The 57,671-nt window shown below is 66.3% G+C and carries 55 protein-coding genes (2 of these 55 running past the window's edge); 45 read left to right on the top strand and 10 right to left on the bottom strand.

Translation table 11 applies throughout. The annotated features are described in order from the left end of the window. The 21 genes from R4P95_RS07435 to R4P95_RS07535 all read left to right on the top strand — a co-directional run. Positions 1-384 carry the 3' portion of an OsmC family protein gene (locus R4P95_RS07435; RefSeq protein ID WP_109330977.1) on the top strand. It extends 57 nt beyond the left edge of the window, so 384 of the gene's 441 nt are visible here — the last part of the coding sequence; its start codon lies beyond the left edge, outside the window; its stop codon occupies positions 382-384. Continuing rightward, a complete protein-coding gene (locus R4P95_RS07440) occupies positions 384-1,313 on the top strand; it encodes a hypothetical protein (RefSeq protein ID WP_317746619.1) in 930 nt (309 codons plus the stop codon). Before R4P95_RS07435 ends, R4P95_RS07440 begins: the two co-directional genes overlap by 1 nt. A gap of 1 nt (position 1,314) precedes the next feature. Continuing rightward, on the top strand, positions 1,315-1,590 hold the full coding sequence (locus R4P95_RS07445) for an acylphosphatase (RefSeq protein ID WP_109330975.1): 276 nt from the start codon (positions 1,315-1,317) through the stop codon (positions 1,588-1,590). A gap of 22 nt (positions 1,591-1,612) precedes the next feature. Continuing rightward, the gene (smc, locus tag R4P95_RS07450) at positions 1,613-5,218 is read left to right on the top strand and encodes a chromosome segregation protein SMC (protein ID WP_317746507.1); all 3,606 of its coding nucleotides are present in this window, start codon (positions 1,613-1,615) and stop codon (positions 5,216-5,218) included. 67 nt (positions 5,219-5,285) lie between these two features. Further along, positions 5,286-6,701, top strand: coding sequence for a signal recognition particle-docking protein FtsY (gene ftsY / locus R4P95_RS07455; RefSeq protein ID WP_213571653.1), 1,416 nt, complete (start codon positions 5,286-5,288; stop codon positions 6,699-6,701). Between the two features lie 224 nt (positions 6,702-6,925). Further along, complete coding sequence (locus R4P95_RS07460; protein ID WP_284707283.1) at positions 6,926-8,245, top strand: ammonium transporter; 1,320 nt, start codon at positions 6,926-6,928, stop codon at positions 8,243-8,245. Positions 8,246-8,249: 4 nt separating this feature from the next. Further along, on the top strand, positions 8,250-8,588 hold the full coding sequence (locus R4P95_RS07465; RefSeq protein ID WP_005240467.1) for a P-II family nitrogen regulator: 339 nt from the start codon (positions 8,250-8,252) through the stop codon (positions 8,586-8,588). Further along, on the top strand, positions 8,578-11,121 hold the full coding sequence (locus R4P95_RS07470) for a [protein-PII] uridylyltransferase (protein WP_213571654.1): 2,544 nt from the start codon (positions 8,578-8,580) through the stop codon (positions 11,119-11,121). Before R4P95_RS07465 ends, R4P95_RS07470 begins: the two co-directional genes overlap by 11 nt. Before the next feature lie 76 nt (positions 11,122-11,197). Continuing rightward, positions 11,198-12,781, top strand: coding sequence for a signal recognition particle protein (ffh, locus tag R4P95_RS07475; RefSeq protein WP_159926136.1), 1,584 nt, complete (start codon positions 11,198-11,200; stop codon positions 12,779-12,781). Positions 12,782-12,785: 4 nt separating this feature from the next. Beyond that, positions 12,786-13,871 carry an amidohydrolase family protein gene (locus R4P95_RS07480; protein WP_213571655.1) on the top strand — a complete coding sequence of 362 codons (1,086 nt, stop codon included), beginning with the start codon at positions 12,786-12,788 and terminating at the stop codon, positions 13,869-13,871. 179 nt (positions 13,872-14,050) lie between these two features. Further along, on the top strand, positions 14,051-14,512 hold the full coding sequence (gene rpsP / locus R4P95_RS07485; RefSeq protein ID WP_159926140.1) for a 30S ribosomal protein S16: 462 nt from the start codon (positions 14,051-14,053) through the stop codon (positions 14,510-14,512). Continuing rightward, positions 14,509-14,751, top strand: coding sequence for an RNA-binding protein (locus tag R4P95_RS07490; protein ID WP_005240479.1), 243 nt, complete (start codon positions 14,509-14,511; stop codon positions 14,749-14,751). The genes rpsP and R4P95_RS07490 overlap by 4 nt, the downstream gene beginning before the upstream one ends. 13 nt (positions 14,752-14,764) lie before the next feature. Then, on the top strand, positions 14,765-15,310 hold the full coding sequence (gene rimM, locus R4P95_RS07495) for a ribosome maturation factor RimM (RefSeq protein ID WP_208963556.1): 546 nt from the start codon (positions 14,765-14,767) through the stop codon (positions 15,308-15,310). 10 nt (positions 15,311-15,320) lie between these two features. Next, complete coding sequence (gene trmD / locus R4P95_RS07500; protein WP_213577897.1) at positions 15,321-16,013, top strand: tRNA (guanosine(37)-N1)-methyltransferase TrmD; 693 nt, start codon at positions 15,321-15,323, stop codon at positions 16,011-16,013. Between the two features lie 148 nt (positions 16,014-16,161). After that, a complete protein-coding gene (locus R4P95_RS07505; protein WP_317746508.1) occupies positions 16,162-18,477 on the top strand; it encodes a Tex family protein in 2,316 nt (771 codons plus the stop codon). 121 nt (positions 18,478-18,598) lie between these two features. Beyond that, positions 18,599-19,504 (top strand): hypothetical protein, encoded by a 906-nt coding sequence (locus R4P95_RS07510; RefSeq protein ID WP_159927606.1) that lies wholly within the window; start codon positions 18,599-18,601, stop codon positions 19,502-19,504. Between the two features lie 94 nt (positions 19,505-19,598). After that, a complete protein-coding gene (gene rplS / locus R4P95_RS07515; RefSeq protein ID WP_072687550.1) occupies positions 19,599-19,940 on the top strand; it encodes a 50S ribosomal protein L19 in 342 nt (113 codons plus the stop codon). 81 nt (positions 19,941-20,021) lie between these two features. Continuing rightward, a complete protein-coding gene (lepB, locus tag R4P95_RS07520) occupies positions 20,022-20,801 on the top strand; it encodes a signal peptidase I (protein ID WP_109330959.1) in 780 nt (259 codons plus the stop codon). Next, positions 20,798-21,478, top strand: a complete 681-nt coding sequence (locus R4P95_RS07525) for a ribonuclease HII (protein ID WP_317746509.1) — start codon at positions 20,798-20,800, stop codon at positions 21,476-21,478. Before lepB ends, R4P95_RS07525 begins: the two co-directional genes overlap by 4 nt. Before the next feature lie 59 nt (positions 21,479-21,537). Beyond that, complete coding sequence (locus tag R4P95_RS07530) at positions 21,538-21,855, top strand: DUF2469 domain-containing protein (RefSeq protein ID WP_005240496.1); 318 nt, start codon at positions 21,538-21,540, stop codon at positions 21,853-21,855. A 25-nt stretch (positions 21,856-21,880) separates the two neighbouring features. Continuing rightward, entirely contained in the window at positions 21,881-22,930 is a 1,050-nt protein-coding gene (locus R4P95_RS07535) for a patatin-like phospholipase family protein (RefSeq protein ID WP_317746511.1), read from the top strand. Here the strand turns inward: R4P95_RS07535 and R4P95_RS07540 are convergent. Further along, positions 22,927-23,301 (bottom strand): hypothetical protein, encoded by a 375-nt coding sequence (locus R4P95_RS07540; protein WP_213571658.1) that lies wholly within the window; start codon positions 23,299-23,301, stop codon positions 22,927-22,929. The two genes, R4P95_RS07535 and R4P95_RS07540, sit on opposite strands and share 4 nt — an antisense overlap. A 298-nt stretch (positions 23,302-23,599) precedes the next feature. Here R4P95_RS07540 and R4P95_RS07545 point away from each other — a divergent pair, with 298 nt between their 5' ends. The 4 genes from R4P95_RS07545 to R4P95_RS07560 all read left to right on the top strand — a co-directional run bounded on the left by R4P95_RS07545 (position 23,600) and on the right by R4P95_RS07560 (position 27,764). After that, on the top strand, positions 23,600-23,956 hold the full coding sequence (locus tag R4P95_RS07545) for a YraN family protein (protein ID WP_213571659.1): 357 nt from the start codon (positions 23,600-23,602) through the stop codon (positions 23,954-23,956). Next, positions 23,956-25,464 (top strand): YifB family Mg chelatase-like AAA ATPase, encoded by a 1,509-nt coding sequence (locus R4P95_RS07550; protein WP_317746512.1) that lies wholly within the window; start codon positions 23,956-23,958, stop codon positions 25,462-25,464. The genes R4P95_RS07545 and R4P95_RS07550 overlap by 1 nt, the downstream gene beginning before the upstream one ends. Continuing rightward, a complete protein-coding gene (dprA, locus tag R4P95_RS07555; protein ID WP_317746513.1) occupies positions 25,461-26,636 on the top strand; it encodes a DNA-processing protein DprA in 1,176 nt (391 codons plus the stop codon). Before R4P95_RS07550 ends, dprA begins: the two co-directional genes overlap by 4 nt. 348 nt (positions 26,637-26,984) lie before the next feature. Then, entirely contained in the window at positions 26,985-27,764 is a 780-nt protein-coding gene (locus R4P95_RS07560; protein WP_213571662.1) for a siderophore-interacting protein, read from the top strand. Positions 27,765-27,779: 15 nt separating this feature from the next. Here R4P95_RS07560 and R4P95_RS07565 read toward each other — a convergent pair whose 3' ends face one another. Continuing rightward, positions 27,780-28,949, bottom strand: coding sequence for a multidrug effflux MFS transporter (locus R4P95_RS07565; protein WP_317746621.1), 1,170 nt, complete (start codon positions 28,947-28,949; stop codon positions 27,780-27,782). A gap of 85 nt (positions 28,950-29,034) precedes the next feature. Between R4P95_RS07565 and R4P95_RS07570 the strand changes: the two genes are divergently transcribed. After that, positions 29,035-29,961, top strand: coding sequence for a tyrosine recombinase XerC (locus tag R4P95_RS07570; protein WP_213571663.1), 927 nt, complete (start codon positions 29,035-29,037; stop codon positions 29,959-29,961). 75 nt (positions 29,962-30,036) lie between these two features. Continuing rightward, on the top strand, positions 30,037-31,110 hold the full coding sequence (locus R4P95_RS07575) for a MinD/ParA family protein (protein WP_317746514.1): 1,074 nt from the start codon (positions 30,037-30,039) through the stop codon (positions 31,108-31,110). A 9-nt stretch (positions 31,111-31,119) separates the two neighbouring features. Here the strand turns inward: R4P95_RS07575 and R4P95_RS07580 are convergent, their stop codons facing one another. Continuing rightward, on the bottom strand, positions 31,120-31,644 hold the full coding sequence (locus tag R4P95_RS07580; RefSeq protein WP_317746623.1) for a M23 family metallopeptidase: 525 nt from the start codon (positions 31,642-31,644) through the stop codon (positions 31,120-31,122). A gap of 332 nt (positions 31,645-31,976) precedes the next feature. Here R4P95_RS07580 and rpsB point away from each other — a divergent pair, with 332 nt between their 5' ends. The 6 genes from rpsB to R4P95_RS07610 all read left to right on the top strand — a co-directional run bounded on the left by rpsB (position 31,977) and on the right by R4P95_RS07610 (position 36,968). Next, complete coding sequence (gene rpsB, locus R4P95_RS07585; RefSeq protein WP_208961341.1) at positions 31,977-32,855, top strand: 30S ribosomal protein S2; 879 nt, start codon at positions 31,977-31,979, stop codon at positions 32,853-32,855. A gap of 113 nt (positions 32,856-32,968) precedes the next feature. Continuing rightward, the gene (tsf, locus tag R4P95_RS07590; RefSeq protein ID WP_109330921.1) at positions 32,969-33,796 is read left to right on the top strand and encodes a translation elongation factor Ts; all 828 of its coding nucleotides are present in this window, start codon (positions 32,969-32,971) and stop codon (positions 33,794-33,796) included. A gap of 173 nt (positions 33,797-33,969) precedes the next feature. Then, a complete protein-coding gene (gene pyrH / locus R4P95_RS07595; protein WP_109330919.1) occupies positions 33,970-34,698 on the top strand; it encodes a UMP kinase in 729 nt (242 codons plus the stop codon). Positions 34,699-34,731: 33 nt separating this feature from the next. Further along, positions 34,732-35,289 (top strand): ribosome recycling factor, encoded by a 558-nt coding sequence (gene frr / locus R4P95_RS07600; protein ID WP_317746515.1) that lies wholly within the window; start codon positions 34,732-34,734, stop codon positions 35,287-35,289. Between the two features lie 28 nt (positions 35,290-35,317). Next, positions 35,318-36,247, top strand: coding sequence for a phosphatidate cytidylyltransferase (locus tag R4P95_RS07605; protein ID WP_397517645.1), 930 nt, complete (start codon positions 35,318-35,320; stop codon positions 36,245-36,247). Positions 36,248-36,257: 10 nt separating this feature from the next. Continuing rightward, positions 36,258-36,968 (top strand): class I SAM-dependent methyltransferase, encoded by a 711-nt coding sequence (locus R4P95_RS07610; RefSeq protein ID WP_213571666.1) that lies wholly within the window; start codon positions 36,258-36,260, stop codon positions 36,966-36,968. Here the strand turns inward: R4P95_RS07610 and R4P95_RS07615 are convergent, their stop codons facing one another. Together R4P95_RS07615 and R4P95_RS07620 are read right to left on the bottom strand one after the other, a co-directional pair. Beyond that, positions 36,969-37,823: an HpcH/HpaI aldolase/citrate lyase family protein gene (locus R4P95_RS07615; protein WP_317746516.1), complete on the bottom strand. Its 855-nt coding sequence runs from the start codon at positions 37,821-37,823 to the stop codon at positions 36,969-36,971. It lies immediately after the preceding gene. Between the two features lie 83 nt (positions 37,824-37,906). After that, positions 37,907-38,320 (bottom strand): lipopolysaccharide assembly LapA domain-containing protein, encoded by a 414-nt coding sequence (locus R4P95_RS07620; RefSeq protein WP_317746517.1) that lies wholly within the window; start codon positions 38,318-38,320, stop codon positions 37,907-37,909. A gap of 114 nt (positions 38,321-38,434) precedes the next feature. Between R4P95_RS07620 and rlmN the strand changes: the two genes are divergently transcribed. Beyond that, the gene (gene rlmN / locus R4P95_RS07625) at positions 38,435-39,544 is read left to right on the top strand and encodes a 23S rRNA (adenine(2503)-C(2))-methyltransferase RlmN (protein ID WP_109330913.1); all 1,110 of its coding nucleotides are present in this window, start codon (positions 38,435-38,437) and stop codon (positions 39,542-39,544) included. An 85-nt stretch (positions 39,545-39,629) separates the two neighbouring features. On the opposite strand, the gene R4P95_RS07630 is transcribed toward rlmN, so the two are convergent. Then, the gene (locus tag R4P95_RS07630) at positions 39,630-39,899 is read right to left on the bottom strand and encodes a DUF2631 domain-containing protein (protein WP_213571669.1); all 270 of its coding nucleotides are present in this window, start codon (positions 39,897-39,899) and stop codon (positions 39,630-39,632) included. 120 nt (positions 39,900-40,019) lie between these two features. Here R4P95_RS07630 and dxr point away from each other — a divergent pair, with 120 nt between their 5' ends. The 6 genes from dxr to R4P95_RS07660 all read left to right on the top strand — a co-directional run bounded on the left by dxr (position 40,020) and on the right by R4P95_RS07660 (position 46,877). Next, positions 40,020-41,177: a 1-deoxy-D-xylulose-5-phosphate reductoisomerase gene (gene dxr, locus R4P95_RS07635; RefSeq protein WP_213571670.1), complete on the top strand. Its 1,158-nt coding sequence runs from the start codon at positions 40,020-40,022 to the stop codon at positions 41,175-41,177. 6 nt (positions 41,178-41,183) lie between these two features. Beyond that, positions 41,184-42,404, top strand: a complete 1,221-nt coding sequence (locus R4P95_RS07640; RefSeq protein ID WP_317746518.1) for a site-2 protease family protein — start codon at positions 41,184-41,186, stop codon at positions 42,402-42,404. 41 nt (positions 42,405-42,445) lie between these two features. Beyond that, complete coding sequence (gene ispG / locus R4P95_RS07645) at positions 42,446-43,603, top strand: flavodoxin-dependent (E)-4-hydroxy-3-methylbut-2-enyl-diphosphate synthase (protein ID WP_213571672.1); 1,158 nt, start codon at positions 42,446-42,448, stop codon at positions 43,601-43,603. A 92-nt stretch (positions 43,604-43,695) separates the two neighbouring features. Beyond that, positions 43,696-44,532 (top strand): GNAT family N-acetyltransferase, encoded by an 837-nt coding sequence (locus tag R4P95_RS07650; RefSeq protein ID WP_109330903.1) that lies wholly within the window; start codon positions 43,696-43,698, stop codon positions 44,530-44,532. 53 nt (positions 44,533-44,585) lie between these two features. Continuing rightward, on the top strand, positions 44,586-46,400 hold the full coding sequence (locus R4P95_RS07655; RefSeq protein WP_213571673.1) for a penicillin-binding transpeptidase domain-containing protein: 1,815 nt from the start codon (positions 44,586-44,588) through the stop codon (positions 46,398-46,400). 171 nt (positions 46,401-46,571) lie between these two features. Further along, the gene (locus tag R4P95_RS07660) at positions 46,572-46,877 is read left to right on the top strand and encodes a hypothetical protein (protein ID WP_213571674.1); all 306 of its coding nucleotides are present in this window, start codon (positions 46,572-46,574) and stop codon (positions 46,875-46,877) included. A 4-nt stretch (positions 46,878-46,881) separates the two neighbouring features. Here the strand turns inward: R4P95_RS07660 and R4P95_RS07665 are convergent, their stop codons facing one another. Together R4P95_RS07665 and R4P95_RS07670 are read right to left on the bottom strand one after the other, a co-directional pair. Beyond that, positions 46,882-48,309 carry an APC family permease gene (locus R4P95_RS07665; protein ID WP_317746519.1) on the bottom strand — a complete coding sequence of 476 codons (1,428 nt, stop codon included), beginning with the start codon at positions 48,307-48,309 and terminating at the stop codon, positions 46,882-46,884. A 51-nt stretch (positions 48,310-48,360) separates the two neighbouring features. Then, positions 48,361-49,239 carry a LuxR C-terminal-related transcriptional regulator gene (locus tag R4P95_RS07670; RefSeq protein ID WP_317746520.1) on the bottom strand — a complete coding sequence of 293 codons (879 nt, stop codon included), beginning with the start codon at positions 49,237-49,239 and terminating at the stop codon, positions 48,361-48,363. Between the two features lie 139 nt (positions 49,240-49,378). On the opposite strand from R4P95_RS07670, the gene R4P95_RS07675 reads away from it, so the two are divergent. From R4P95_RS07675 to R4P95_RS07690, 4 genes are all read left to right on the top strand, one after another. Continuing rightward, positions 49,379-51,001 (top strand): AMP-binding protein, encoded by a 1,623-nt coding sequence (locus R4P95_RS07675; RefSeq protein ID WP_213571677.1) that lies wholly within the window; start codon positions 49,379-49,381, stop codon positions 50,999-51,001. An 80-nt stretch (positions 51,002-51,081) separates the two neighbouring features. Further along, positions 51,082-51,939, top strand: coding sequence for a type I methionyl aminopeptidase (map, locus tag R4P95_RS07680; protein WP_213571678.1), 858 nt, complete (start codon positions 51,082-51,084; stop codon positions 51,937-51,939). Between the two features lie 11 nt (positions 51,940-51,950). After that, the gene (locus R4P95_RS07685; protein ID WP_397517653.1) at positions 51,951-53,474 is read left to right on the top strand and encodes a cobyric acid synthase; all 1,524 of its coding nucleotides are present in this window, start codon (positions 51,951-51,953) and stop codon (positions 53,472-53,474) included. A gap of 111 nt (positions 53,475-53,585) precedes the next feature. Continuing rightward, on the top strand, positions 53,586-54,152 hold the full coding sequence (locus R4P95_RS07690; protein WP_317746522.1) for an alpha/beta hydrolase: 567 nt from the start codon (positions 53,586-53,588) through the stop codon (positions 54,150-54,152). 16 nt (positions 54,153-54,168) lie between these two features. Here the strand turns inward: R4P95_RS07690 and mtr are convergent, their stop codons facing one another. Further along, positions 54,169-55,557: a mycothione reductase gene (mtr, locus tag R4P95_RS07695; protein ID WP_213571681.1), complete on the bottom strand. Its 1,389-nt coding sequence runs from the start codon at positions 55,555-55,557 to the stop codon at positions 54,169-54,171. Next, a complete protein-coding gene (locus R4P95_RS07700) occupies positions 55,554-56,564 on the bottom strand; it encodes an alpha/beta hydrolase (RefSeq protein ID WP_213571682.1) in 1,011 nt (336 codons plus the stop codon). The genes mtr and R4P95_RS07700 overlap by 4 nt, the downstream gene beginning before the upstream one ends. Before the next feature lie 122 nt (positions 56,565-56,686). Here R4P95_RS07700 and mqo point away from each other — a divergent pair, with 122 nt between their 5' ends. Next, positions 56,687-57,671, top strand: partial view of a malate dehydrogenase (quinone) gene (mqo, locus tag R4P95_RS07705; RefSeq protein ID WP_213577905.1) — the 5' portion only. It continues 563 nt past the right edge of the window; only the first 985 of its 1,548 coding nucleotides appear in the window; its start codon is at positions 56,687-56,689; its stop codon lies beyond the right edge, outside the window.

Consider the following 57,671-nt stretch of genomic DNA (forward strand, 5'->3'; position numbering starts at 1 on the left):
GGCACCCGCCGCTACACGGGACGCAGCTCACGCGGCGCCGAGGTCCTGATCGGCTCGGAGGGCGTCGAAGGTGTATTCACTCCGGGTGAATTGCTGAAGATCGCGCTCGCGGCGTGCAGCGGGATGAGTTCTGATTTCCCTCTCTCTCGACGGCTGGGTGACAACTACGACGCCACGATCCGGGTGTCGGGTGCGGCCGACCGGGAGAACGAGGTGTACCCGCAGTTGGACGAGGTCCTCGAACTGGACCTGAGCGAGCTCGACGCTGCCGCGCAGGAGCGTCTCGTCGCGCTGGTGGAGCGCTCGATCGACAAGGTATGCACCGTGGGCCGGACTCTGAAGACGGGAACGAAAGTCACACTGACCATCGAAAGCGACGCATGATGCGGCGTGAGCTGACCGCCCTCGCCGGAGGGCTGGTATTGAGCGCCGGCCTTCTCGTGGCCGCGCCCGCTGCTGCCGGACCGGCGTTCACGCCGCCGGTCGGAGTGTGCACGCCCTGGTCGGTGTCCGAAGTGGTCTCCGGCGCGGGCATCCTCGAGAACCTCGCATTCGACGGGGCGGGAACGATGCTGGTGTCCCGGACCGGTCTCGTCGGCGGCGGCGCCCTGGACGGTGTGGAGCCGGACGGAACGGTCCGCTCGATCGTGCCCGATGTCGACGCGCCGGGCGGAATCGCGATGCATGGCTCCGACGCCTACTTCGCCACCGGAAATTCGTTCTCCGCAGGAGTTGCCGGGACGGAAAGTGGAACGATAGACGTCGTGAATCTCGACACCGGGGATACGCACACGGTGGCCAAGGGACTCGTCATGCCGAACGGGCTGGTGCGGCTCGGGAACGGCGACCTCCTCACCGCGCGGAATCTGGGGTCGGGCGCAGGAGTGACCCGTGTTCCGGCCGCGGATCCACACACACCCGAAGTGGTGCGTACCGACCTGGGAACCGTCGACGGCCTCGCTGCCCACGACGGGAACATCTACACGGTGACGACGTTCGATACGGCCACCACGTTGCGCATTCTGCGAGAGGACGACCTGACCGGCCCGGTGGTGTCGATACCGTTGCCAGGGGCCGGTCCGCTCAATGCCGCTGACGATCTCACCGTAGGACCGGACGGCATCGTGTACGTCGCGTACAACGGCGGCGGCAAGGTGGTGCGCGTCGATCCGGCGACCGGGGAGAGTTGCGCACTCGCGTCCGGGCTCCCGCTGGTGTCGTCGGTGCGGTTCGGCGCCGGGCCGGGCTGGAACGCGGACGCGCTGTACGTGACGAGTTTCACCGGAACCATTTACCGACTGGAACGGCCGTGACATGACGACGGAACGACTGACAGCGTGGGTTCACGGGTACGTGCAGGGCGTGGGCTTCCGGTGGTGGACGCGCGCGCGGGCGCTGGAACTCGGTCTCGTCGGTTATGCGGCGAACCAGGCGGACGGCCGGGTGCTGGTGATAGCCGAGGGCCCGCGCGACAAGCTGGACGCGCTGCTCGCACTCCTGCGTTCGGGCAACACACCGGGCACCGTGGACCTGGTGGTCGAGCAATGGGATTCCGCTCGCGGAGACGTCACCGGGTTCGTCGAACGGTGAACCGAAGGTAAAGTCGTCCGTCATGCATCTGAAGAGTCTGACGCTGAAGGGATTCAAATCCTTTGCGTCCGCAACGACTCTGCGATTCGAACCCGGTATCACGTGCGTCGTGGGACCCAATGGATCGGGTAAGTCCAACGTGGTCGATGCCCTCACCTGGGTGATGGGGGAGCAGGGCGCGAAGGCCCTGCGCGGCGGCAAGATGGAGGACGTCATCTTCGCGGGCACGGCGGGCAGGGCGCCGCTGGGCCGCGCCGAGGTCACGCTGACCATCGACAACTCGGACGGCGCACTCCCCATCGACTACTCCGAGGTCTCGATCACCCGTCGAATGTTCCGCGACGGTGCAGGCGAATACGAGATCAACGGCAGTTCCTGCCGGCTGATGGATGTGCAGGAATTGCTCAGCGACTCCGGCATCGGACGGGAAATGCACGTCATCGTCGGGCAGGGGCGTCTGGCGTCCATCCTCGAGTCGCGGCCCGAGGACCGGCGTGCGTTCATCGAAGAAGCAGCGGGAGTGCTCAAGCACCGCAAACGTAAAGAGAAGGCCGTCCGCAAGCTCGACTCCATGCAGGCCAACCTCGCCCGGCTCAACGATCTGACGGCCGAGTTGCGTCGACAGCTCAAGCCACTGGGGCGGCAGGCGGAGGTGGCTCGGCGCGCGCAGACCGTGCAAGCCGACCTTCGCGATGCCAAGCTGCGGCTCGCTGCCGATGACCTGGTGACCCGCCGGGCGGAGCTGGCGAATCAGGCGCAGGACGAGAAGAGAGCCCGTGAGCAGCACGATGCCGTCACCGAGGCACTCGACGAGGCCACTCTCGAGCTCGGCCGTCACGAGCAGGAGCTGTCGCGGCTGACGCCGGGCGCCGAGGCGGCAGCCCAGACGTGGTTTCGGTTGTCCGCCCTCGCTGAGCGCGTCAATGCCACCATTCGGATCGCGCGCGAACGGGCACGGCATCTCGATTCGGAGCCTTCGGCACATCGCGGTCAGGATCCCGACGAGATGGAGGCGCGTGCCGATCGGCTCGCCGCGGAGGAACAAGAACTGGCCGAGGCCGTCGAGATGGCGCGCGCGGCACTCGACGCGGCCAAGGAGCAGCTCGCCGCGGGGGAGGAGGCTGCCGCCGAAGCGGAACGCGCGCACATGGCCGCCGTCCGTGCCATCGCCGATCGCCGGGAGGGGCTTGCCCGGCTGTCGGGCCAGGTCGACACCCTGCGGACTCGCGCCGACTCGGTGGACGCCGAGGTGTCGCGGTTGACGATGGCGATCGAGGAAGCCAGGGCGCGCGGCGACGCCGCGCAAGCCGAGTTCGAAGTGGTCCAGGACGAGATCGGTGACCTCGACGCGGGGGAGGTCGGACTCGACTCCCACCACGAGCGAGCGGTCGAAGCGCTGCGCCTGGTCACCGAGCGTGTCACCGAACTGCAGAGCGCCGAACGCGCGGCAGGTCAGGAAGTGGCATCGCTTCGCGCCCGGATCGACGCCCTGTCGATGGGACTCGAACGCAAAGACGGGGCAGGCTGGCTCGTCGAGAATCGCCGCGATGACGGCATTGCGGGACCGCTCGGCGGCCTCATCACCGTAGAGAAGGGGTACGAAGGCGCGGTCGCAGCGGCGTTGGGTCCGGCAGCCGATGCCGTCGTCGCCGACTCACTCGATGCGGCCCGCGCAGCGGTCGGCGCGCTGAAAGATACCGACAGCGGACGGGCCGCTCTGGTGGTCGGAAGTGACCGGATTCCCTCGTCCGGTGCCTCGCTCGCCCTCGGCGCTCGTTGGGCGGCCGACGTCATCGAGTGCCCTGCCGAGCTCCGAACAGGCCTGTTCGCGCTCCTCGCCGGTGTAGTTGTGGTCGACTCGATCGACGACGCCGTCGAGATCGTCGACTCGGCACCGGAACTGCGCGCCGTCACCCGGGACGGAGACCTGCTCGGTGCCGGGTGGATCAGTGGCGGTTCGGACAGGCAGCCCAGCACTCTCGAGGTTCAGGCCGCGATCGACAACTCGGTGAGCGATCTGGCTCATGCCGAACGGCGTGCCGAGGAATTGTCCGCGGCGTTGTCGGGAGCGCTTGCCGAACAGGTCGCCCGACAGGAGAACGCCGAGCAGACCCTCGCCGCCCTCAACGAGTCCGACGCCGCGATGTCCGCCATCTACGAGCGGCTCGGCCGCCTCGGGCAGGCGGCTCGTGCGGCACATGCCGAATCCGATCGCCTCACCCGGCAGCGGGAGAAGGCGGAAAGCGGGCGCGAGGAGACCCTGGCGGCTCTCGCCGAACTCGAAGAGCGGCTGCGCCTGGCTGAGCACGACGCCACGCCCGGCGGCGCCGAATCGGGTGGGTCCGACTCCACGAGCTACGAGCGCGAGATGGCGGCCGCGGCGCTCGCCGAAGTGCGCGCCGTCGAGGTGGAGGCCCGGCTCGCGGTTCGCACGGCCGAGGAGCGGGCGGAGTCGGTGCGAGGAAAGGCGGATTCGCTGCGCCGGGCAGCGCAGGTGGAACGCGACGCCCGGGCGCGTGCGGAACGTGCGATGAAGGCGCGGCAGAACGCTGCCGCTGTCGCGGCTGCGGTGGCCGAATCGGGACAGCGGGTGGCCGACCATCTCGGCGAGGTGGTCGCAGCGGCGATGGCGCACCGCGACGAACTCGCCCGGTCGCGCACCGAGCGGACCGAGCAGCTCGAGCAGGTCAAGGAGAAGGTGCGTCAGTTGACGGCACAGCTCGCTTCACTGACCGACGCCGTCCACCGCGACGAGGTGGCCCGTGCCCAGGCCGCGACGCGCATCGAGCAGCTCGAGGAATCGATCCTCGAACAGCACGGCATCGGGTTGGACGACCTGATCGCCGAATACGGGCCGGATGTGCCGTTGCCGCCCTCGCCGCTGGAGGTGGAGGAGTACGAGCAGGCGAAGGAGCGGGGGGAGCAGGTCACGATGCCTGCGCCAATTCCCTACGACCGGGCTGCGCAGGAGCGTCGCGCGAAGCGTGCGGAGAAAGATCTGGCGACACTCGGCAAAGTCAACCCGCTGGCCCTCGAGGAGTTCGCGGCACTCGAGGAGCGGTACAACTTCCTGTCGACTCAGCTCGAAGACGTCAAGACAGCCCGCAAGGACCTGCTCGGTGTCGTCGCCGATGTGGACGCCCGGATCCTGCAGGTGTTCACCGAGGCGTACGCCGACGTCGAACGGGAGTTCGTGCAGGTGTTCGCGAAATTGTTCCCCGGTGGTGAAGGTCGGTTGGTGCTCACCGACCCGTCCGACATGCTGACGACCGGCATCGAGGTCGAGGCCCGTCCGCCCGGAAAGAAGGTCAAACGACTGTCGTTGCTGTCGGGTGGGGAGAAGTCACTGACCGCGGTCGCCATGTTGGTCGCGATCTTCCGGGCCCGGCCGTCACCCTTCTATGTGATGGACGAGGTCGAGGCCGCGCTGGACGACACCAACCTGCGTCGTCTCATCGGCTTGTTCGAGCAGCTGCGGGAGAAGTCGCAGCTGATCGTCATCACCCACCAGAAGCCGACGATGGAAGTTGCGGACGCTCTCTACGGTGTGAGCATGCGCGGTGACGGCATCACCACCGTCATCTCCCAGCGTCTGCGGGGTCAGGACATGGCAGCCGCCGGGACCTGATCTGGGGTTCGGTGGGAGCCCTCGCACGTGGGAAGGCACTGCGCGGGCGAAACCGGAGCCTGAAACAATGGGCGACGTGACTACCGGAGCCTGGATTGCCATCGCGGCCGCATTGGCCGTTCTTCTCGTCGTTCTCGTTGTCGGATCAGTGCTGTACCGGCGACGCCGGATCTCCCTGAAGGCGCCCGACACGCCACAGATCGCCGCGGAGAAGGACCGGTCGGGCGGCTATCGGGCAGGCACCGGTTTCAGTTTCAGTGAAGGGTCGACGGCGACTGCTCCGCCGCGTGAACCCGCGCCGGCGCCACGACCCCCGGCCCCGACACCGGCGCCCACTCCCGAGGTGGTCCCGCCCGCGAAGCCGACGACGACGCCGGACGAGGTGATTCCGGCTCCCGAAAAGCCCGCGGACACGGATTCCGTGATCACACCCGAGCCCGTGGTCGCGCCGGAACCCGTGGTCGCATACGAGCCGGTGGTCGCACCCGAACCCGTGGTCGCACCTGAGCCGGTGGTCACGCCGGAACCGGCAGCGCCGCCCGTGCCCGCGCTCGACGAGATCGCCCCGACCGAGGGCCGACTCGACCGCCTGCGCGGTCGGCTGTCCCGCTCTCAGTCCGCTGTCGGGAAGAGTCTGCTGGGCCTGCTCGGTGGCGGCGACCTCGACGAGGATTCGTGGGAAGAGGTCGAGGACACTCTTCTGATCGCGGACCTCGGCTCGGCGACCACCACGAAGGTGGTCACCGCGCTGCGTGAGCAGATGGCGGCGCGGAGCGTCCGTACCGAGGCAGACGCGCGGGCACTGCTGCGCGAAGTGTTGATCGCTGAGCTACGGCCCGAGCTCGATCGATCGATTCGTGCGCTGCCGCACGATGACCACCCTGCGGTCCTCTTGGTCGTCGGAGTCAACGGCACCGGCAAGACGACCACCACCGGCAAGCTCGCGCGTGTTCTCGTTGCCGACGGCAGACGCGTCCTGCTGGGGGCAGCGGACACGTTCCGCGCCGCGGCTGCGGACCAGCTCCAGACGTGGGCGGAACGCGTGGGCGCCGAGGTGGTTCGGGGCAAGGAAGCAGCGGATCCGGCTGCCGTCGCATTCGATGCCGTGTCGAGGGGCATCGAGAACGGCGTGGACGCCGTGCTGATCGACACCGCGGGCCGCCTCCACACCAAGACAGGATTGATGGACGAGCTCGGCAAGGTGAAGCGGGTGATTGAGAAGAAGGCGTCGGTGGACGACGTGCTTCTGGTACTCGATGCGACGATCGGCCAGAACGGTCTGGCGCAGGCACGCGTGTTCGCCGAGGTCGTCGACATCACCGGAGTGGTGCTCACGAAGCTCGACGGCACGGCCAAGGGTGGCATCGTCTTTCAGGTGCAGCACGAACTCGGTGTTCCGGTGAAGCTCGTCGGACTCGGCGAAGGCGCCGACGATCTCGCCCCGTTCGAGCCGGGTGCATTCGTCGACGCCCTGCTGGGCTGAGCGGAACGACCTCACAAAACCTGGAATTGCCGCGACGAAACCTGTACGCAACACAAATGGGTGATGCGTTCACCTGCGCGAAACAGTGCAGTGGCACGGCTGAAACACCGCATGAGCACCCTTCTTCTCAGGTCGTCAGCCAGCAACGGGCTGGGCTGAGAAGGAGGAGGCTCAAGGTGGATTTCCCCACTATCGGTGCACCGGACACCGGGGACACAGCGTGGATGCTGACCAGCGCCGCGCTCGTGTTGCTCATGACTCCGGGTCTTGCGTTCTTCTACGGCGGCATGGTTCGTGCCAAGAGCGTGCTGAACATGGTCATGATGAGCGTCAGCGCCATGGGCGTCGTCGGCATCCTCTGGGTGCTCTACGGCTATTCCATCGCGTTCGGTGAAGACCAGTCGAACCTCTTCGGTGACCCGTTCCAGTACTTCGGCTTGAAGGGACTGATCGGCGGCTCGTACCTCGCGGAAACCGATGACGCCGGTTCGGTCATCGCCGATTCGGCGATCCCCCTCGTCGGAACGATTCCCGCGACGGTCTTCGTGGCCTTCCAGGCCATGTTCGCCATCATCACCGTTGCACTGATCTCGGGTGCCGTCGCAGATCGCCTGCGCTTCGGTCCCTGGCTGCTGTTCGCCGGCCTCTGGGCGACGGTCGTGTACTTCCCGGTGGCGCACTGGGTCTTCGCCTTCGACGGCGTCACCGCCGAGACCGGTGGCTGGATCGCCAACAAACTCGCCGCCATCGACTTCGCCGGTGGTACGGCCGTGCACATCAACGCCGGCGCCGCCGGACTCGTCCTCTGCATCATCCTCGGGAAGCGCCGCGGCTGGCCGGGCACGCCCTTCCGCCCGCACAACCTGACCTTCGTGATGCTCGGCGCAGGCCTGCTGTGGTTCGGCTGGTTCGGCTTCAACGCAGGTTCTGCCGTCGGCGCCAACGGAATTGCCGGAGCGACCTTCATCACGACCGTCGTCGGAACGTGTGCAGCGATGCTCGCGTGGCTTCTCGTCGAACGCATCCGCGACGGGCATGCGACCACCCTCGGTGCCGCGTCCGGAATCGTGGCCGGTCTGGTTGCCATCACCCCCTCCTGCTCGTCCGTGAACGTCCTCGGCGCGTTGGCGATCGGTGTTGTCGCCGGTGCCCTCTGCGCACTCGCCGTCGGGCTCAAGTACCGCTTCGGCTTCGACGATTCACTCGACGTGGTGGGAGTGCACCTCGTCGGCGGCATCGTCGGAACTCTGATGGTCGGACTCGTCGCAACCACAGAGGCACCCGCGGGCGTCGACGGACTGTTCTATGGTGGAGGTTTCGATCAACTTTGGCGTCAGGCAGTGGGCGCCGGAGCAGTACTGCTTTACTCGCTCGTCGGTACGGCCATCGTTGCGTTGATCGTGAAGTTCACCATCGGTCTGCGGGTCAGCGACGAGGGTGAATCACTGGGAGTGGATGAGTCGGAACACGCAGAAACGGCTTACGATTTCGCTGCACTCGGCGGAAATTCGTCAACCGCTCGCGTGTCCGGCAAGGAGGGATGAGGAAATGAAGCTGATCACCGCAATTGTCAAGCCGTTCACTCTCGAGGACGTCAAGACGGGACTCGAGCAGGCGGGCGTCCTCGGAATGACCGTCAGCGAGGTCCAGGGTTACGGCCGCCAGAAAGGTCACACCGAGGTCTACCGCGGGGCCGAGTACTCGGTCGATTTCGTACCGAAGGTTCGAGTCGAGGTCGTCGTGGACGATGCGGCAGTGGACAAGGTCGTCGAGGTGATCGTCGAAGCAGCCCGCACCGGAAAGATCGGTGACGGCAAGGTGTGGGTGTCACCCGTCGAGTCGGTCATCCGGGTACGCACCGGGGAACGCGGCGCGGATGCGCTCTGACCCCAACGGGTCCGGTAAGACCGGCCCTGGTCCCGTCGCGAAGGCGACGGAACCAGGGCCGGTTGCGTCAGGCGGATCGAACGAAGCTGCGGACCTGGCCCGCGCACGCCGACAGCTCCTCAGCGGCGGTTCGGAGAGCACCCCGGGGGCGAGGGGAGGACACGGCCGAAGGCTCGACGCGCCTGCGCTCCGGCACGCCCTCGTCGACCTCCACGAATTCTGGCTGACGACGAAAGGCGCCGAACTCGGTATCAAGCCCGACTGCGGGTTCGCGCTCGTCGCGGTCGGCGGGCTCGGCCGCCGCGAGCTGCTGCCTTACTCGGACCTCGATCTCGTGCTCCTCCACGACGACATGGATCCCGCCGTGGTGTCGCGGGTTGCGGACCAGCTCTGGTATCCGCTGTGGGACGCGCACATCAAACTCGACCACAGTGTCCGCACCATCCCGCAGGCGTTGCAGGTCGCATCCACGGATATCACTGCCGCACTGGGGATGCTCGAGGCGCGGCACATCGTCGGCGACGTCGAATTGAGCAACCTGCTCATCAGCGGCGTCCGGCGCCAATGGCGCACCGACATCCGCAACCGCTTCGACGAGCTGATCGCCCAGACCAGGTCGCGGTGGGAACGTAGCGGCGAAATCGCCCATCGCGCCGAACCGGACCTCAAGAGCGGTCGCGGTGGACTGCGGGACGTACAGCTGCTCAACGCGCTGTCCATTGCGCAGCTCACCGACGGCATGCCCGGACTCGGACCCGAATCGCCCGGTGGGGGACTCGCATTGGCGCATCGTCGTCTCCTCGACGTGCGTACCGAGCTGCACCGGGTCGCGGGACGCCCCCGTGACCAGCTGCGGGCCCAGGACGCCGACGAGATCGGCGCGGCGCTGCGGATCGGGGATCGTTTCGATCTGGCCCGCATGCTCAGCGACGCCGCCCGCACCATCAGCTACTCGGTGGATGTCGGGGTGCGGACGGCGGGAAATGCCCTGCCCCGCCGTGGTCTCGCGCGACTGCGGAGGCCGCCTGTGCGGCGACCTCTCGACGAGGGTGTGGTCGAGCATGCCGGCGAAGTGGTTCTGGCGCGCGATGCCCGGCCCGGCAAGGACCCCGGTCTCGTCATGCGGGTGGCGGCAGCGTCGGCCACCACAGGCATGCCGATGTCCGCTTCGACGCTGAACCGCCTGGCCGACCACGCGCCGGAACTGCGGGAACCATGGCCCAAGGAGGCGGTCAACGACCTTCTGGTCCTCCTCGGCTCGGGAAGCAGGGCCGTCGCCGCGATCGAAGCGCTCGACCGTACGGGACTGTGGGGGCGGCTTCTGCCGGAGTGGGGAGCCGTCCGCGACCTACCGCCGAGGGACGCCGTGCACACGTGGACGGTGGATCGTCATCTCGTCGAAACCGCGGCGTACGCGAGCGGTTTCACCACGCGCGTCGCCCGGCCCGACCTGCTGATGCTCGGCGCTTTGCTCCACGACATCGGGAAGGGGCGGGGAGGTGACCACAGCGTCGTGGGAGCCGAACTGGCGATCCAGATCGGTAAGCGGCTCGGGCTGTGGCCGTCGGACATCGCGACGTTGACGGCGATGGTGCGCCATCACCTGCTGTTGCCGCAGACCGCGACCCGACGCGACCTCGACGATCCGGAAACGGTGGAACGGGTCGTGGAGGCGCTCGGCGGGGACGGGGTACTCCTGGAGCTGCTGCACGCGTTGGCCGAGGCCGATTCGCTCGCGACGGGTCCCGGCGTGTGGGGCGACTGGAAGTCGTCGCTCATCGGGGAGCTGGTCCGCAGGTGCCGCATGGTCATGGCGGGTGAGGATCTTCCCGCGCCGGATCCGCTCGATCCGGAACATGTCGCGCTGGCGGCGGGCGGTGGGGTCCATGTCGCGCTGAACCCGGCCGACAGTCCCCACACCTACGTGGTCACCGTGATCGCCCCCGACGAGCGCGGACTGTTGTCGAAAGCCGCCGGAGTGCTTGCGCTGCATTCCCTTCGGGTCTATTCGGCCTCGTTGGGCAGCTCCGGCGATTCAGCCGTCAATTCCTTCGTCGTGTCCCCGCGCTTCGGAGCACCGCCGCAGGCAGGGCTGCTCCGGCAGGAGTTGATCCGAGCGCTGGCCGGCGAACTGGACCTGCTGGAGATGCTCACGGCCAAGGAGGACGAGGCCCGCGAGAGCCAGCGCGTCGCGGCGGAGGAAGAGCGGGGAGACGCCGTTCCCGTGTTGTATGCGCAGGCCCCGCCGCGGGTCCTCTGGTTCGACACCGCGGTCCCCGGCGAGGTGATTCTCGAACTGCGTGCGGAAGACAGGCTGGGTCTCCTGTGCCGGCTGGCCGCCGCGTTCGACACCTGCGGCGCGGACGTCCGGTGGGCGAAGGTGACGACGCTGGGATCATCGGTCGTCGACTCGTTCTGCCTCGATGTCGGTGATCACGACACGCGGGCGAGCAGGGAAGAGGTCGAGCGCGCCATCCTCGGCGTCGTTCCGCTGCCGAAGCCGAAGAAGCAGGAGGGCAGCGGGCGGGAGTGATCGGCCGGACCGGAGCGGTTACGCTGGTGCCCGAGAATATCCACCGCATACTCGCACGACTTCAGGAGCGCACTCGGTGTTCGAATCCCTTTCCGACAGGTTGACCGGAGCCCTCAAGGATCTGCGTGGCAAGGGTCGCCTTTCCGGGGCCGACATCGACGCCACGTGTCGTGAGATCCGGTTGGCTCTGCTCGAGGCGGACGTCGCGCTGCCCGTGGTGCGCGCGTTCATCGCGAGGATCAAGGAGCGGGCCAAGGGCGTCGAGGTGTCCGCGGCGCTCAATCCGGCGCAGCAGGTCGTCAAGATCGTCAACGAGGAACTCGTCGGGATCCTCGGCGGTGAGACCCGTCGACTTGCGTTCGCCAAGACACCGCCGACCGTGATCATGCTCGCCGGTCTGCAGGGTTCGGGTAAGACCACTCTCGCCGGCAAGCTCGCCAAGTGGCTGCGCGATCAGGGGCACACCCCACTGTTGGTGGCGTGCGACCTGCAGCGTCCGGGTGCTGTCACCCAGCTGCAGATCGTCGGTGAACGCGCAGGCGCCGCCGTGTTCGCGCCCCACCCGGGCACGTCGATCGGCGGCGGTGACAACCCGCTCGGGATCACCGCGGCAGACCCGGTCGAAGTCGCGCGGTCCGGTATCGACGAGGCCCGCAACAAGCAGTACGACGTCGTCATCGTCGACACCGCGGGGCGCCTGGGTATCGATGCAGATCTGATGGCGCAGGCCGCGGGCATCCGCGATGCTGTCGATCCGGACGAAACTCTCTTCGTTCTCGACGCGATGATCGGCCAGGATGCGGTCAGTACCGCCGAAGCCTTCCGTGAAGGCGTCGGATTCACGGGTGTCGTGCTCACCAAGCTCGACGGTGACGCCCGCGGCGGCGCGGCTCTGAGCGTCCGTGAGGTCACCGGACAGCCCATCCTCTTCGCCTCCACGGGTGAGAAGCTCGAGGACTTCGACGTCTTCCACCCCGACCGGATGGCCAGCCGCATCCTCGGCATGGGTGACGTCCTCAGCCTCATCGAGGCGGCCGAGCAGCACTTCGATGCCGAGCAGGCCGAGGCCACCGCGCAGAAGATCGGCTCGGGGCAGCTGACCCTCGAGGACTTCCTCGAACAGATGATGGCCGTCCGCAAGATGGGGCCCATCGGCAACCTCCTCGGGATGCTTCCCGGCGCCGGTCAGATGAAGGACGCCCTCGCCAACGTCGACGAGAAGCAACTCGACCGGGTGCAGGCCATCATCCGGGGCATGACACCGGCGGAGCGCGAAGACCCCAAGATCATCAACGCTTCGCGCAGGCTGCGGATCGCCAATGGCTCGGGCGTCAAGGTGTCCGACGTCAATCAGCTCGTCGACCGCTTCTTCGAAGCCCGCAAGATGATGGCGGCGATGGCCGGTCGGATGGGCATGCCCGGATCCCGCAAGCCGCAGCGCAGCAAGAAGGGCAAGAAGGGCAAGAAGGGCGGGAAGGGTCCGACGCCGCCGAAGGTGCGCGGAGGATTCCCCGGGGGCATGCCGGGTGGTTTCCCCGGAATGCCCGGTGGCCTTCCGGCAGGCATGCCGGATTTGTCGAGCATGCCGAAGGGGCTGGACGAGCTACCGCCCGGTCTCGAAGGCATCGACCTGTCGCAGTTGAAGCTGCCGAAGAAGTAGAGCGATGAGCGCACTGCACTTGCGGGGTATCGGCCTGCCCGGCGAACAGCCCGTCGAATACTGGGTGGATCAAGGGGTCGTTTCCACCGAGCCGATCGCCGGTGCCGAGACCATCTGTGATTCGGGGTGGATCGTTCCCGGACTGGTCGATGCGCACTGCCATGTCGGCATCAAGTTCGGCGGCGGCGGTGGTGAGAGCATCGAGGGGCTGATCGCGCAGGCGGAGACCGAGCGCGATGCCGGTGTCCTCCTGATCCGCGACGCCGGGTCTCCCGTGGACACCCGATTCCTCGACGAGCGGGTCGACCTGCCGCGAATCGTCAGGGCAGGTCAGCACATTGCCGCGCCCAAGCGATACATTCCGGGGCTGCCGGTAGACCTCGAGGACGAGGAGCAGTTGCCGGCCGAGGTTGCGCGGCAGGCGCGCGCCGGTGACGGCTGGGTCAAGCTGGTCGGTGACTGGATCGACAGGTCGATCGGTGACCTCGCACCCTTGTGGAGCGACGACATTCTGGTGGAAGCCATCGCCGCCGCCCACCGGGAAGGCGCACGTGTCACGGCCCACGTCTTCGCCGAGGACGCGCTTCCCGGTCTGATCAACGCCGGTATCGACTGCATCGAGCACGGTACGGGGCTCACCGACGAGACGATCGAGCTGATGGTGGGGCACGGCACTGCCCTCGTCCCGACGCTCATCAACATCGCTACCTTCCCCGAGATCGCCGACTCTGCGACGCGGTACCCGGTGTACGCGGCTCATATGCGGGACCTGCACTCGCGGGTGAAAGACACCATCGGCGCGGCCCACGAGGCCGGGATTCCGATTTACGCGGGCACCGATGCCGGCGGATCCATCGTGCACGGCCGGATCGCCGACGAGGTCGAGGAGCTCAAAGCCGTCGGGCTGTCGCCGACCGACGCGCTCGGCGCTGCGTGCTGGAACGCCCGGACCTGGCTGCGGCATCCCGGGCTGGAACCGGGCGCACCCGCGGATCTGCTCGTCTACCGGGACGACCCACGTACCGGAAGCGACGCCCTCGCCGCACCCGACATCGTGGTGCTGCGCGGAAATGTCGTCAAGACGCGATGACCTGGTTTTACCCTGACGGTGCTCGTCTGGCAGAATGATCCGCTGTTCGTCGCATCCGGTTCCGTACCGCGCGGCGGTCACAGGTGAGAGGCAAAACCGGACGCACTATTCCTGTGCGTCGCTGAATTGCACGTGACAATGTGTGCACTTGGTGTGCGCACCGAAGGAGAAGTACAGCAGTGGCTGTCAAGATCAAGCTCACCCGGCTCGGCAAGATCCGGAACCCGCAGTACCGCATCGTCGTTGCCGACGCCCGCACCCGTCGCAACGGCCGCGCGATCGAGACCATCGGCAAGTACCACCCCAAGGAAGAGCCCTCGCTGATCGACATCGATTCCGAGCGGGCGCAGTACTGGCTGGGCGTGGGCGCGCAGCCCACCGAGCCCGTCGAGGCACTCCTGAAGATCACCGGCGACTGGCAGAAGTTCAAGGGCCTGCCGGGTACCGAGGGCACTCTCCGTGTCAAGGAAGCCAAGCCGTCCAAGCTGGAGCTGTTCCAGGCTGCGCTGGCGCAGGCCGAGAACGAGCCGGTGTCCGAGGCCATCACCCCGAAGAAGAAGAAGGCCAAGGCCGATGACGCCGAGGCTGCTGCCGACGCGTCGGGTGCAGAGGCCGAGAACTCCGAGGCTGCTGACAAGTGAGTGCCGTCGTCGCCGATGCCGTGGAGCACCTCGTTCGTGGCATCGTCGCCAATCCCGACGACGTTCGTGTCGAGCTGATCACCGGGCGTCGGGGGCGCACTGTCGAGGTTCACGTCAATCCTGACGACCTCGGCAAGGTCATCGGACGTGGCGGTCGCACAGCGACAGCGCTGCGCACGTTGGTCTCCGGTATCGGTGGCCGCGGGATCCGTGTCGACGTCGTCGACACCGATCAGTAGCGGCCGCACAGCTGTGGAGCTCGTCGTCGGCCGTGTCGCCAAGTCACACGGCATCAAAGGGGAAGTCGTCGTCGAGGTTCGCACCGACGAACCCGAACAGCGTTTCGCTCTCGGTGCCGTGCTGCGGGGACGGAAGCCGCGCGAGCAGAAGCTCACCACGTACACGGTAGAAGCCGCCCGGGAGCATTCCGGGCGGCTTCTGCTGCGCCTCGAGGGTGTAGCGGATCGTGCTGCCGCCGATGCGTTGCGCGGCACGCTCTTCGTCATCGACAGTGCGGAACTCGAACCGTCCGAGGACCCGGACGAGTTCTACGATCACGAACTCGAGGGCCTTGCCGTTCGGCTGGCGGACGGCACTCCGGTGGGTACCGTCGTCGAGGTACTGCATTCGGCGGCAGGCGAACTCCTGTCCGTCCGTCGTGAGGGGGCGCCGGAATTACTCGTTCCGTTCGTCGCCGCGATCGTGACCTCGGTGTCCGTTGCGGACGGTGTCGTCGAGATCGACCCACCGGAAGGGTTGCTCGACCCCGACTTCGGTGAATCTCCTGTCGGCGAATGAGCCGGTAACCATGCGTCTCGACGTGGTTACCATCTTCCCGGAGTACCTCGAGCCCCTTCGCGCTGCCCTGCTCGGCAAGGCGATCGACAAGGGACTCCTCTCGGTAGACGTGCACGATCTGAGGAACTGGACGCACGACGTCCACAAAGCTGTCGACGACTCGCCCTATGGCGGCGGCCCCGGAATGGTCATGAAACCCAGTGTGTGGGGACCGGCCCTGGATGACGTCCTCGCCCGGGGCGGGGACGACGCCGACACACTTCTGGTGGTCCCCACACCGGCGGGCGTCCCCTTCACCCAGGCGACGGCGGAACGCTGGGCAGGGGAGCGCCACATCGTTTTCGCCTGTGGGCGATACGAAGGCATCGACCAACGAGTCATCGACGACGCTGCCCGGCGCGTGCGGGTCGAAGAAGTCAGCATCGGCGACTACGTCCTCATCGGGGGTGAGGCGGCAGTACTCGTCATGGTCGAGGCCTTCGTCCGGCTGGTCCCCGGTGTCCTGGGCAATCAGCAGTCACACCAGGAAGATTCGTTCAGCGACGGGCTCCTCGAAGGGCCGAGCTACACCCGGCCTGCCACGTGGCGCGGACTCGACGTCCCACCGGTGCTCTTGTCGGGTGACCACGCCAAGATCGCGCAGTGGCGCCACGAGCAATCGTTGCAGCGCACCGCGGAGCGCCGGCCGGACCTGTTGCCCTGAGTCAGCCCAGCGGCTGTCCCCGGTCGTCGATGCCCCGCGCACCGGATCTGTCCCCGGAGGCGACGGCCGGCATGAAACGCCGCTTTCGCACTCCCGACCGCCTCACCGCCGACGAGGGTGTCCCCCGGTAGCGGTAGGGTCCATTTTTGTGACTCTGAAGACCGTGAACCAACGCATTGCCGAGGAGCTCGACGTCCGGGAGGGACAGGTCGCGGCCGCCGTGGACCTCCTCGACGGCGGGGCCACCGTTCCCTTCATTGCCCGTTACCGCAAGGAAGTCACCGGAACCCTCGACGACGCTCAGCTTCGCCAGCTCGAAGAACGGCTCCGCTACCTGCGTGAGCTCGACGAACGGCGTGTCGCGGTACTCGAGTCGATCGACTCGCAAGGCAAGCTCGACGACCAGTTGCGCGGACAGATCATGACGGCCGAGACCAAGGCTCGGCTCGAAGACATCTATCTGCCCTTCAAGCCGAAGCGGCGCACCAAGGCGCAGATCGCCCGCGAGGCGGGTCACGAGCCTGTCGCCGATGCGCTGATCACAGATCCCGCTACCGACCCCGCGTCCTACACGGCCGAGCAACTCGAGGGTGCGCGAGCGATTCTCGTCGAGCGTTTCGCCGAGGACGCCGATCTGGTGGGTGATCTGCGCGAGCTGATGTGGACGCGCGGCAAGCTGGTTTCCGTCGTCCGCAAGGGCAAAGAGACAGAAGGCGCGAAGTTCGCCGACTACTTCGAGTTCTCCGAGCCGTTCACCACCCTCCCCTCGCACCGAATCCTTGCCGTGCTGCGTGGTGAGAAAGAAGAGGTACTGACGCTCGCGCTGGCTCCGGACAGGGATGAGCCGGTTCCCGGTGAACCGACCGTCTACGAGGGCCGAATCGCGAGCCGGTTCGGGATCGCCGACCGTGGCCGGCCGGCCGACAAGTGGTTGCTCGACACGGTGCGGTGGGCGTGGAAGACGAAGCTGCTCGTCACGCTGGGCATCGACGTCCGGATGAGGTTGCGTCAGTCGGCAGAGAAGGACGCTGTCGACGTCTTCGCCAACAATCTCCGCGACCTGTTGCTCGCGGCGCCGGCAGGCACCCGCGCCACGATGGGTCTCGACCCGGGTTTCCGTACCGGAACGAAGGTGGCCGTCGTCGACGCGACCGGCAAGGTAGTTGCGCACGACACCATCTACCCGCACCAGCCCCACAACAAGTGGGACGCCGCGCTCGCCACCCTTGCCGACCTGGTGGCTCGCCACGGCGTGGAGTTGATCGCTATCGGAAACGGCACCGCATCGCGTGAGACCGACGCGCTCGCCACCGAACTGATCGCGAAGTCCGGTGCCACCAACCTCACCAAGATCGTGGTGTCCGAGGCCGGCGCGTCGGTGTACTCGGCATCCGCGTACGCGTCGCAGGAACTGCCTGACCTCGACGTCTCCATCCGCGGCGCCGTGTCGATCGCCCGTCGACTGCAGGACCCCCTCGCGGAGTTGGTGAAGATCGACCCCAAGTCGATCGGTGTGGGGCAGTACCAGCACGACATTTCGGAGACGCTGCTCGCCCGGTCCCTCGGCGCTGTGGTCGAGGACGCGGTGAACGCGGTCGGTGTCGATGTGAACACGGCGTCCGTGCCGTTGTTGTCCCGCGTGTCCGGTATCGCAGGCTCCCTGGCCGAGAGCATCGTCGCGCACCGGGACCAGAATGGCCCGTTCCGGAGCCGCAAGGGACTCAAGGATGTCGCTCGACTCGGGCCCAAGGCGTTCGAACAGTGCGCCGGCTTCCTCCGTATTCCCAACGGCGACGATCCGCTCGATGCGTCCAGCGTGCACCCGGAGGCGTACCCGGTGGTGCGCAAGATCGTCGGCGCCAGCGGCAGCGGTGTGCGCGACGTCATCGGCAACACGGCGGTTCTCCGCAGCCTCAATCCCGCAGACTTCGTCGACGACCGCTTCGGACTGCCCACGGTCACCGACATCATCAGTGAGCTGGAGAAGCCCGGGCGCGACCCGAGGCCGGAGTTCAAGACGGCGACGTTCGCCGCGGGCATCGAAAAAGTGGCGCACCTGAAGCCCGGGATGACACTCGAAGGAGTGGTCACCAACGTGGCAGCGTTCGGCGCCTTCGTCGACATCGGCGTGCACCAGGACGGTCTCGTCCATGTCTCCGCCATGTCTCACAACTTCGTGAAGGACCCGCGCGACGTCGTGAAGTCGGGCGATGTGGTGAAGGTGAAGGTGCTCGAGGTGGACGAGGCGCGGCAGCGCATCGGGCTGACATTGCGGCTCGATGACGAGGTGGGCGCGGCGGCGCGCAAGAGCGAGGGCCAGCGCGGCGGGGGACAACGGCAGGATCGCCGCGGGGGCGGTAAGCCCCAGCAAGGTGGCCGCGAACGCGGCGGCCGGGATGCGCGCCCGGCCCCCGCCGGTGGCTCGATGGCGGATGCTTTGCGGAAGGCAGGCTTCGGCAAGTAATCAGCACCGTGTCTGATCAGCACCGTGTCTGATCAGCACCGTGTCTGATCAGCACCGTGTCGGGCACGAGCATTCGCTTTTCGATGGAGTGACCAGTTCTTTGCTGGGATAGTGGATGTCCATGTACGAATGGCTGGATCGGGAGATCGTCGGGCACGGGCGCCTGCCCCTGCTCTTCTTCCTGCTGGGGTTTCTCGGGGCCTTCCTCTTCATTCGACTGAGCGTCCGGATGATCCGCGCGGAGGTGTCGTGGTGGCCGGGGAATGTCAAGCCCGGCGGGCACCATGTGCACCACGTTGTCTTCGGTGTAGTCACCATGCTGATCTCGGGTGTCGCGCTCGTCGCCGTCTACGTGGACGGGACACAGACCACCGGCGCGGTGCTCGCCACCTTCTTCGGAATCGGCGCCGCACTGGTGCTCGACGAGTTCGCACTGATCTTCTATCTGCAGGACGTGTACTGGGCCGACGAGGGGAGGGCGTCGGTGGACGCCGTCTTCGTGGCGATCGCCGTCACAGGCCTGCTGCTGCTCGGACTCCGACCGCTCGAGTTGATGGACGTCACCAGCTTCCGCGACTCACCCGACCCGTGGGTCCGGGTGGCGATCGGCGTGCTCTCCGTGGTCAATCTGCTCATCGCCGGCGTGGTGCTGCTCAAAGGGAAAATTTGGACCGGGCTGCTGGGTCTGTTCATTTTTCCGATCCTCTTGGTCGGCGCCATCCGGTTGAGCAGGCCGAGCGCGCCGTGGGCCCGCTGGCGATACACCAGCAAGCCCAAGCGGATGCTTCGCGCGCTCGAGCGCGAACGGAAATTGCGCCGACCGGTGATCCGGGCCAAGATCTTCGTGCAGGACTTCATCGCGGGGACCCCGAGCGCCGAGCACGTGAAGGAAGCTGCCGAGCACGCCAAGGTGGCCGCGGAGGCGGAACTCGACGAGGTGGTGCATCCGGCGCCCCCGCCGATTTCGTCACGCGCGGTCGCGTCTGGCACAATGGACGGGTTGCCTGGACCAGGCAGCATTACGTGAACTGGGCACGAACCAGACGAGCAACGGCGTTCCTCGAACGTTCGGGTGCCGCTCGGTTCCTCTGCTCCTGCGAATACGCAAGGATGGAACACCGATGAACACGCTCGATTTCCTGGACAAGAAGTCCCTCCGCGACGACATCCCCGACTTCCGTCCCGGTGACACCCTGAACGTGCACGTCAAGGTCATCGAAGGCTCCAAGGAGCGTGTGCAGGTCTTCAAGGGTGTCGTCATTCGCCGCCAGGGCGGCGGCGTCCGCGAGACCTTCACCGTCCGCAAGGTGTCCTTCGGCGTCGGCGTCGAGCGCACCTTCCCCGTGCACAGCCCCAACCTGGCCCAGATCGAGGTCGTCACCCGCGGTGACGTTCGTCGCGCCAAGCTGTACTACCTCCGCGATCTCCGTGGCAAGGCTGCCAAGATCAAGGAAAAGCGCTGAGCTTTCCCAGAAGCCCGGCACTGCGTTCGCGCAGTGCCGGGCTAATCTGATTTCGTGACAGATTCTTCGAAGGAGCGGGCATTGTCGTCGGAATCCGATACCACCGGCGATCCCGCGGTCGCATCCGCCCCTGCGGGTGCGACAAAGCCGGAGAAGAAGCCCCGCTCTTTCCTGCGCGAGTTGCCGATCCTCATTCTGGTCGCGCTCGTGCTGAGTTTTCTTCTCCAGACCTTCATCGCCCGCGTCTATCTCATCCCGTCGGAGTCGATGGAACCCACCCTTCACGGATGTGCCGGGTGCACCGGCGACCGCATCGTCGTCGAAAAGGTCGGTTACCACTTCGGTGAACCTCAGCCGGGTGACGTCATCGTCTTTCGTGGTCCCGACTCCTGGTCGCAGGATTTCGTCTCCATTCGTTCCTCGAATGTGGTGGTTCGCGGCGCACAAGAACTCGGTTCATTGGTCGGCCTCGTGCCGCCGGACGAGAACGACCTGGTCAAGCGAGTGATTGCCACCGGCGGCCAAACCGTCGAATGCTGCGACGAACAGGGACGCATCCTCGTCGACGGCAAACCCCTCGACGAGCCGTACGTCGTGACGGACTTCCCGTTCGTGCCCGGTTCGCAGGCCTGCGACACCGCGCTGAAGTCGGCGCGCTGCTTCGGTCCGGTTACCGTCCCGGAGGGGCACGTGTGGGTGATGGGTGACAACCGCAGCAATTCGGCGGACTCGCGATATCACGTCGGCGACGACATGCAGGGCACCATTCCGCTCGACAATGTCATCGGCAAGGCGGTCGTTATCGCATTGCCACCGTCGCGGATGGGCACCATCAGCTCCCCCGATATTCAGGGCAAGTGACTTCCTGGCCGCCACGTATCGTCATCCGCAGGTCGGCTGGTCTGCGGACGATGGAATCGGCCCTCATTCGTAGCGGGCTGGGGCCGGTGGCGGGCGTGGACGAGGCGGGCCGGGGAGCATGTGCGGGTCCACTCGTCGTAGCGGCCTGCGTCCTGGCCCCCAAGCCCTATCCCGCCCTGGCTCGGCTCGACGATTCCAAGAAGCTCACCGAACGGACGCGTGAGGAGCTCTACCCGGCTATCACCCGGCTTGCCCTGGCATGGAGTGTCGTGTCCATTTCGGCCGAGGAGGTCGACCGCATCGGAGTACACGTTGCCAACATCGAGGGCATGCGTCGGGCGGTTGCCGGGTTGTCCACCACGCCGGGTTACGTCCTCACCGACGGTTTCCGCGTGCCGGGTATCCCCGCTCCCTCCTTGCCGGTCATCGGCGGTGACGGCGCGGCGGCATGCATCGCGGCCGCGAGCATCCTGGCGAAGGTCACCCGCGACCGCGTCATGGTGGAGATGGACGACGAGTATCCGGGTTACGGGTTCGCGATCCACAAAGGCTATTGCACATCCGCACACACGAGCGCGCTCGAGGCGTTGGGCCCCTGTCGCCAGCACCGCCGGTCGTGGGCGAACGTCGCCGCGGTACGGAACCGAGTGCAGGGCACCGCGGCACCGAGTGGATAACCGTTCGGAAAGTGCGAGATGATGACTATTCACACCAGAGCAGGAGGACTCCGAGACCGATGAGTGCCGAGGATCTCGAGAAGTACGAAACCGAGATGGAGCTGTCGCTCTACCGCGAGTACCGGGACATCGTCGGTCAGTTTTCTTATGTCGTGGAGACCGAGCGCCGGTTCTATCTGGCCAACTCGGTGGAGTTGCTGCCGCACAACGCGGATGGTGAAATCTACTTCGAGCTGCGCATGTCCGACGCGTGGGTCTGGGACATGTATCGGCCCGCGCGGTTCGTGAAGTATGTCCGGGTCATCACCTTCAAGGATGTGAACATCGAGGAACTGGACAAACCTGACCTACGGCTGCCCGACAACGGGTTGTCCTGAGGTTTCGTCCACGTACGATCAGCCGATGGCCGAACAGAGGCGCGTTGCGCTCGCTCTGGGCAGCGGGGGAGCGCGCGGTTATGCGCACATCGGAGCGATTCAGGTGCTCGAGGAGCACGGTTTCGAGATCGTCGGGATTGCGGGGTCGTCCATGGGCGCTCTTGTCGGGGGTGTGTACGCGGCCGGAAAGCTCGACGACTTCACGCGCTGGGCGTTGAGCCTGACTCAGCTCGATGTGATGCGCCTGCTGGATCTGTCGGTCTCGGCTCCCGGTGCCATTCACGCGGAGAGAATTCTCCAGAGAGTTCGTGAGGTACTGGGCGAGGTCCGGATCGAGGACCTTCCTATTCCGTATACCGCGGTCGCGACCGATCTGGCAGCGGGACGATCGGTGTGGTTTCAGCGGGGGCCTGTCGACGCCGCGATCCGAGCATCGATCGCCATCCCCGGAGTTATCACGCCCTCCGTGCTCAATGGTCGCGTACTTGCCGACGGCGGGGTGCTCGATCCGTTGCCCTTGGCCCCCCTCGTGGCTGCGGGGCCGGCGCTCAGAATCGCGGTCAGCCTGGGTGCCGACGACAGGGAAAACCGGTCTCAGGCTCCCGAGAACGCGAGCGCGGACTCGCGACCTGTCGACGAGTGGCTCGCGAGGTTCCGCCGCAGTACTGCCCAGCTCCGTGAACTGGATATCGTGCGATCGGTCGTCGGCCGATTCGGTACTGCCCATGCGGAGCTCGATTCGCTGGACGACACGGTCGAGGTGCCGGGCGGGGACAGCGTGAATGCGGGCGGGGCGATGGCTGTTCCCAAGTTCAGCCGATTCGCAGTGATGAACCGCTCGCTGGACATGATGCAGGCAACACTGGCTCGATACCAGCTCGCTGCGTACCCACCGGACGTCCTCGTCCGCATTCCGCGCACCGCATGTCGCAGTCTCGACTTCCATCGCGCGGCGGAGATGATCGAACTGGGTCGCGCCCGCACCGAAAGTGCTCTTGCTGACGCCGGACTGACTGCCACGGTCGAGGACTCTGCCGGCTTCACCGGATCGGACACCGGCATGTCGGGGACCTAGCCCCGCTCCGAACCGAGGTCGTACGTCGAGCCGTCCCGGCGAGTCACGCGCAGAGCGAGGATGCCGTGGGCGTTCATCATCCGGCACACGTCGTCGCGATCGTCGTAGAAGACGCTCACCCGTAGCTCCCGGCACTTGTCGAGTTTCAATTCAGGCGCTTGGCGCGGATGGTCGAACCTGACCTCGTACACCGGTATGGCGGTACTGAATCCCAGTGTTCGAACGTCACGTTCGACGGTGCCTGCGGTGCGATCCCCGACGGCGGAAATGATGACCACGTCGTGGCCGGCCGACCGATGCATGTCGGCGAGCTCGCGAAAATACTCGGGATAGTGGCTGATGACCTGCCAATAGTCGAATCCGACCACCATGGCGCCGACTCTCCTTCTCGTTCTCCGGTGCACGTTCTTTCGTCCAGCATTCCGCCCGGTGCGGTCGGCCGCCAGTGAAGTTCGAATCGTGAGCGTGTTTTCCGAGCTTGACACGATTGACCAGCGGTTCGAGTGCTGATCCGAGGCGTAGATCGCCTAGTTGTCCACAACCTGTGGTTGCTCCACAGGTCAATCTTTTCGACCAGTTCGTAGGGTCCCGCACGATTCGCCCGGCGGCACAGTGATGGAGGGGCGCGGTCCGCATCGGTGGACCGCCGGGGAGTCGACGGAGGCTGCGATGGCGCACAATCTTGCGCTCGGCGCACATGGGGAGGATCTGGCGGCCCGGTATCTCACCGATGCGGGTATGGAGATCGTCGACCGCAACTGGCGGTCGCGGTACGGGGAGGTCGATCTCGTTGCAGCAGAGGGTGACTGGCTCGTATTCGTCGAGGTGAAGACACGCCGCGGTCTCGGTTTCGGTAGCCCGGCCGAGGCGGTGACGTTTTCCAAGCAGCGAAGGATCCGATTGCTGGCGGTGGAATGGCTGCGCGACTCGGGCCGGCATTGGTCCCGGGTGCGGTTCGATGTCGTTGCGATCATGGTGAACCGTGCCGGGGAACCACAGATCGAGCATGTCCGGGACGCGTTTTGATGGCGCTGGGGCGCGCGCATTCGGTAGCGGTGACGGGGGTGGACGGTCAATTGGTGGAAATCGAGGCGGACATCGGACGCGGTCTTCCGGCCGTGCACCTCGTGGGACTCCCGGACACGGCGCTACAGGAGGCGCGCGACCGAATTCGCGCCGCCGTGACGAATTCGGGCGAACAGTGGCCGGATTCGAAGGTCATCCTGGCCTTGTCGCCGGCGACCTTGCCGAAAGTCGGGTCCGTATACGACCTCGCACTGGTGGCGGCGGTGCTCGATGCGGCCAAGCAGGTCAAGCGTGATCGGCTCCGTGAGACGGTACTGCTCGGCGAACTCGCGCTCGACGGCCGGCTCCGTGCGGTGCGCGGTGTGCTCCCAGCGGTGCTCGCGGCCAAGAACGCGGGATGGTCGACGGTCGTGGTACCCGTACAGACCTTGCCCGAGGCCGGGCTCGTCAGCGGGATCGAGGTCCTGGGCGCGCGTGATCTGCGGTCCGCTGTCGCATGGATGCGCGGCGAGTACGAACTCGAGTATCCCGAACCGACGGAGCGTCTGATTCAGCCTGTGCGCGGCGACCTCAGCGAGGTGGTCGGTCAAGCGGAGGCGCGCTGGGCCATCGAAGTCGCCGCGGCCGGTGCGCACCACCTCATGCTCACCGGCCCACCCGGAGTCGGCAAAACGATGCTCGCACAGCGGCTTCCGGGCATACTGCCACCGCTGACCGAAGACGAATCGCTCGAGGTGACCGCGATTCACTCGGTGGCGGGCCTGCTGCCACCGGATAGGCCACTGATCGACGCCCCACCCTTCATCGCGCCACACCACACGGCTACGGTCAGCGCCCTCGTCGGCGGGGGCAGTGGCGTCGCGAGGCCGGGCGCCGTGAGTCGTGCACACCGGGGCGTGCTGTTTCTCGACGAATTCGCCGAAATCGGCACCAAGGTACTCGAGGCCCTTCGTACGCCCCTGGAGGACGGCGAGGTGCGGATCGCCCGCCGGGACGGTGTGGCGCGCTACCCCGCTCGTTTCCAGTTGATCCTCGCCGCGAACCCGTGTCCGTGTGCCCCGGCCCGTGAGGCCGACTGCATCTGCGCTCCGACGGCGAGGCGGCGGTATCTGGGGAAATTGTCGGGGCCGCTCCTCGATCGTGTGGACCTGCGTGTGCGGATGCAGGCGGTGGCGACCGGCGCGTTCATCGACGAGATCGGTGAGAGCACCGAAAACGTCCGCCGGCGGGTGGCCGATGCCCGCGCCGCGGCCGGGGAGCGCTGGTACGACCACGGTTGGCGTACCAACGCGGAGGTGCCGGGGCCGGCTCTGCGCCAGAAGTTCCGCTTGTCCCGGCCCGCACTCGCACCGGTGGAGCGTGCGCTGCAGAAGGGAATGATCACCGCGCGTGGCGCCGATCGGGCACTGCGGGTGGCATGGACGGTAGGCGATCTGGCCGGTCTCGCGATGCCCGGACCGGAGCAAGTGGTGACCGCCTTGGGATTTCGTGATCGGAGTTTTCAATGACTGTGGAGATTCGCGGCGGTACCGACAATCGGCCGGGTGCGCACGATCCGCGTCGGTTGGCCTGGGCCTATCTGTCGAAGGTGGTGCAAGGTCCGTGCCCGGCGCTGTCGCGACTCGTCGACGAGGTGGGACCGGAGGAGGCTGCGCGCGCGGTACGTGAACGGGATCTGTCGGAGTTGCTGGGGGAGAAGACTGTTGCGCGGGCGCACGTAGATACTGCTGCCCACGACCTCGAACTGGTGACCGGGATGGGTGGTCGGCTCATCACTCCCGACGACGACGAGTGGCCACAGTGGCGGCTACTCGGGTTCGACACTCTGTCGGCGTCGCGGGAGGACGGCGCGCCGTTTGCGCTGTGGGTGCTGGGTTCACGTTCGCTGACCGAGCTGACTGAACGCGCGATCTCTGTTGTGGGCACCCGCGCGGCGAGTGGCTACGGCGAACACGTCACTGCAGAGCTGGCGGGTGACCTCGCCGTCGACGGCTGGACCATTGTGTCGGGGGCGGCGTTCGGGATCGATGGCGCCGCGCATCGGGCGGCGTTGGGTGTCGGTGGTCTGACCGTGGCAGTGCTGGCATGCGGAGTGGACCGGGCGTATCCGGCCGGTCATGCCCGCTTGTTGCGCCAGATCGCGCAGAACGGCGCGGTGATCAGTGAGTATCCGCCGGGGACGACACCGGCGAAGTACCGATTCCTTGCCAGGAACCGGCTTGTGGCGAGTTTGTCCGACGGTGTCGTCGTGGTGGAGGCAGGGTGGCGCAGTGGTGCCCGGAACACGGCGAGTTGGGCGCGCAAGCTCGGGCGCCCGGTGATGGCGGTGCCGGGGCCGGTGACGTCGGTGTCCTCGACAGGGTGCAATCGCATGATCCGGGAGGGGGAGGCTCGTCTGGTGGCGAATGCGGTCGACGTGGTCGACGAGGCGGGTCCGATCGGGTTGCGTGCGGGAGTTGATGGTGATGTCGAACGCGATCTCGATGCCGTGCGTGCTCTCGACGGACTGTCGGGGGATGCATTGGTGGTGTATGAGGCGTTGCCGGCGCTCGGTGCCAGCGGAGTGCGAGAGCTGTCGGAGGCCTCCGGTATCGCGGTCGAGAAGGTGCGGGCGGTGCTGCCGATGCTCGAAATGGAAGGTTTCGTGGACTCCGGCGACACGGGGTGGTCGCGGCAGTGATGAAGATGGTCGGCGCTTCGTTCGGTGACGGGAAGCGCGAGTCGAAGCACCCGATCGGCTACGAGCTGAGGTACAACCTTCGTAGTGCTACCTCCCAATCGCAGACGAACCGGGCAAGGTTCGGGATCACGTAAGGAGTGAGACATGGGATCAGCGGGTGATCTGTGGCGGAACTTCGTCGCACACGTGTTGAGCTTGTTGATTGCGTCCGGCTCGTAGAGCCGAAAGCGGTGGGTCCGATCCTCTTCGGAACGGGTCGGAGTCCCGCTGTGCGAGGACGTTGGTTACCCCTCCTGTACCGTAGTTAGGTAAGACTAACCAACTTGATGTGTAGTGGAGAGGTGACGCATGGCCAAGCCGAGTGCCACATTGACCGTTCGCCGGACCGAGTGGCTGACCCCCCACATGGTTCGCGTTTTCCTGGGTGACCCAGGATTCGACAGCTTTGTGCCCAACGCGTTCACCGACGCCTACGCGAAGCTCGAGTTCGGCCCCAGCGAACAGCCCACGCTCCGCACGTACACGATCCGCTCGGTGAACTCTGTCGAGCGCGAGATCGCCATCGACTTCGTGGTCCACGGCGATGCCGGCGTCGCAGGGCCGTGGGCGGCAGCCGCCACGGCGGGTGACACTGTGCGGCTTCGGGGTCCCGGCGGCGCCTTCGCTCCGGACACCGCGGCCGACTGGTACTTGTTCGCCGGCGACGAGACCGCGATCCCCGCCATCTCGGCGTCGGTCGAGAAGCTCGACGCGGCAGCGAAGGGTTACGTCTTCCTCGAGGTGGCAGGACCGGAAGACGAGGTCGGCTTCGACGCACCGGCAGGGGTCGACATAGCGTGGATACACCGTGGTGACACAGCAGACCGAATCGGTGACGACGCGTCCGGAGACAGCGCGCCCCTTATCGGGGCGGTGAAGAACGCCGACTGGTTGTCCGGCAATCCGCAGGTCTTCATCCACGGCGAAGCGCAGGCCGTCATGCACAATCTGCGGTCCTATGTGCGACACGAGCGCGGAGTGCCGGCCTCCTCCGCATCGATTTCCGGCTACTGGCGTCGCGGGCGCACCGAGGAAGGCTTCCGCGTGTGGAAGTCCGAACTCGCTGCCAGCGAGGGCGCCGCGCGCTGATCTTCGCGGCGGGCGTTACGCCGTGTGCGTCCGCCGCGTCAGCAGCACGAGCGCGAGCATCGCGACGGCGCCCGAGAGCGGAATCGCTACAGCCATCGGGACCGCGGTGGCGGGGCCGGCGACTCCGACCAGAGGGGAGACGAGTGCCGCCAACCCGAACTGACCAGCACCCAACAGGGCGGAACCAGTTCCCGATGCCTCGGTCACCTCGCCTTGAGCAAGCGCGGTCGCATTTCCCATGACGAACCCGAGGCTCGCCACCGAGACGAACAACGGAACCAGGAGCATCCACCACGACGGGGCATCGATCGTTGTTGCGGCGATGAGCAGTACCGCGCCGCCGACAAGCAGCACCGTAACCCCGAACCCGAGCAGCTGACGGGCGCGGAAAGTGCCGAGCAGGCGCGTGTTCGCGATCGCGGCAATCACCATGCCCGAAGCATTGATCGCAAACACGATGGAGAACTGGCCGGGGCTGAGCCCCAGCACGTTCTGAACGACGAAGGGTGAAGCGGAAATATAGGCGAAGAGTGCACCGAATCCGAAGATGAACGTCAACGCATAGCCGAGATACACGCGGTTGCCGACCACATACCGGAGATTCCGGGCGAGAGCCGCGAGACCGCCTCCATGCCTTTTCTCGACGGGAAGTGTTTCCGGCACGAGCGTGAGCACGCCGAGCACCATCACGAATCCTGCGCCGGCGAGCACCCAGAAGATTCCCCGCCAGCCGACCGGGCCCAGTAGCGCTCCTCCGATCAGCGGAGCGATAACAGGCGCGACCCCGCCGATGATCATCATGATGCTGAAGAGCCGCGCGGCGTTGTCGCCGCGGGCGCGGTCCGCTATGCAGGCACGTGCGAGCACGATCGCGGCGCCACCACTGAGGCCCTGGAAAAGTCGTGCCGCGATCAGAGTCTGGACGCTCGGTGCCAGAGCACACACCATCGCTGCGATCGTCGTGACTACCGTGGCCGCGAGGAGAAGGCGTCGTCGACCCAGACCATCCGACAGTGGACCCACCACCAATTGGCCGATGCCGAGCCCGGCCATGAAGGTGGTGAGTGTGAGTTGAACACTGGGCGCCGACGTGCGCAGGCTCTCCGCCATGACGGGTAGTCCGGGCAGATACATGTCGGTGGCCAGCGGGGCGATCGCCGACAGCAATGCCAGCACACACAACATGGGAATGGAGATCGTTCGCTGCACGAATGAACTCTACCGGCGCGGCCGCTTGACTCGTCGTCCCCGCGCGGCGACTCTTGCCACCATGAGTACCGCCTTGCCGCCGCATCTCGAGACGGTACTCGACGAGTACGCGCGGCATCTCGGGCTCGAACGCGGACGCTCCCCGCACACGGTGAAGGCGTACCTCGCGGACGCGAGATCGCTGATGCACCACTGGCTGTCGACAGCGCCCGGCGCACAACTCGCGGAATTGGACATCCGGGTGCTGCGTTCGTGGCTGGCCGGCCAGTCTGCTGCGGGAGTCGCGCGCACGACACTCGCTCGGCGGACGTCGTCCGTGCGAAACTTCACAGCCTGGTTGTTACGTACGAGGCGAATCCCGCTCGACCCGGGCGCCAGGCTGGGCGCGGCGAAAGCGCACCGGACGTTGCCGGCGGTTCTGCGACAGTCGCAGGCCGCCGACGCCATGGACGCCGCGGAAACGGGTGCGCGGGAGCAGGACCCCCTTGCCCTGCGTGATCGCCTCATCGTCGAAATGCTCTACGCCACGGGTATTCGGGTCGGTGAACTGTGCGGGCTGGACCTCGGCTCGGTGGATCGCGAGCGGCGGCTGCTGCGTGTGATCGGCAAGGGCGACAAGGAAAGGTCTGTGCCGTACGGCAAGCCGGCGGCCGAGGCGGTGGACGCCTGGATGCATATCGGCCGTCCGGCTCTGGCGACCGAGGCGTCCGGGCAGGCATTGCTGCTCGGGAAGCGGGGGAGGCGGCTGAATCAACGTCAGGCGCGGACAGCCGTTCACGAGGTTCTGTCCGCCGTACCCGGTGCCCCCGACCTCGGTCCGCACGGACTCCGGCACACTGCGGCAACGCATCTGCTCGAAGGCGGAGCCGATTTGCGCGTGGTCCAGGAACTGCTCGGTCACGCGAGCCTGGCCACCACTCAGCTGTATACGCATGTGTCCGTGGCGAGGTTGCGCGCCGTGCACGATCAGGCGCATCCCCGCGCCTGAGCCCGTTTGGTAGCGTCGCTCCACGAATCGGCAGTTTTTCTGCACTATCCCGGGGGAATCGTGGACCGCGAAAACGTGACAGGGCCGCAGCCGGCGTGGCTGAACGACGGCGGCGAAGCACCGAGGGGGACCGCGGCTACGGATCCGTGGGGGCAACAGTCGTGGGACGAACACCCTCCGGCGACGAGCCAGCATCAGATCAGCAACCAGGACCTGGTGGCGGATGCCCTGCTCAGGCGGCCGCGACGTGCCCCCGCCCGCGGGTGGCGGCGGGGTCTGCACCGGCTGACGGGTGGAACGCTGAATCCGGGGGAGTCCTCGGGGGAAGCGCGCGACGCCGCACTCCTCGCCCGTATTCGGCAACCGATTCAGGGGGATTACCGGATAGCGTTCCTGTCCCTCAAGGGCGGTGTCGGTAAGACGACGACCACCATCGGACTGGGCTCGACATTCGCGTCCTTGCGTGGAGACTGCGTCATCGCTGTCGACGCAAACCCCGACTTCGGGACGCTGGCGCAGCGGGTACCTCTTCAGAACCATTCGACGGTCCGCGATCTCATTGCGGCTGAGTCGACGATCCGCCGCTATTCGGATGTTCGCGCGCACACGTCGCAGGCGCCGAGTCGGCTCGAGGTGCTGGCGAGCGAACAGGACCCGGCCATCTCCGAGGCCTTCAGCGAGGACGACTACCGCCGCGTGATCGACATCCTGCAGGTGTACTACAACATCATCTTGACGGACTGCGGCACGGGCATCATGCACTCTGCGATGAACGGCGTTCTGCAACTGGCAAATTCGTTGGTTCTGGTCAGCTCGCCCGCGATCGACGGAGCGCGGAGCGCGGCGGCCACTCTCGACTGGCTGGGGCATCACGGTTACGGTCACCTCGTCTCCCGCACCGTCGTGGTGATCAGTGCCGCCAGGCCGGGGTCGTCCGGAATCGATATGACGGGACTGGCCAATCACTTCCTGCAGCGCTGCCGGGCTGTGAAGGTGGTGCCTTTCGACGAGCATCTCGCGGAGGGGTCGGTCGTCGATCTCGACCTCGTGCGACCGCAGACACGTCAGGCATTCGTCGAACTCGCGGCGATGGTGGCCGACGACTTCCCCGAGTCGGCTGGCCGGCACGCCGTCGCGGAATGGCGGTAACTCCCCGGATCACCGCGGAACGACGGGTTTCAGCCGTATCGGTGCCACCCGGACCAGACCCAACGGGTCGAGATAGACGCGGTCGCGGCGAAGGCCCCAGTGCAGGCACGCGGCGACGGGCGCGATACAGCCCGGATGCCCGGGTTCGAGCGTGCCGAGCACGGTTCCCCTGCCTACCCGGAGACCGGCGGTGACGCGGGCGGTGACCGGTTCGTACGTGGTGCGGAGCCCACCGAGGTGGTCGACGGACACGACGGGTTTGCCGGCCACCGTGCCGGCGAATACCACTACCCCTTCCCCCGCAGAGAGCACCGCTTGATCCGGCACGCCGCCCAGATCGACGCCGCGGTGACCGGGAAGCCAGTCGTGCTCCGGATTGTCGAACACCCGGACGACGCGTGGTCGTGGGTGGAGTGGCCAATCGAACTCCGCGGTGGGAGCCGCGTCGGCGGGCGTGGCGGCGACGACCGAGGCACACAGCACGGTGGCGACGGCGACTGTCGACACCAGCGTCCGAAGGGTTGTACCGATCATCGTCACGGCTCGAACCATGCCGCAGTCCGGAGACCCGAACCCGGCGCCCGGGGAATCTGTGGACAGGTCCGGCTCGATCCACAGATGCGCGGGCACCACTTGCGCGACGGGCGCGTGTGTGCCCGGGAGACGGCACGGTTAGGGCGAACGCCACCGAGGCCGTACACTGATCGAGCGGTCTGTGCTCGCACAGTCCGACTTCGCGCGCCCGCGCAGGTTATCGGCCATCGGCTGGTCTCGCATCTCGGTGTGAGTTCCGGTGGTCACGGGCGTCAGGGCACAGCATCACCGATGCTGTGCATCAACCGGCAATGAAAGAGAGATACACAGCCATGGCTGTTGTAACAATGAAGCAGCTGCTCGACAGCGGCACACACTTCGGTCACCAGACCCGTCGCTGGAACCCGAAGATGAAGCGATTCATCTTCACCGACCGCAACGGCATCTACATCATCGACTTGCAGCAGACGCTGACGTACATCGACAAGGCGTACGAATTCGTCAAGGAGACCGTTGCCCACGGCGGCACCGTTCTCTTCGTCGGCACCAAGAAGCAGGCCCAGGAGTCCATCGCGGCCGAGGCCACTCGCGTCGGGATGCCCTACGTCAACCAGCGTTGGCTCGGCGGCATGCTCACCAACTTCACCACCGTCCACAAGCGTCTGCTCCGCCTCAAGGAACTCGAGTCGATGGAGCAGAGCGGTGGCTTCGAGGGACGCACCAAGAAGGAAATCCTCATGCTCACGCGTGAGATGACCAAGCTGGACCGCACCCTCGGCGGTATCCGCGACATGGCCAAGGTTCCTTCCGCGGTGTGGGTCGTCGACACCAACAAGGAGCACCTGGCGGTTGCCGAGGCTCGCAAGCTCAACATCCCGGTCATCGCGATCCTGGACACGAACTGCGACCCCGACCTCGTCGACTACCCGATCCCGGGTAACGACGACGCCATCCGCAGTGCCGCGCTCCTCACCAAGGTCGTCGCTTCCGCAGTGGCCGAGGGCGTGCAGGCCCGTGCCGGACTGAGCGCCGACAAGGACGCGAAGCCCGAGGCCGGCGCCGGTGAGCCCCTCGCCGAGTGGGAGCAGGAACTGCTGTCCCAGGCGACCCCCGCGGACGAGGCCGCTGCTGCTCCGGCAGCCGAGGCGCCCGCAGCCGAAGCGCCCGCAGCCGAAGCTCCCGCAGCAGAGGCACCGGCCACCGAGGCCTGATCCGATGACAACGGCCCTGACCAGAAGCTCGAGTGGTCAGGGCCGTTTCACGGTCTGCACCGAGTACTACCCTGACTTACGTCCCGACAGACATATGAGGAGGCTCGCTCACCATGGCGAACTACACCGCCGCTGACGTCAAGCGGCTCCGCGAGCTGACCGGCTCCGGAATGATGGCCTGTAAGAACGCCCTCGCCGAGGCCGACGGCGACTTCGACAAGGCTGTCGAGCAGCTGCGCATCAAGGGTGCCAAGGATGTGGGTAAGCGTGCGGAGCGCACCACGGCCGAGGGCCTGGTCGTTGCCAAGGACGGCGTCCTGCTCGAGATCAACTGCGAGACGGACTTCGTCGCCAAGAACGAAGACTTCCTGAAGTTGGCCGAGTCGATCGTTTCGGTCGCCGCCGCGGAGAAGCCCGCCGACATCGACGCCCTCAAGGCCCTCGAGCTCGACGGCAAGACTGTCGACACCGTCGTGCAGGAACAGTCCGCGAAGATCGGTGAGAAGCTCGAACTGAGCAAGATCGCGTCCTTCGACGGGCCCGTTGCCGTCTATCTGCACAAGCGCAGTGCGGACTTGCCGCCCGCCGTCGGCGTTCTCGTCGAGTACACCGGCGAAGGCGACGCTGCGGCCGAGGCCGCTCGCGCCGCAGCCATGCAGGTTGCCGCGCTCAAGGCCAAGTACGTGACGCGCGACGAGGTCCCCGAGGACATCGTCGCCAACGAGCGCCACATCGCCGAAGAGACCGCCCGCGCGGAGGGCAAGCCCGAGCAGGCGCTGCCGAAGATCATCGAAGGCCGTGTCAACGGGTACTTCAAGGACGTCGTGCTGACCGAGCAGTCCTCGGTTCAGGATTCCAAGAAGTCCGTGAAGGCGATCCTCGACGAGGCCGGCGTGACGATCAAGCGCTTCGTGCGTTTCGAGGTCGGTTCTTCGAGCTAGTCGTGTCAGTCGTATGACCCCGTCGGACGAGTGCGCTCGCCCGGCGGGGTCTACGTGTGCCGCCCCTGCCTCGATGAGGCAGGATGAGGATGGCCGTCTGTAGGTGTCGAGCCGGCCCGTCGGTCCGCTCGGCTGTAGTGGAACCGACGAGTGCGGATGAACCGAGGAGAGCAATGTCCGAACCAGCCAGCGAACGTCCAGGATTTCATCGAGTCCTTCTCAAACTCGGTGGCGAAATGTTCGGTGGCGGGAAGGTCGGCCTGGACCCTGACGTGGTGACCAAGGTCGCCGAACAGATCGCCGGAGTCGTGCGGTCCGGCGTGCAGGTGGCGGTAGTGATAGGCGGCGGAAACTTCTTCCGCGGTGCCGAACTGCAGCAGCGAGGCCTCGACCGTGCTCGTTCCGACTACATGGGCATGCTCGGCACCGTGATGAATTGCCTTGCACTCCAGGATTTCCTGGAGAAGGAAGGCGTCGACAGCCGCGTGCAGACAGCGATCACCATGGGGCAGGTGGCCGAGCCGTACATCCCGCTGCGCGCGCAGCGTCATCTCGAGAAGGGGCGCGTCGTGATCTTCGGGGCGGGGATGGGAATGCCGTATTTCTCGACCGACACCACGGCTGCCCAGCGGGCTCTCGAGATCGGCGCCGAGGTGGTGCTGATGGCGAAGGCGGTCGACGGCGTATTCACGGCGGACCCCAATCTCGACCCCACCGCGACGATGTACACGCAGATCACCCACCGCGAGGTCATCGAACAGGGACTCAAGGTGGCCGATGCGACCGCATTCAGCCTCTGCATGGACAACGAAATGCCGATCATGGTGTTCAATCTGCTCACCGAGGGCAATATTGCCAGGGCAGTATCTGGTGAGAAGATCGGAACGCTCGTCAAGTCATGACGAATCGATGCAGAACGACATGGAGGAACGGCCGTGATTGATGAAGCTCTCTTCGAAGCCGAGGAGAAGATGGAGAAGGCTGTCACGGTGGCCAAGGATGACCTGGGTTCCATCCGGACGGGCCGGGCGAACCCTGGAATGTTCTCGCGCATCGGTATCGACTACTACGGTGCGTTCACCCCGATCACACAGCTGGCCAGCATCAACGTCCCGGAGGCGCGGCTGGTGGTGGTCAAGCCCTACGAGGCCTCTCAGCTCGGACCGATCGAGAACGCGATCCGTAACTCCGATCTGGGCGTCAACCCGTCCAACGACGGCAACCTGATCCGCATTTCCGTGCCGCAGCTCACGGAGGAACGCCGCCGCGAACTCGTGAAGCAGGCGAAGGCGAAGGGCGAGGACGCGAAGGTGTCGGTGCGCAACGTGCGCCGCAAGGCGATGGACGAACTGTCCCGCATCCAGAAGGACGGTGAAGCCGGCGAGGACGAGGTCGGGCGCGCCGAGAAGGAACTCGACAAGACGACTGCTCGTTACGTCGCGCACATCGACGAGCTGGTGAAGCACAAGGAAGCCGAGTTGCTCGAGGTTTGAGCGCGGGACGAGGAGTGGATCGGGGACAGTGACCGTGCCAACAGAACACGGGACGCCAGGGGGGCCAACGTCCGAGGGCGAGCCTTCCGCGCAGTCGGAGGGAACGCGCCCCGCACAGTCGGAGGTGCCCCCGGCCACAGGATCGAAGGCGGGAAGGAACCTTCCCGCCGCGATCGCTGTCGGCGTCGGCCTCGGAGTCTCACTGATCCTGATACTCGTGTACGTACCGCTGGTGTGGATCGGTGTCGTGTCCGTCGCGATGGCCGTTGCCACCTGGGAGGTCACCAAGCGGTTGCGGGAAGCGGACATCAGCGCTCCTCGGATACCGTTGCTCGTGGGCGGGCAGGCCGTACTGTGGCTGGCCTGGCCATTCGGCCCGGAGGGTGTGCTCAGCGCGTTCGCGGGTACCGCTCTGGTGTGCATGGTGTGGCGCCTGTTCGACCACGGACTCAAGGCGACCCCACGGAATTATCTGCGGGACACGGCGATCACCGTATTCGTGGCCGCGTGGATTCCCCTTCTGGCCTCGTTCGCGGTGCTGATGGTGTTGCAGGACGACGGGGCGGGCCGGGTGCTCTGCCTCATGATCGGGGTGGTCTGCTCCGACGTCGGTGGTTACGCCGCCGGAGTTCTCTTCGGTAAGCATCCGATGGTGCCGGCGATCAGCCCGAAGAAGTCGTGGGAGGGTTTCTTCGGTTCCCTGCTGTTCTGCGTGATCGGCAGCCTGCTCACGGTCACCCTCATCCTCGGCGAGAACCCGATGATCGGTGTACTGCTCGGTGTGGTCCTGGTGGTCACGGCCACGCTCGGTGACCTCATCGAATCCCAGGTGAAACGTGAACTGCGGATCAAGGACATGGGCACCCTTCTTCCCGGACACGGCGGAATCATGGACCGTCTCGATTCCCTGCTGCCGTCGGCGTTCGTGACGTGGCTGGTGCTCACGGTCCTCGTGTGACCGACCGGCCGTGACCATTCCCAGCCCCAACATCTGGCACTGGCCCGACACCTACGAGCTCGAGAACCGGGCGCAGGACGTCGACGGTGCGCTGTTCCGGCATCTACGGTCCTCCCTGGACTGGGAAGGCAAGACCGTCGTCGACATCGGCTGCGGTTCCGGTTTTCATCTTCCGGTCTTCGCCGAAGCAGCGAGCACCGTGATCGGTGTCGAACCGCATCCACCTCTACTCGACCTCGCCCGGCAGCGGGTCTCCGGCCTGTCCCACGTGCGAATACTTGCCGGATCGGCCGAGCAGATTCCCCTCGAAGACTCGAGCGTCGACCTGGTGCACGCCCGAACCGCCTACTTCTTCGGCCCAGGATGCGGACCGGGAATACTCGAGGCGATGCGGGTGCTCCGACCGGGAGGAGCGCTCGCGGTCATCGATCTCGACGCGACGGCGGAGCCCTACGGTGCATGGATGCGTGCCGACATGCCGCACTACAGACCGGCCGCGGTCGAAGCCTTCTTCGCGGCGCAGGGGTTCGACCTGACCCGGGTTCAGACGCGGTGGCTCTTCCCGGATCGGGAGTCGCTGCGCCGAGTCCTGGGCATCGAGTTCACCCGAAGCACCGCGGCGAAAGCCTATGCGCAGACGCCCGGCCTGGCCGTCGACGTGCGCTACCGCGTGCACATTCGCCGAAAGCCGGCCGGGCTGGAAGTACCGCGTACCGAGTGATTACGGACGCGGCGCGATGTGGAACAGCTTCGCGAGCGCGTGAATCTTCTTCGCCTTCGCGAGTTTGGGCAGGTCACTACCATCGCGTACCCGCGATCCGTCTTCGCCGAGGGCGGCGATCACATCCATCGCCCACTCGGCTTCGGCGGGGGAGGGGCTGAGCGCATCATTCACGGACGCCGTCTGAGCGATGGTCATGCACAGCTTCCCGGTCATTCCCATCGACAGCGTGAGCGCCGACGCGCGCACCAGCGCCTCGACGTCCGAACCGAGGGTAGGCCCGTCGATCGGTGCGGCGATCCGGGCGGCGCGGCTCGCGATCGTCAGCCGTGAGCGCGGATAGGCCATGGCCAGCGGCGAATCGTCCATCCCCGTGTCGCGCCGGAAGTCGCCGCTACCGAAGGCGAGCCGGAAAGTCGCCTCGGCGCGAGCGATCTCCGGCGCAGCTTCGAGACCCATGGCGGATTCGACGAGAGCGAGCACCTTGGTCCCCGCGGGAAGGCGATCGGCTGTGGCGTCGACCTGCATTCCACTCTCGGTCTTGGCGAGCATGACGCCCTCGAGTCCGGGGACGTCGTTCAGTGCAGCGAGGTCGTCTGCCCAGAAAGGGGTGGTTGCATCGTTGATGCGAACCCACGCCCGCCGATTCTCGCCGAGCCAGGCGACCACGTCGGCGCGCGCGCGAGGCTTACGGTCGGGGGTGACGGCGTCCTCGAGGTCGAGGATGACGGCGTCCGCGGCGCTCGCATGCGCCGCCTCGAAACCTTCGCGCTTGCCGGCGGGAACCAGCAGCCAGGATCGCGCCTGCTCGGCAGCGATGCGCGGTGCCGCAGTCGTCTCCATGTCGGCCTTCACAGTCGTACCGTTCCGGTGATATCCACGACAACCATCATGCGCGGTCGGCGCCGACCCGATCCACTTGCGTAACTATTGTTCAGTCAGTAATTAGTGTTCAGGCGTTGCTGCCGGTTTGCCGCTCGCCGGATCTGGATGATCCGGACTCCCCCGGCGAGGGCCATGATCACGGCGCCGGCGATCGATGCCAGCAACAACGACACGCCGAGCGGAAGCGTGAACTCCCAGGCGAACAGTTCGAGTGTTGCGCTGTCGAGGTTCTGCAGGATGAACACGAGAAGCAGTACGAGAACGATGATTCCGATGACGAGGCCGGTCCAGGTCGCGCCCGCCCGAGTGTGTCTGATGCCCTTCTTCCGTGCGACGTCCGGATGCTGGGGTCCTGGATGGGTGGTGTCCGGGTAGGGCGGATCGCCAGGCGTGGGCCCGCCGACTGGGCCACCGCCGGCCGGGACATCCGTAGGGGAATGCGAGGGGTCGTCCGGTGTTGTCGACATAACTCGATCTTCACCCACTCGGCGTGGTTCTGCACCCGCATCGGACGGCGGAATGGCGTCGATCACGTATCCGCGCGACATCGGCCCCCGAATCAATGGGACAATGGGAAAACTATGGCTGTCTCGCTCCCCCTCGTGTTCACCGCGCCCCGGCGCGGGATGCCGCCGCGGCATCTCGCGGACCTCGACTCCGCCGAACGCCGGAAGGTCGTCCAGGAACTGGGTCTGCCCGGTTTCCGTGCCGACCAGCTGGCCCGGCAGTACTACGCGCGCTTGGAGGCGGATCCGGAGAGGATGACCGATCTTCCGGCTGCGGTCCGGGAGCAGGTGGGGGCCGCCCTCTTCCCGACGCTGCTGACACCCGTCAAACATCTGGCGTGCGACGGTGGAGATACCCGGAAGACTCTGTGGAAGGCGAACGACGGAACACTTCTCGAGAGTGTTCTGATGCGATACCCCGACCGTGCGACCTTGTGTATCTCGAGTCAGGCCGGGTGCGGAATGGCGTGTCCGTTCTGCGCGACCGGCCAGGGCGGTCTGCAACGCAACCTGTCGACTGCCGAGATCGTCGACCAGGTGCGGGCCGCGGCCGCATCCCTGCGCGACGGTGAGGTTGCCGGAGGTCCGGGGCGCCTGTCGAATGTGGTGTTCATGGGTATGGGGGAGCCGCTCGCCAATTACAAGCGGGTCGTCGCGGCAGTGCGTCGTATCACTGCCCCGCCCCCCGAGGGCCTCGGTTTGTCGCAGCGTTCGGTGACGGTCTCGACGGTGGGACTGGCGCCTGCCATCCGCAAGCTCGCCGACGAGGATTTGAGCGTCACCCTCGCGGTGTCCTTGCACACACCCGACGACGAACTGCGCGACACCCTGGTGCCTGTCAACAACCGGTGGTCGGTAGCCGAGGTCCTCGATGCCGCCCGCTACTACGCGGACAAGTCGGGCAGACGCGTCTCGATCGAGTACGCCTTGATCCGGGACGTCAACGACCAGCCGTGGCGAGCGGACCTGCTGGGTAAGAAGCTGCGCAAGGCCCTCGGTCCCCTCGTGCACGTGAACCTCATCCCGCTCAACCCCACACCGGGCAGCGAATGGGATGCCAGCCCCAAGCCGGTGGAGAAGGAATTCGTCCGCCGCGTCATCGCGCAAGGTGTGTCCTGCACGGTGCGGGACACCCGGGGGCAGGAGATCGCCGCGGCGTGCGGCCAACTCGCCGCCGAAAACTGATTCGCCGCCACGAGTAGCGACAACAGGCACGCGAAAACCCCTCGCCGAGGACTTCGGGCGAGGGGTTTTCGTGGAAAGCAGGAGTTTACCGGGGCTTGCGCCGCCGGAGGATGTCGCGGACCAGGACGACGACCATGAGGCCTGCGCAGCCGACCAACCACAGGTCCTCGACCCGGCCGGTGTGGTTACCGATGATCATCAGCAGCAGGAACAGCGCGAAGAACCAGCCGAGGAAGCGGAACGTCTTGGGCGCTTCACCACTCCAGCCCCATGCCGCCGACGGGACCTCGGCCGTATCGACGTGTGCGGCCACGACGGGGTCGCTGGACGAGGGCTCCAACTGGGTACCGGCCACGATCGATCCTCCTGCAGATTCGGTTGCGCTACTCGCCATATCGTGACATACGACCGTCCGTCGTATGTACCGGGGCCATCCATGGCGGGCGACCGCTGTTCGATCAGGAACAATGGGTGGGTGGATGAAACCAGGCCCACCCGCGTCCTGCTGCTCGGCAGCACAGGTTCGATCGGCACCCAGGCGTTGGAGGTGATCGCGGCCAACCCCGGCAAGTTCTCCGTTGTCGGCCTCGCCGCCGGTGGTGGAAGTGTCGACCTTCTCGCACGGCAGATCGCCGAAACAGGTGTGACATCCGTCGCAGTCGCCGATCCGCGGGCCGCTGCCACACTCGAATGGCCGGGAGTGTTGAGCGGTCCAGGCGCGGTCACCGAACTGGTGAAGAACACCGAAGCGGACGTCGTCCTCAACGCCCTCGTCGGCTCCCTGGGTCTGGAACCGACCCTGGCCGCCCTGGAGTCCGGCGCGCGGCTCGCGCTCGCGAACAAGGAATCCCTCGTGGCGGGCGGGCCCCTTGTCACCGCCGCCGCGGCCCCCGGCCAGATCGTGCCCGTGGACTCCGAACATTCCGCGCTCGCCCAGTGCCTGCGCGGAGGCAGTGCAGACGAGGTGGCCCGCCTCGTTCTCACGGCCTCGGGCGGTCCCTTCCGGGGATGGTCCGCTCAGCAACTCGACTCGGTCACTCCCGAGCAGGCCGGCGCCCATCCCACCTGGTCGATGGGCCCGATGAACACGTTGAACTCCGCAACGCTGGTGAACAAGGGACTAGAACTGATCGAGACCCACCTGCTGTTCGGGATCGCGTACGACCGCATCGACGTCACGGTTCACCCGCAGTCGATCGTGCACTCGATGGTCACCTTCACCGACGGCTCCACGCTCGCACAGGCCAGCCCGCCCGATATGAAGCTGCCGATCGCGCTCGCGCTCGGCTGGCCGGACCGGGTCGCAGGAGCTGCCGCCCCGTGCGATTTCGCCAGCGCCTCCCGCTGGGACTTCGAACCACTCGACTCGGCAGTCTTCCCTGCTGTCGACCTCGCGCGGGAAGCCGGCAGGCGTGGCGGTTGCCTCACCGCCGTCTACAACGCTGCCAACGAAGTCGCGGCTCAGGCATTCTTGGACGGGATCATCCGATTCCCGGCCATCGTCCGCACCGTCGCCGCCGTGCTGTCCGAGGCGGACGAGTGGGCGGCGCCACCGGCTACCGTGGAGGACGTACTGGCCGCCGACGGCTGGGCGCGTGACCGAGCACGTCAGCTCGTCAAGCAGGAAGGCTAGAACTGCATGGTGTTCGCAGTGGGCGTTGTTCTCTTCGCCCTCGGAATCGCACTGTCGATCGCGCTTCACGAAGCGGGTCACATGTGGGTGGCTCAGGCCACCGGCATGAAGGTCCGTCGATACTTCATCGGTTTCGGCCCCAGAATCTTCTCCTTCCGCCGCGGTGAAACCGAGTACGGGCTCAAGGCCCTGCCGCTCGGTGGCTTCTGCGACATCGCGGGAATGACGGCCCTCGACGAACTCGCGCCGGACGAAGAAGACCGGGCCATGTACAAGAAGGCGACCTGGAAACGCCTCGTCGTGATGTCCGGCGGCATCGGCATGAACTTCCTGCTCGGTCTCGTCCTGGTGTACGTCCTTGCCGTCGGGTGGGGTCTGCCCGACCTCGACCGGCCCAGCCATGCCGAGGTCGGTTCGGTCGGCTGTGTGGCCGCCACCCAGGGTCCCGCTCCCGACTACGCGCTGTCCCCGTGCACCGGTACCGGGCCCGCCGAGGAGGCCGGTATCCGGGCGGGCGACATCATCGTCGCGGTGGACGGCAAGGAGACGCCCACCTTCGCGGACGTCGCCGCCGCAACGCGACCGCTGTCGGGTGCAGTGGACTTCACGATCGAACGGGACGGCACCGAGCAGACGGTCGTCGTTCCCGTCCAGCAGGTGCAGCGGTGGGTTCAGGAGGAGGGGGAGAGCCAACCGCACGAGGCGACCGTCGGTGCTGTCGGCATCGCCGCGCCGCCGGTCGTCGTCGAGCATTCGGCGGTATCCGCGGTCCCGGCCTCCTTCGAATTCACCGGTGACATGTTCGTCATGACGGCCGAACGTCTTGTGCAGATGCCGAGCAAGGCTGTCGACCTGTGGCACGCCGTGACCGGCGGGGAACGGGACCCGGAGACACCGATCTCCGTGTACGGCGCGAGCGTGATCGGCGGCCAGATCGCCGAACAGGGGATCTGGGAAGCGTTCGTTCTCCTCCTCGCGAGCCTCAACTTCTTCCTCGGCATGTTCAACATGCTCCCGCTGCTCCCACTCGACGGCGGACACATGGCGGTGACGCTCTACGAGCGAATTCGCGACTGGTTCCGGAGCAGGCGAGGGTTGCCCCGAGGCGGCCCCGTGGACTACCTGAAGTTGCTGCCCGTGACCTATGTCGTGATCGTCATCGGCGGCGCATACATGCTGCTCACCCTCACCGCCGACATCGTCAACCCGATCAAGCTCTTCCAGTGATCGCTAAACTCGGACCTGAAGCTACGAAAGAAGGCACCCACGTGACCAGCCCTGTCGGATTGGGTATGCCCGAAGGCCCGGCCGCCGTTCTCGCGCCCCGCCGTAAGACCCGTCAACTGCAGGTCGGGACAGTCGGCGTCGGCAGCGATTTTCCGGTGTCCGTGCAGTCGATGTGCACCACGAAGACCCACGACGTCAACGCGACCCTCCAGCAGATCGCCGAACTCACCGCGTCCGGCTGCGACATCGTCCGAGTCGCCTGCCCGCGCCAGGAGGACGCCGACGCACTCGCGACGATCGCGAAGAAGAGCCAGATCCCGGTTATCGCCGATATTCACTTCCAACCGCGCTACATCTTCGCGGCCATCGAGGCGGGGTGCGCCGCGGTACGCGTGAACCCGGGCAACATCAAGGAGTTCGACGGACGCGTCAAGGAAGTCGCCAAGGCGGCCGGTGACGCCGGCATTCCGATCCGCATCGGAGTCAACGCCGGGTCGCTCGACCCCCGGCTGATGCAGAAGTACGGCAAGGCGACGCCGGAAGCACTCGTCGAGTCGGCTCTGTGGGAAGCCGGGCTGTTCGAGGAACACGGGTTCGGCGACATCAAGATATCGGTGAAGCACAACGACCCGGTGATCATGGTGGAGGCCTACCGTCAGCTGGCCGCGCAGTGCGACTACCCCCTGCACCTGGGCGTGACCGAGGCCGGTCCGGCGTTCCAGGGAACGATCAAGTCGGCCGTCGCCTTCGGTGCGCTCCTTTCCGAGGGCATCGGCGACACCATCCGGGTATCGCTGTCGGCGCCGCCCGCTGAGGAGATCAAGGTCGGAACGCAGATCCTGCAATCACTGAACCTGCGCCCGCGCAAGCTCGAAATCGTGTCGTGCCCCTCGTGTGGGCGCGCCCAGGTGGACGTCTACACGTTGGCCGACGAAGTGACCGCCGGGCTCGAAGGCATGGAAATCCCGTTGCGCGTCGCCGTCATGGGCTGCGTGGTGAACGGTCCCGGCGAGGCTCGCGAGGCCGACCTCGGAGTGGCCTCCGGAAACGGCAAGGGCCAGATCTTCGTGAAGGGCAAAGTGATCAAGACTGTGCCGGAAGCGCAGATCGTCGAAACGCTCATCGAGGAAGCGATGCGCATCGCGGAAGAGATGGAGGGTGACGCGTCGGCCGGGTCCCCCGTCGTGACCGTCAGCTGACCCGCCCGCCCCTGGGCATCGAAACGTCTCCCGTTTCTGGCGTGTTCGTGGCAATCTGGTGGGCAGAACCACTAGCTGACAAGGTTGGGTAGATGCTCAAGCTCCTCGGTGCCAAACAGTTGAGCAGTCGAGACGCGGCACATGTGCTCCGCGTTCTCGACGCCGATCCTGTCGCCGCCTGCATGGTCGCCGCGCGCGTCGAAGAATGCGGAGTCGATCCGCGGATGATCCACGGGGAGTTGTGGAGTCGAGGAGGACCGCTCGAGTCGCTGTGCTTCTCCGGTGCCAACTTTGTTCCGCTTCGCGGCAGCGTCGACGACATGCGCGCGTTCGCGGACCGAGCCTGCCGGACGCCCCGCATGTGTTCGTCGCTGGTGGGCCGGGCCGAGCTGACACTGCCGTTGTGGGAGATGCTGGAAATGGACTGGGGCCCCGCTCGCGAGGTCCGGGCCGACCAGCCCCTCCTCGCGTTGGCCGGCAAGCCGCACTGCCGCCCCGATCCGCTCGTCCGCCAAGTCCGGATGCACGAACTCGAGCAGTACCTTCCCGCAGCGGTGGCCATGTTCATCGAGGAAGTCGGCGTCGACCCCCGCGCTAATGATGGCGGTCGCGGGTACCGGCGCCGGGTCGCCAATCTCATCGCCGCCGGCCGAGCCTGGGCCCGGTTCGAGGACGAACAGGTGATCTTCAAGGCCGAGGTCGGGTCGGTGTCGTCGCGGGTGGGGCAGATCCAGGGCGTCTGGGTCCACCCGATGTATCGAGGGCAGGGATTCGGGGCCGCGGGAACGGCAACCGTGGCCGAGGCCGTCATCGCCGACGGCCGGATCGCCAGTCTGTATGTCAACAGCTTCAACACCGTGGCCCGCAGTGCGTACGCACGCATCGGTTTCAGCCAAGTCGCGACGTTCGCCACAATTCTCCTGGACTGACTCGCTGGCCGCCTACCGTGCCGACGGTGGTCGGAGACATACCATGAGCGGCGATGAACCTCTGGCCAACCACTCGATTCCGCGTCGTGCGGTCCATCGCCCTCGGCGGCGCGGCCGCGCTGATCCTCGGCTCGACGGCGTGCACACCGAAGCCCGACGGCCCCGCGCCCGCCGCTCAGGCATTTCTCACTGCCTTCGCCGACCGCGATTCCGAGCAGGCCGCACAATTGTCCGATCGGCCCGACGATGCTCAGCGAGTTCTCGAGTCGGCCTGGGAATCGCTGCAGGCGGAGTCGCTCGAGGCGAAGACGACCGACGTGGACATCAACGGAGACACGGCCACCGTTGGCTACGCCTACGAATGGCATCTACCGAAGAATCGGGTATGGACCTACTCCGGTGAGCTGCAGATGGGGCGCCGGAACGGGGAGTGGGCGGTCCGGTGGAGCTCCACCAACATCCACCCTCGGCTCGGCGACCGGCAGACGATGTCGCTCCGGTCGACTGCGGCTCCCCGCGCTCGCGTCAACGAGCACTCCGGCTCGGATGTTCTGGTTCCCGGAGTGGTGTACCGCGTCAAATTCGACGCCGGGGAGTCGGGCAACGTGATCTCCACGGCGCAGGGTCTTGCCGCCGCGCTCTCCCCGTTCGACAACACGCTCACCGCGCAGTCGATCGCGGAATCTGCGACGGCGGTCGAGGGTGACTACCTCGTCACCCGACTGCGGTCCGAAGACTACGAGCAGGTCGCGGGCATCCTCGGCGCCCTTCCCGGAGTCAGTGTCTCGGACGAGGCGGACCTGGTGGCCACGGATCGCACTTTCGCCCCGGACCTCGTCGGACAGGTGAAGAAGACGGTGATCGACGAGGTCGACGGCAAAGCCGGGTGGAGCGTGGTCACCGTCAACCAGAACGGCGTCGACACGGATGTCCTCACCGAGACCCCGCCTCAGACCTCCCCGTCCTTCTCGATCAGCCTCGACCGGCCTATTCAGGTTGCGGCGCAGAACGCCGTCGACGCCAGGACCGACCAGGCCATGATGGTGGTGATCCAGCCGTCGACCGGAGACGTTCTCGCGGTGGCGCAGAACAAGGCGGCAGACCGGGACGGGCCGGTCGCCCTGACAGGTCTCTACCCTCCGGGATCGACGTTCAAGATCATCACCGCCGGGGCAGCCATCTCTTCGGGGATCGCGAGCCCCGACACGATGGTGCCGTGTCCGGGACGTATCGAGATCGGGGAGCGCAGCGTTCCCAACTACAACGAGTTCGCGCTGGGCACCGTGCCGATGGCCACGGCATTCGCCCGTTCGTGCAACACCTCGTTCGCGAAACTGGCCAGTGAGATGAAGCCCGACGCGCTGACGGTCGCAGCGTCGCAATACGGGATCGGCCCCGACTACCAGGTCGTGGGCCTGCCGACCGATTCCGGCTCCGTCCCGCCGGCCGAAGAGCTGGTGCAACGAACAGAGGACGGCTTCGGCCAGGGCAAGGTCGTGGTCAGTCCGTTCGGAATGGCCCTGGCCGCTGCGACGATCGCGCACGGTTCGACTCCCGTTCCGCGGTTGATCGCCGGACGCGAGACCGTCATCGAGGGTGACCATCCGCCGATCAGCCCCGACATGGTCGAGGGGCTGCGCTCGATGATGAGGCTCGTGGTGACCAGTGGCACAGCTGAACGGATCGAGGACCAGGGCGAGGTATACGGAAAGACGGGGGAGGCCGAGGTCGAGGGTGGCTCGCACGCCTGGTTCGTCGGCTATCGAGGTGATCTCGCCTTCGCCACGCTGGTGGTCCGGGGCGGGAGTTCCGACAATGCCGTCGCCGTCACCCGAGACATGTTTGCGGCGTTGCCCGAAGGGTATTGACCCTCCGCCCGTGTCGTCGAGGCGTCATCGGCCGATCGGGGGACACAGGTGTAGTCGGTTCAGGGACCCGTTCGGGGGACAGACACCGCCGCCGGGAGCGCCCATAGTGGGTTGCAGAAGATTTTCGCAACCGCGGGATCGAAGAGACTACGCAGACAGGGACTTTCACACATGACACTCGTCTCGGAAGAAGCTCGGGTAGACGCATCGGATGGCGTCCGCACAGTGTTGTTCGTCGGCAATCCGGACCCAGGCACGGAACTGACTCAGTGGCTCGCGATGAAGCAGTGGGCGTCGGGCCGCGGAATCGCGTCGATCAGCTCCTGCGAAGGAGACGTCCTGTGCGTCATCGCCACCGAAGACGTCCTCGACGGACTCTGCACCCCAGCGGAAGCCATGGCGATGCAGCAGGCGAGGGGCCGTGGGGTGCCCTGCGTCAGCGTCCGCAACGCCCGCCTTCTGAGGGATGCTCTCTGACGCGCTACTCGTGTTCGGCGAGCTTTTCGGGATCGAGTTCCGGGCCGCCTTTTCCGAGCCTCTTGTTCACGAGCACTGTGCCCGCCCAGAGGACGACGCCGATCCCGAGTAGCACGCCGGCGATCTGATACTGCACGATCGGGCGGTCGGCGAAGGGTGTGGCGAGGAAGCCACACGTCAGGGTGCCGACGATCGGGAGAATCGTCGGTACCCGGAAGTGCTTGTGCTCCACGGGCTGTTTCCGGAGGACCAGCACGGTGATGTTCACGATCGTGAACACGCACAGCAGGAGCAGGGCCGTGGTGCCGCCGAGTTCGGGCACCTCACCGACGAACGTGATCAAGCCGAACGCGACGAGCGTGGTGAAGACGATGGCCACGTACGGAGTGCGGCGGCGGGCGTGCACTCTCCCGAACGGAGGAGGGAGTACCTTCTCGCGGCTCATGCCGTACAGCAGCCGGCTTGCCATCAGCATGTTGATCAGTGCGGTATTGGCGACCGCGAACATGGTGATGAAGGCGAAGATCCCGATCGGGAAGCCGGGGGCGCCGGCCTGCACCACCTTGAGCAGTGGTGTGTCACCTTCGCCGAGGTCGCTCACCGGTACCAGGGCGATGGCCGTGATGGAGACGAACACGTAGATCGCCCCCGTGACGAGAAGTCCCGTCAGCAACACCTTGGGGAAGATCCGGCTGGGTTCCTTGCACTCCTCGGCCATGTTGACCGAATCCTCGAAACCGACCATCGCGAAGAAGGCGAGCGCGGTACCCGCAATCACGGCGCCGACCGGGGATCGTTCACCGGTGTCGAACGTGGCGACCCGGGAGAAGTCACCGTCGCCCACGCCGAGTGCCCACAGACCGATCATGATGATGATCAGAAGCCCGGACAGCTCGATGCACGTGAGAACCACATTGGTTTTGACGCTTTCGCTGACCCCGCGGAAGTTGATGATTCCCACCAGCGTCATGAACGCGAGACCGAGGAGAGTGATCCCGATTCCGGTGGTGAAATCGAGATCGAAGGCTTCGACGAAGTTGGCCGCGAAGGCACGCGACGCTGTGGAGGCAGACGTGATGCCGGAGCACATCACGGCGAAAGCCACCATGTACGTCAGGAAGTGCACCCCGAAAGCCTTGTGTGTGTACAGCGCAGCGCCCGCTGCCTTGGGGAACTTGGTGACGAGTTCGAGGTAGCTGAAGGCCGTGACGATGGCGACGAGGAAGGCGATGAGAAAGGGCAACCACACCGCGCCACCGACCTGGTTCGCCACCTTGCCGGTCAGCGCGTAGATGCCGGTTCCGAGGATGTCGCCGACGATGAACAACAGAAGCAGACCGGGTCCCATGACCCGCTTCAGGCTCGGCTGCTCGGAAGAACTCGCACCGGACGCATTCGAGCTCGACGCGTTCGAATCCGTTGTCGATCCCATGACCCACCGCCTTTCGCTGCGCGCGCTTCCCGGCCGAGAAGACGCTTGTCGCTAGGGGAGTAAACCCAGCCGGCGTGCGGTGACCACGGCTTCGTGGCGGGACCGCGCGTCCAGCTTGTTCATGGCACTGCGCAGGTAACTCTTGACGGTCTCGGCTCCCACCGACAGCCGCTGGGCGACCTCGGCGTTGGTGCATCCCAGCGCGACGTGCGCCAGCACGTCGACCTCTCGGGGGGTGAGGGTGATACCAGCGTCGTCAGACGCGTCGGCACCATCGCCGCCACCGGGGCGGACGACTGCCGCGAGCCGCTGGGACAACCCGCGCAACTGCTCCTGCAACGACGGATCGGTGACCGTCTGGGCCACACTCCGCATCTGAGCGTGTATGTCGCGAAGCTCTTCGGTGGTGGCGCCGTCGACACCCTGCGCGTCCAACGTCGTGAGCATCTGGAGGCGGCGGTCGACCTCGTCACGAATGGCGATCTCCGTACCGAGCCGGCGCGAGGCCGCGACAACGACATCCGCGGTCCGATCACCGATCGGGGCGCACTCGCGGATGGCGGCGTAGAGGACGGCCCGGGTTTTGCCCTGCACGATGACGGGCACGGCCAGGATGGAGCGGAGACCCTCGCTGAGGACGGGGCGGTCGAAGTGGTGCGTGATGGTCTGGGAGGAGCTGTAGTCGTTGACCGAGACAGGCCTGCGCTGAGCCACCACTCGGCCGCCGAGGCCGGACAGCGGTGGGATGGCCAGCCCTTTGAGGTTGTTGGTCCGTGTTCCGAAGAACTCGCTGAGATGGAGAGTGTCGTCGCTCACTTCACCGCCGAAGAGAACCGGCACGACACCCTGGGCGGCGATCGTGCGCAGCTCACCGCGCAGGGCGTCGCCGTCCCGGGGGCGTAGTAGCGACGGGAGAACCAAGTGGGTCACCCCTTTCCGGGGGTAGTCAGGGCGGTCTGTGAGCTAGATCATAACCGTAGCGAGTTCGGATGAGGCCACGCCGTCGCCGACCCGGCCCCGCGAACGTTCGGACCCGATATACCAGCCCGCAGAATACGAGGAGTACCGCATGACCACCGATCCCACCGCACGCGTGCGTGAATTGCTCGATCAGTACGACACGCCGACCGCCGCCGCGGCGGAGTTGCTGTGTGATCGACACCCTGCCGACGACGTGGCGTTCACCGTTGTGGAAGCGGATCTGACCTCGACGGACCTCACCTACGGATTCCTTCGCGAACAGTCATCACGGTGTGCGGCAGCCTTGGCAGACCTCGGTGTCGAACCGGGTGAGCACGTGGCGACGCTGATGGGCAAGTCGGCGGAACTGGTTGTAGCCCTGCTCGGGATCTGGCGTCGCGGGGCGGTCCACGTTCCGTTGTTCACGGCGTTCGCCTCCCCGGCCATCGCGTTCCGACTCGGGGCGAGCAAAGCGAAGGTTGTGATCGCCGATGCGAACCAGCTGCACAAGCTGACGCCCGGTGAGGACATTCCGGCAGACGCGCCCTGGCAGGTGGTGGTCGTCGGCGGCGAGAAGTCCGGCACCGTGGACTTCGAGACGCTGTTGACGTCGCACGATCCCAGCGATGCCCGGGGTGCGGCCGTTGCCGTCGGCGGTGACGGACCCCTCGTGCAGTTGTTCACCAGTGGGACTACCGGAACCCCCAAGGGCGTGCCGGTCCCGGTTCGGGCGCTGGCGTCGTTCCACGCCTACCAGGAGTTCGGGCTCGACGTTCGCAAGGACGACGTCTTCTGGAACGCCGCGGATCCGGGGTGGGCGTACGGCCTCTACTATGCACTCCTCGGGCCGCTCGCCGCGGGGACGCGCAGCATCCTGCTGCATGCGGGATTCTCAGCGCCGCTCACCTGGAAGGTCATGGAACGCTTCGGGGTCACCAACTTTGCGGCCGCCCCGACCGTCTACCGGAGTCTGCGGGCGGATCCGACGCCGATCCCCGAGACGGTGCGGTTGCGGCGTGCGTCGTCTGCCGGTGAACCACTCACACCGGACGTGATCTCGTGGTCGAAGGCCAACCTCGGGGTTCTCGTGCGCGACCATTACGGGCAGACCGAGCACGGAATGTTCATCGCCAATGCGTGGGCGGAGGGTCTGCAGGACGAGGTCCGCGACGGCTCGATGGGCAAGCCGCTCCCAGGCTGGTCCTGTGCGGTACTCGCCGACGACTCCGACGCGATCGCCCCGCCCCGGACACCGGGCCGGGTCGCTATCGACACCCGGAACAGCCCGCTGTTGTGGTTCACCGGGTACGTCGACGCCCCCGAGAAGACCGCGCAGCGCTTCACCGGCGACGGCCGCTGGTACCTCACCGGCGATGCGGGCCAGACCGACGAGGACGGCTTCTACTTCTTCTCGGCCCGCGACGACGACGTCATCATCATGGCCGGATACCGGATCGGGCCCTTCGACGTGGAGAGCGTGCTCGTCATGCACGACTCCGTTGTCGAGGCCGCGGTCGTCGGAATGCCCGACGACCTGCGCGGTGAGGTACTCGAAGCTTTCGTCGTTCTCCGCGATGGAGTCGAGGGCACCGACGCACTCGAAGTCGAGCTGCAGACCTTGGTGAAGAAGAAGTTCGCTGCACACGCCTATCCGCGCACCGTGCACTTCGTTCCGCACCTTCCCAAGACTCCCAGCGGCAAGGTGCAGCGCTACCTCCTGCGCCAGCGGTAGGCGCTTCGCGCTCGTGCGCCTTTCTGTAGTTCCCGCTACCAGAAAGGCGCACGGAGAAGGGCAGGTCTACCCTGATACCCATGTCTGTCCGCACAGCATTGAGCCCCGGAACCGTGTCACCCGTCCTCGCCGTGCCTGCGAGTATCGAGCGGCCCGAGTACGCGTGGAAGCCGACGGCCAACGAGGGTCACGAGCCGTGGGTGCAGACACCCGAGACGATCGAGGCCATGCGCCTGGCGAGCCAGATCGCCGCCCGCGCTCTTCAGGAGGCGGGAAAGGCGGTGGCGCCCGGCGTCACCACCGACGAACTCGATCGCATCGCCCACGAATACATGATCGACCACGGCGCCTATCCGTCGACGCTGGGTTACAAGGGTTTTCCGAAATCCTGCTGCACCTCGCTCAACGAGGTGATCTGCCATGGGATCCCGGATTCGACCGTCATCCAGGACGGTGACATCGTCAACATCGACGTCACGGCCTACATCGGCGGGGTGCACGGAGACACCAACGCGACCTTCCTCGCAGGCGACGTCGCCGAGGAGAACCGCTTGCTGGTGGAGAGGACGCACGAGGCCACCATGCGGGCCATCAAGGCGGTCAAGCCCGGACGCGCGCTCAACGTGATCGGCAGGGTTATCGAATCGTATGCCCACCGCTTCGGCTACGGCGTGGTCCGGGACTTCACCGGCCACGGCATCGGCACCACGTTCCACAACGGCCTCGTCATCCTGCACTACGACGAGCCGTCGGTCGACACGGTGATCGAACCGGGAATGGTGTTCACGATCGAGCCGATGATCAATCTCGGTGACATCGCCTGGGAGGTCTGGGAAGACGACTGGACCGTGGTCACCAAGGATCGCTCGTGGACTGCCCAGTTCGAGCACACGATCGTGGTCACCGAGACCGGCGCCGAAATTCTCACCCTGCCTTGAGCCCGGGCCAACTGAAGGGCGCACTGCTCGTCGCCGGAACCACGTCGGATGCTGGGAAGAGCGTGCTCGTTGCCGGCTTGTGCCGGATGCTGGCGCGTCGCGGTGTCCGGGTGGCGCCGTTCAAAGCCCAGAACATGTCCAACAATTCCGTCGTCACCCTCGACGGCGGCGAAATCGGACGTGCGCAGGCGCTGCAGGCCGCCGCGTGTGGACTGGAACCGAGCGTGCGTTTCAACCCGGTGCTGCTCAAACCGGGGAGTGATCGGACGTCCCAGCTGGTGGTGCGCGGCCGCGCCGTCACTTCCGTCGGTGCCCGCGACTACATCGAGCACCGCGACCATCTCCGGGTGGTGGTGGCCGAGGAACTGGCGTCCCTGCGGAACGAGTTCGACGTGGTGATCTGTGAGGGCGCGGGCTCACCCGCCGAGATCAACTTGCGGGCAACGGATCTGGCCAACATGGGTCTTGCCCGCGCCGCCCGGATTCCGGTGCTCGTGGTCGGCGACATCGACCGCGGTGGAGTGCTGGCCCACCTCTTCGGCACGGTGGCTGTGCTCTCGCCCGAAGATCAGGCGTTGATCGCCGGCTTCGTCGTCAACAAGTTCCGCGGCGACGTGTCGTTGCTGACCCCGGGCCTCGAGCAGTTGACTGCCCTGACCGGCCGGCCGACCCTCGGTGTCATTCCGTTCGCGGACGACCTGTGGCTGGACGCGGAAGATTCGCTCGGCGTCGTGGGCGACGCCCCCGTCGGGCGTCCCGGACCGCCGGTGGGAAGCGAATGGCTGCGAGTGGCGGCGATCCGCCTGCCACGAATTTCCAACTCGACGGATGTGGAAGCGCTGGCGTGCGAACCCGGAGTTTCGGTTCGCTGGGTCAACGATCCTTCCCGCCTGCAGGATGCCGACCTGATCGTCCTGCCCGGCAGCAAGTCGACGGTGTCGGACCTCGAGTGGATGCAGCGCAACGGAATTGCCGATGCCGTGGTGGCGCAGGCGAATCTCGGCCGCCCGGTACTCGGCGTCTGCGGCGGCTACCAGATGCTCGGCTCGGTGATCGTCGACGACGTCGAATCCGGTCGCGGCCAGACCCCGGGTCTGGGACTGCTCGACCTCGAGGTGGAGTTCGCGGCAGATAAAGTGCTGGGCCGGGTCACCGGTGACGCGTACGGGGTCCCGGTCGACGGTTACGAGATACACCACGGTCGGGTCCGGCGTAACGGTGATCAGCCGCTGCTCTACGCGAGCACCGGGGCGGCGGAGGGGAGTATCCGCGGAGCTGTCTACGGAACGCACTGGCACGGTCTGCTCGAGAACGATCGATTCCGCCGTCTACTCCTCGACGATGTCGCGGAGCATTCGGGTCGAACCGGCTTCGTCCCCGCCCCCGACACCGACGTGGCCGCCGTGCGGGTCGCGCAGCTCGACCTGTTGGCTGATCTCGTCGAGAAGCACGTGGATGTGGGCGCCCTGGACACCTTGATCGGTGAAGGTGCCCCGGAGGGGCTGGCCACCATCGGCTCCCGCCTCTCTTTCTAGGCAGTTGCCCGCGCACGATCAGCCATGTTCCGATCTGCCGAACCAGCGTTGTGAACCGGACCGGATAAGGGTGCGAGCGCAAGGCGGCGCGGATCGCGTAGGTTTTCTGCCATGGAACTGACACACGTGGCTGTGGGAGACGGAGACTGTACAGTTCGGCTCGACGGGCCGTCGACCAGGCACGCTGTCCTGCTGCTGCCCGGTGCGGGGGACGCCCCGGACGTCTACGACGATGTGTGCGCCCGCCTGCACAATTCGGATCTGCGCACCATCGTGCCCGAGTCCATCGAGGGACTCGACGACTCCGCTGTGATGGGGCTGCTCGACGAGCTGAAGGTGGGATGGGTCAACCTCGTGGGAAGCCGCGAGGGTGCCGAGCTCGCCTGGACGCTCGCCGCTCGCCAGTTCGGGCGCTTCGCCAGTCTCGTCGTTGCCGATCGGGGTCACCCGGCGGCGCCCGACGACAAAGGTGTGGTCCGCGAGGCGGGATGCCCACCGGTGGAACTCCCGACCACCGTGATGGTCGGAAGCCCCACGCGGCGAGCCGAGGCCGATGCGAGTGGTCGCTTCGTCTACTCGGATTTCCGCGTCGTGGAACTCGACGGTGTCACCAATGTCCCGGCCTCCGCGGCCGCCGCGCTCGCCACCGAGATCGTTCTCCGCACCAGCCCCTGGTAGTCGAGCGCCGAGTCGATTACAGGCCGCTGTCGTCGACGTCGAGCCCGAGCAGGGCGTTCTCGACGACCTCGGGGAGAGCCGGGTGTATCCAGTACTGGCCCCGAGCCAACCGGTGTGCCGTCACATCGAAACTCATGGCCTGGATCAAGGGCTGGATCACCGTGGAGGCCTGTGCGCCGATCACATGTGCGCCCAGCAGTCGCCCGGTGCCACGCTCGGCGATGATCTTGCAGAAACCCTCGTCGTCTTCCATGGCCCACCCGTAGGCGACGTCGCCGTAAGCCTGAATCTTCACAGTGACGTCCCAGCCCGCGTCCCGAGCCTCGCGCTCGGTGAGCCCGACGTGGGCGATCTGCGGGTCGGTGAACACAGCCGCGGGCACGACACGATGGTCGGTGCGGCGCAGGCCCGACGTGTCCTGCCACGCGTCCCGCAGCAGGTTGTGCTGGACGACGCGCGCTTCGTGGTTGGCAACGTGCTTGAGCTGATAGGGCGACGAGACGTCGCCGAGCGCAAACACCCCCTCGGCGCTGGTGCGCTGGAACTCGTCGACGACGACGCGCCCCTGGTCGAGGTCGATGCCGCCGGCGGCCGCATCGATCACGTCCCCGTTGGATCGACGGCCGGTGGCCACGAGGAGGGCGTCGCCCGCCACGACCCGTCCGTTGTCGAGTTCCACTGCGACCCCGGCACCGTCCGGGCGCACCGACGCCACCGTCCGGCCACGGTGCACATCCCACTTCGAGACCGCCAGATCCGTGAACCGACGGGCCACGTCGTCGTCCAGATGGCGCAACAGGTGCTCGCCCCGCGAGATCAGCGACACCCGCGTGCCCAGTGCCGAGAACACGTGCGCGAACTCCGCGGCGATGAAACCGGCTCCGATGATCACCAGGCGCTCGGGGAGCTCTGGGAGCCGCATGATGTCGTCGTTGGTGTAGTACGGCACCCCCGAACTGCGCACGACGTCCGGGATGATCGGCCGCGATCCCGCAGCGACGACCACCTGATCCGCGGTGATGACCTCACCTGCTCCGGTGTCGATCGTCCGCGGCCCGACGAAGGACGCGTGCCCGCGGAAGAGCGTCGTGTTCGGGGTGTCTTCCGCGCGGTAGCGCTCACCGCCTGCGGAGATGGGATCGATGCGGCCGAAGACCCTTTTGACGATGTCGGGCCAGCGCACACCCTCGAGCTGGGCGTCGACGCCGAATTTCGCGGTATCGGTGACCGTGCGGGCCACTTCGGCGGCGTAGACGAACATCTTGGTCGGAATGCACCCGACGTTCAGGCACGTCCCGCCGAACGTGCCCTTCTCGAGGAGAGCGATCTTCTTGTCTGAAAAGCGTTCGTCGGGAAGGGAATTGCCCGACCCGGAGCCGATGATGGCGAGATCGAAGTGGGTCATCGCGGCGCCTCCGCGGAATTGTGGCCGTGCAGCCAGTCGAGCCAGAGGTCCACCTCGGCGAACGCTTGGGCGCGAGGTTCGTCCGAAGACAGGAAGACGTCGTGCCTGGCGCCCGGAATGGGCACTATCGTCGTGCGGTCGCCGAGACACCCGGCCCACCGGGCGATCTGCCGGACATCGAGGACTGCATCGGCTGTGTCGACCTGAGGGTCGTATCTCGGTGCGAAGTACGACGCCTTGGAACGCAGAATCAGCGCAGGAACACCGATATCGAGACCCCGGTGCAGTTGCGCATGCCCGCGGCGCACGGCGCGGAGCCAGCCGAAGGTGACGGGAAAGCCGCCCAGCGGTTTCCAGTCCAGGTTGTAGTTCCAGATTCCGTTGCCGTCGACGTGGAGACTCACCCCGTAGGTGTCGAGGGTGGTCTTCGGAACGATCGACTTCCGCTTGACACGGCCCAGTGCGTCGACGGCCACCGTTCCCACATTTCGCAGGTACGACGGCCCCTGCAGGTCGAACCACGGGCTGTTCAGGATGACGCCGCTGACGCCGAGGGCCGCGGTGCCGCCGGCCTTCTTCTGCCGTCGGTGCAGCCACAGCGGGAGCACGAGTCCCCCGGTGGAGTGCGCGACCAGCAGGACCTGGCCCTCGCCGGTCGCCTCGCGCACGACGCGGAGCGCTTCGTCGAGTTCGGCGTCGTACAGCGTGAGGTCGGACACGAAGTGCGCCGTCTGACCGGGCTTGAGGGAACGACCACACTTGCGCAGGTCCAGGGCGAAGAAGGCGTATCCCTGGTCGGCGAAGTGCTCGGCCAGGTGCTTCTGGAAGAAGTAGTCGGTGAACCCGTGCACGTAGAGCACGGCCCGGCCGGTCCGCTTCGTCTCCTGTGCAGGCTGGTAACGGATCAACGTTGCCTCGACCTCACCTTCACCGTCGGGATCGGTACCGAGGGGGATGGTCAACTGCTGATATCCGTCGCCGAGGACGTCGGGAGCCCATGTAGTCACAGATCACAATCTAATGGGCGATCCCGGGCCGCGGGGAGGGGCACAATTGGGGCAGGTAACTTCCGCTCATACGCGCGGGTAACCTATGCGGCGAACACGGCAGGCGGATGCGCGCACGGCAAATGGACAAGGAAGTCGATTCTCCAGTGTCAGATCAGAACGCGGTAGAGACGAAGACGGATGTAGTGCTGGTGGGCGCGGGCATCATGAGCGCGACGTTGGGGGCGATCCTGCGGCAGGTGCAGCCCGACTGGTCGATCACCACCTTCGAACGGCTCGACGCCGTCGCGGCCGAGAGCAGCGACCCGTGGAACAACGCCGGCACCGGTCACTCCGCGTTGTGTGAACTCAACTACACACCCGAGAACCCCGACGGCACCGTCGAGATCGCGAAGGCCGTCAACGTCAACGAGCAGTTCCAGGTGTCGCGCCAGTTCTGGGCGCACGCCGTGGAGAACGGCGTCCTGACCAAGCCGAAGGAATTCATCAACCCGATTCCCCACGTCAGCTTCGTGCACGGCGAGGCCAACGTGAAGTATCTGCGCGCCCGTTACGACGCGCTCGCCGGACACCCTCTCTTCGCGGGCATGGAATACGTGGAGGATCCGGTCGAGTTCGCCCGCCGCCTGCCGTTGATGGCGAAGGGCCGCGACTACAGCGATCCGATCGCGCTGAACTGGACCGAGAACGGCACCGACGTCGACTTCGGTGCCCTCACCAAGCAGCTTCTCGGCTACGTCGGTGCATCCGGCGGCATCGTGCATTTCGGTCACGAGGTCACCGATCTCACCAAGCAGTCCGACGGCAGCTGGGTCGTCAAGGTCACCAACCGTCGCAACGGTGCCAAAAAGGTGGTGCGCAGCAAGTTCGTCTTCGTCGGCGCCGGCGGCGGTGCCCTGCATCTCCTGCAGAAGTCGGGTATCTCCGAGGCCAAGGGCTTCGGCGGATTTCCGGTCAGCGGAGCCTTCCTGCGCTGCACCAATCCGGAACTCATCGACCAGCACCGCGCCAAGGTGTACGGCAAGGCTGCCGTGGGCGCTCCGCCCATGTCGGTGCCGCACCTCGATACCCGGGTGATCGGTAGCAAGCCCGGACTGCTGTTCGGCC

Origin of the sequence: Rhodococcus sp. IEGM 27, from assembly GCF_033142305.1 — a bacterium.
Lineage (GTDB): Bacteria > Actinomycetota > Actinomycetes > Mycobacteriales > Mycobacteriaceae > Rhodococcus_F > Rhodococcus_F oxybenzonivorans.

What these genes read in the sequence shown, in the direction of transcription:
- R4P95_RS07650 (WP_109330903.1), top strand. Translation starts at nt 43,696, where the DNA reads ATGCTCAAGCTCCTCGGTGCCAAACAGTTGAGCAGTCGAGACGCGGCA.
- R4P95_RS07640 (WP_317746518.1), top strand. Translation starts at nt 41,184, where the DNA reads ATGGTGTTCGCAGTGGGCGTTGTTCTCTTCGCCCTCGGAATCGCACTG.
- R4P95_RS07570 (WP_213571663.1), top strand. Translation starts at nt 29,035, where the DNA reads ATGAGTACCGCCTTGCCGCCGCATCTCGAGACGGTACTCGACGAGTAC.
- R4P95_RS07535 (WP_317746511.1), top strand. Translation starts at nt 21,881, where the DNA reads ATGGCCGAACAGAGGCGCGTTGCGCTCGCTCTGGGCAGCGGGGGAGCG.
- R4P95_RS07565 (WP_317746621.1), bottom strand. Translation starts at nt 28,949, where the DNA reads ATGTTGTGTGTGCTGGCATTGCTGTCGGCGATCGCCCCGCTGGCCACC.
- R4P95_RS07665 (WP_317746519.1), bottom strand. Translation starts at nt 48,309, where the DNA reads ATGGGATCGACAACGGATTCGAACGCGTCGAGCTCGAATGCGTCCGGT.
- R4P95_RS07540 (WP_213571658.1), bottom strand. Translation starts at nt 23,301, where the DNA reads ATGGTGGTCGGATTCGACTATTGGCAGGTCATCAGCCACTATCCCGAG.
- R4P95_RS07655 (WP_213571673.1), top strand. Translation starts at nt 44,586, where the DNA reads ATGAACCTCTGGCCAACCACTCGATTCCGCGTCGTGCGGTCCATCGCC.
- dprA (WP_317746513.1), top strand. Translation starts at nt 25,461, where the DNA reads ATGACTGTGGAGATTCGCGGCGGTACCGACAATCGGCCGGGTGCGCAC.
- R4P95_RS07440 (WP_317746619.1), top strand. Translation starts at nt 384, where the DNA reads ATGCGGCGTGAGCTGACCGCCCTCGCCGGAGGGCTGGTATTGAGCGCC.
- R4P95_RS07510 (WP_159927606.1), top strand. Translation starts at nt 18,599, where the DNA reads ATGTACGAATGGCTGGATCGGGAGATCGTCGGGCACGGGCGCCTGCCC.
- R4P95_RS07660 (WP_213571674.1), top strand. Translation starts at nt 46,572, where the DNA reads ATGACACTCGTCTCGGAAGAAGCTCGGGTAGACGCATCGGATGGCGTC.
- R4P95_RS07480 (WP_213571655.1), top strand. Translation starts at nt 12,786, where the DNA reads ATGAGCGCACTGCACTTGCGGGGTATCGGCCTGCCCGGCGAACAGCCC.
- R4P95_RS07550 (WP_317746512.1), top strand. Translation starts at nt 23,956, where the DNA reads ATGGCGCTGGGGCGCGCGCATTCGGTAGCGGTGACGGGGGTGGACGGT.
- trmD (WP_213577897.1), top strand. Translation starts at nt 15,321, where the DNA reads ATGCGTCTCGACGTGGTTACCATCTTCCCGGAGTACCTCGAGCCCCTT.
- tsf (WP_109330921.1), top strand. Translation starts at nt 32,969, where the DNA reads ATGGCGAACTACACCGCCGCTGACGTCAAGCGGCTCCGCGAGCTGACC.
- R4P95_RS07580 (WP_317746623.1), bottom strand. Translation starts at nt 31,644, where the DNA reads ATGATCGGTACAACCCTTCGGACGCTGGTGTCGACAGTCGCCGTCGCC.
- R4P95_RS07560 (WP_213571662.1), top strand. Translation starts at nt 26,985, where the DNA reads ATGGCCAAGCCGAGTGCCACATTGACCGTTCGCCGGACCGAGTGGCTG.
- ftsY (WP_213571653.1), top strand. Translation starts at nt 5,286, where the DNA reads ATGGGCGACGTGACTACCGGAGCCTGGATTGCCATCGCGGCCGCATTG.
- R4P95_RS07465 (WP_005240467.1), top strand. Translation starts at nt 8,250, where the DNA reads ATGAAGCTGATCACCGCAATTGTCAAGCCGTTCACTCTCGAGGACGTC.
- R4P95_RS07460 (WP_284707283.1), top strand. Translation starts at nt 6,926, where the DNA reads ATGCTGACCAGCGCCGCGCTCGTGTTGCTCATGACTCCGGGTCTTGCG.
- R4P95_RS07530 (WP_005240496.1), top strand. Translation starts at nt 21,538, where the DNA reads ATGAGTGCCGAGGATCTCGAGAAGTACGAAACCGAGATGGAGCTGTCG.
- pyrH (WP_109330919.1), top strand. Translation starts at nt 33,970, where the DNA reads ATGTCCGAACCAGCCAGCGAACGTCCAGGATTTCATCGAGTCCTTCTC.
- R4P95_RS07470 (WP_213571654.1), top strand. Translation starts at nt 8,578, where the DNA reads ATGCGCTCTGACCCCAACGGGTCCGGTAAGACCGGCCCTGGTCCCGTC.
- R4P95_RS07545 (WP_213571659.1), top strand. Translation starts at nt 23,600, where the DNA reads ATGGCGCACAATCTTGCGCTCGGCGCACATGGGGAGGATCTGGCGGCC.
- R4P95_RS07690 (WP_317746522.1), top strand. Translation starts at nt 53,586, where the DNA reads ATGGAACTGACACACGTGGCTGTGGGAGACGGAGACTGTACAGTTCGG.
- map (WP_213571678.1), top strand. Translation starts at nt 51,082, where the DNA reads ATGTCTGTCCGCACAGCATTGAGCCCCGGAACCGTGTCACCCGTCCTC.
- mtr (WP_213571681.1), bottom strand. Translation starts at nt 55,557, where the DNA reads ATGACCCACTTCGATCTCGCCATCATCGGCTCCGGGTCGGGCAATTCC.
- R4P95_RS07675 (WP_213571677.1), top strand. Translation starts at nt 49,379, where the DNA reads ATGACCACCGATCCCACCGCACGCGTGCGTGAATTGCTCGATCAGTAC.
- smc (WP_317746507.1), top strand. Translation starts at nt 1,613, where the DNA reads ATGCATCTGAAGAGTCTGACGCTGAAGGGATTCAAATCCTTTGCGTCC.
- rlmN (WP_109330913.1), top strand. Translation starts at nt 38,435, where the DNA reads ATGGCTGTCTCGCTCCCCCTCGTGTTCACCGCGCCCCGGCGCGGGATG.
- rplS (WP_072687550.1), top strand. Translation starts at nt 19,599, where the DNA reads ATGAACACGCTCGATTTCCTGGACAAGAAGTCCCTCCGCGACGACATC.
- R4P95_RS07620 (WP_317746517.1), bottom strand. Translation starts at nt 38,320, where the DNA reads ATGTCGACAACACCGGACGACCCCTCGCATTCCCCTACGGATGTCCCG.
- rpsB (WP_208961341.1), top strand. Translation starts at nt 31,977, where the DNA reads ATGGCTGTTGTAACAATGAAGCAGCTGCTCGACAGCGGCACACACTTC.
- R4P95_RS07445 (WP_109330975.1), top strand. Translation starts at nt 1,315, where the DNA reads ATGACGACGGAACGACTGACAGCGTGGGTTCACGGGTACGTGCAGGGC.